Origin of the sequence: Sulfurovum sp. AR (genome assembly GCF_000296775.1) — a bacterium.
Classification (GTDB): Bacteria; Campylobacterota; Campylobacteria; order Campylobacterales; family Sulfurovaceae; genus Sulfurovum; species Sulfurovum xiamenensis.
In genome coordinates this window covers 1-57,671 of the sequence record NZ_AJLE01000006.1, presented here as the reverse complement: position 1 = coordinate 57,671, position 57,671 = coordinate 1, and the positions used below count along the sequence as shown (strand labels likewise).

Genomic DNA, 57,671 nt, shown 5'->3' with positions numbered 1-57,671 from the left:
TATCATTGTCAAAAAGAAAAAGATCGTCGATACAACAAACAAGATCAAGTTCATAGACTCTAATTTAGAAAAATTATCAGATATGTTATTCAATCAAAAAAGTTGGTCTAGATTCTTAAATTCTATTACCAATACAGCAGAAATACAAAATGTTGACCTGGAGTATATTACAAATAAGTATGTCAATGAAAATACAGGTAGTTTTGGTCATGTATTAGAGATAGGTATAGGTAGTAAGGGACCATATAAGAATATTGTTAAGTTTATGAATGAACTTGAGCAAAATGTTTTGGTTACAGATATTTTTGAATCTCATTTGGTTTCTGACAGTAATTCATCAGATACTATAGCAGATATTAATATTTCAGTATGGGGGATAAATCACTAATGAAAAAGATATTTTTATTACTATTACCACTGACAATGCTTTTAAATGCAGATTTATCTGTGAAACAGATACAAGATATGATTCTTAAAATACATGAAAAACGTGAAGGTGTAAACTTAGCGACGTTAGAGAGTACCAAAGACCCATTTGTGCGATTAGAAGAAGAGAATAATGTTACGACAGTGGCACTGCATGATAAAAACGAAGCAAAGCTAGTATTACATGCGATTGTAAATGGAAAAGCTTATATTAATGATTCATGGAAAAGTCTTGATGACAGTGTGATGGGGTATACATTAAAATATATAGGTGAAAGAGGTGTGGTACTTCGAAATGAAAATCACATTAAAAAATTATTTCTTAATAAAAAAAGAGATAATTTCATAAAGTTGGAAGAAAGGTAATAGTATGAAAAAAGTACAAACATCAGGGATTAAGTTTCTTATAGTATTTGCTATGCTAATAGGATTTACACATAACCTATCAGCAGGAAGTTGTTCCACAAAATTATTTAGTGTCACAATTGACAATAAATTATCCATTGGAGACGTAATCGATAATCTTGCAGAAACATGTGGATTAAGCGTTATTATCAAGGATGATGCTGCAAAATTACGTATGGATAAAAAACTCTATTATGTAAAATTGAAAAATAGTACATTGAAAGGTTTCTTAAATACGATCCTTAAAGACAATGACTTGAATTATACATTAAATGGAAATAAACTGACGATTTCGTATTTAATCACACGTACATTCCGTATCCATTATATTTCAGGACAAAGAAAAGGGACTAGTACTGCGAATGTCACTATAGCAAGTTCAAGTGAGACTAATGGTAATATGAGTGGTGCTGGAGGTACTAGCGGTGGTAATACTGGTATGAATGGTGGTACTGGTGGTGATATGTCTAAAACAGGTATCAGTATAGAAACCAATGATGAGTTCCAATTTTGGAAGACAGTGGAAAAAGAGGTACAGCGTATACTTATAGGTGCGGCAGATGGAAGTACACACTATACAAGATCATCTAATAATACTTGGACTGGTCCAGATGGTAAAGTATGGGAATACAATCCTTTGGCTCCTGTGATTAATCCAGAGGCAGGTATGGTGACAGTCACAGGTACAGATAGACAGGTCAATAGAGTATCTCAATATATACATACATTAACAAAGCAGATCAAGTCGCAGGTTTTGATCGATATACGTATTATTAGTGTATCCTTTGATGATAGTACGACAACGGGTGTTGACTGGTCACAACTCTACAGTTTGCAAAATCTTACGGTAAATACATTTATATCAGCACAAAAAAATGTTTCAGGATATGAATTTGAGAATGGTACCGGAATCACTGAAGTGACATTGCCTGGACTAGATGCTCTTGCAGCTCCAAGTCCTGTGCAGATACTTAATCTGAATGGAAATGTTGAAGTAAAGGACGTTGTTAGATTCTTATCAACGCAAGGGGATGTGAAAAGTGTTTCAAGTCCACGTGTAATGACATTGAACAATCAGCCAGCACTTATCAGTGTGGGTAAGGAACTCTTCTATAAATTAGAAACTCTAGGTGCTTTAGGTGGTAGTACAACAACGAACACTAATACTGCTCAAGGTCAACAAGTTGATTCTGTATTTGCAGGTATTCTCCTGGATATCACACCGGAGATTGATGACAATGGGATGATCACACTGAAAATTAATCCATCAGTCTCTGATACAGTTGCTCCTGTTACAAGTCAAGATGGTGCAGAAAGAACGATCCCACCTGATCTTATAAGAAGACAAATTGCTTCTGTGATAAAAGTGAAAGATGGAGAACATGCTATTCTTGGAGGTTTGATATCAACTCAAACAGGTTTCAAAGACAATCATGTGCCACTATTGGGTGATATTCCAGGTCTAGGTACTTTATTTAAACGCCAAGAGAAAATTAATAAAGTAGAGGAATTGGTATTTATTATTACACCACATATCGTTAAAAACTCTAAGTCTGTTTCATTAAAAGATTTGGGCTATTCAAAGTTAAATGAAAAGTAGATATGAAGCTGCTAAAAATGTATTCGTTGATTCGGTAGATATTGACGATTACATTGATCTAGATTCTTCAGTCACGGCTTTTCAACAATTGCAGCATAGTATGAATAAGCCGTTGAAGATGATCTTGCTTTTTGGAAAACCTGGTACGGGGAAAAGTATTTTACTTACTCGTGTCCAGGAAAAACTGAAACACCAAAAAGAAATTCATTATTTCGATACACCTGCAATTAATGAAAAAGAGTTTTTTTATAAACTCTTCAAAGTTTTAACGAAAAAAGATCTACCAAGTAATACCGAAGTCAATTTTGCTTCTTTGGTTGATTTTTGTAAAAAACTTAGAGGTAAAAGAGAAATTATTATACTGCTTGATGAAGCGCAAATGTATGGTCCAGAGATGATGGAAAAGATACGTCTTCTTTCGGACAGTCGTGCTGTCAAATTTGTGGTTTCATTACATAAAACCGATGATGAAGACCTTATTGCAAAAGAACATTTCCAATCACGCATATGGGAAGTGATCGAACTTAAAAATGCTACAAAAGAAGATCAAACTGCCTATATACATAAAAAACTTTTAAAAAAGAATCTTTTTGAAATAGCTAATAGTATTAAAGCAAAAAATATAAAACGTATTCATAAATATACAAAAGGTAATTATAGAGAGTGTAATAAACTTTTATTCACAATTTTTGAAATTTGTGAGTATTATGATAAAAATGAACCCTCTAAAGTGAACTATACAAAGATATCAGACCGAATTATTGAAATGGCAGCACTGAAATTAGGATACATCCATGTATGATATCAAACAATTGGAAGAGGAATGGAAACGATATAAGAAGAAAAAATTAAAACCTTGGTATATAGGTTCTGGAATTCTTGTTCTTTTAGTGTTTTTCATTATTTTTCTTCAAACAAATATTAACATAAATGTTGGTGCATTGAAAAGCTATTTTGAAACGTCAAAAGAGCTTCAGAGTTTTGAAAATTATGAAAAGCGTGGAACTGCAGTAGCGCCTAACAAGATGAATGCAAAACAGACTGTATTGCTTGATGAGGCTTTGGAGACGTTGGAAGTAAAAGACAATATAATAGAGATGGCCGAGAATACTGTGAAGGCACCTGACAATCTATTGGTTGATATACCTATACTTGATGATAAAGATGAAGACACAACTGAAGAGATTGAAGAAAGAAAGAAAATACATCTAGAGATCATTGATTCAACAAGTGTTTCAGGATATAAAGATGTAGAAAAGCGTTTTTTTGAATCCCATGATATCGATGATGCTCTGTTTCTCGCGAGAAGTTATTATAAAAATGGAAATTATGAAAAAGCAGAATATTGGGCATTAGAGACAAATAAACTAGATGAGAGTAAGGAAGAAAGTTTACTTATTTTTGTCAAATCAAAAGTAAAATTAGGTCACAAAAATGAAGCACTTTCTATTTTAACATCCTATGTGAAACAATCAGATTCCAAAGAGGCAAAAAAGTTATTATATCGGATTGAGAATGATAAATTGTAAAATTAAATTGAGTATTATAGTATACTTTAATGAGTAGAGGAGGGAGTAATAAATGGTAAAACTTATTGAAATCATGCTTAAAGAAAATCTTATTACAAAAGAAGCAATTTCTACATTGGTAAAAAGCAGACCTCCTAAAAAGATTTCTTTTGCAAACCTTTTAGCTGAAGGGATGACAGATCTACATACAGTAGAGATCTTTCTGGCTAAGAAGATAAGACAAGGTGTGATTACGCTATCACATCTTGAGAAGATAGAGGGAATAAACATTGTTCCTATTATAGAAGAGGTGGCAAAAACACTACATGTAGAATATGTGGATCTGGATGATGTCGAAATTGATATGAAACTCTTCTCAAAAATTTCATACAGTCAACTACTCAAATATAATATTATTCCTATAGAAGAGAGTGATCTAAATGTACTGATTGTATTTGACGACCCTCTTGATATGGCAGCCCAAGATGCCATACAAAGACTTTTTCCGAAGAAACCTATACGTATTGCTATTGCTAAACCATCACAGATCCATCAGCATTTACAGCGTTTGGAAATTAATGAGAGTATTAAAGGGTTGGTCGCCGATATTCGTAAAGACCTGGCACAAGAGGGAAAAGCGGATGAAAAAGCGGATGAATCACCTGCTGTCTTAAAACTGATTGACGTGATCTTGAAATCAGCTATCTTTGCAGGTACAAGTGATATTCATATTGAAGCGATGGAAAAGAACTGTATTGTCAGGTTTCGTGTAGACGGTATATTACGTCAAAGCTTCACATTTGATAAAGATATTTTCAACCCTTTGGCTTCAAGAATGAAACTGCTTTCAAACTTGGATATTGCAGAAAAAAGAAAACCTCAGGATGGTAGGTTTTCCGCGACTGTATCAAAAAAAGATTTTGACTTTAGGGTTTCGACACTACCTACAATATTTGGAGAGTCTATTGTTCTTCGTATTTTGGATAAATCTAAAGCGATGATCAAGCTTGAAGAAGCAGGTATGAGTAAATTTTGTTATGACAGGTTTTCTGAATCGATCAAGGTACCCTATGGTATCGTACTTGTTACCGGGCCTACTGGATCTGGTAAAACGACAACGCTTTATGGTGCACTCAATGCTATCAAAGATGTAAAAGATAAGATCATCACAGTGGAAGACCCGGTGGAATATCAGATGGCTGGTTTGCAGCAAGTGCACGTGAACCCGAATGTCGGATTGAGTTTTGCAGATGCACTAAGATCTATTCTTAGACAGGATCCAGACAAAATTATGATCGGAGAGATCAGGGATAAGGAGACATTGCGTATTGCTATTCAAGCAGCATTGACGGGTCACTTGGTACTTTCTACCCTGCATACGAATGATGCGATCTCTGCTGTGACCAGAATTTTGGATATGGGTATTGAAGAGTATCTGGTTAGTGGTGCATTGGTTGCGATACAGGCACAAAGACTTGTACGAAAAATATGTGTGCATTGTAAAAAAGAGACGGTGCTTGATGTGACACTTCGAAAATCAGTAGAAGAGTATCTTCCTGAAAACCCTACATTCTATGTGGGGGAAGGATGTAAAGAGTGCGGACATAGTGGTTATGCGGGAAGGGAGATGATCTCTGAAGTGTTAACGGTCAGTGAAACGATGTCACGTATGATCGCAAACAATGCATCCAAAGAAGAATTGACCCAGCAAGCTGAGGAAGAAGGATTCATTACGATGTTTGAAGATGGTGTCCATAAAGCATTGGAAGGTAAAACGACAATTGCAGAAATTTATAGAGTAGCGAGGTTATAAGATGAAATATTTTAATGTAACAGTAATGGAAAAGGGTAAAAAACGACAAGAATTAGTGAAAGCTGTCAATAAAATGGCGGCCATAAACCTTGCCAAACAAAAATTTCCTATGACAATGGTGATGAAGGCGATGGAGACTTCGGCTCCTCTTGAAGATAGCTTATCTGAACTCTTTTCAGGACTTCGAAAATCCTTTAAATCCAAAATACCGATCAATGATAAAATATCAACGATACGGCAAATAGCCGTTATGACCGATGCGGGTATTCCGATCAATGATACATTGTTGGAAGTTGCAGAAAATACCGAGAATAAACAGCTCAAAGAGATCTATACAACGATCAATAAGGATATCAATTCCGGTAATAGTATTTCAGATTCGATAGAACCTTATACAGAAGAGTTTGGACATGTTGCTATTGCCATGACAAACCTTGGAGAGAGAACGGGTAATATTTCTGAGTCTTATCATAAGCTTGCAGATATACTTGAAACCATTCGAGATAATACAGCAAAATTTAAAAAAGCGATTAGAACACCATTGATCACATTGGCTGCAATGGGTATAGCTTTTACTATTTTGATTATGGTGGTTGTACCAAAATTTAAAGATATATTTGCCAAATTTAAAACTGAACTTCCAATTCCTACACAAATACTTCTTAAATTGGAATGGGCATTTAACAATTATGGGTTATTGATTCTTTTTATCTTGTTTGCTGCTATTTTTGCTGTGAAATTTTTCTATAAAAATAATGTAGATTTCAAATATCAGATGGATAAGTTGATGATACATCCAAAGTTTTATTTGATCAATAAAGCGATCTTTCTCTCTACGATGCATAAATACAATTTGGTCTTTGGCCAGTTGGTTAAAGCGGGTATTCCGGTCTCTGAAGCATTAGAAACGGCTGTTGGTATGGTGGATAATGCTGTGATCAAAGAAAAGTTATTAACAGTGAATGCAAATATTGGTCGTGGTATGAGTTTGGCTGAAGCTTTCCAGTTGACGGGCCTGTATGAGAATATGCTGCTCCAGATGATAAAAGCAGGTGAATCAGGTGGTCAATTGGATGCCATGATGGATAAGGTGACGGATTATTATGATATGCAATTCCAGGATCTGATCGATAACCTTTCAGCGTATATAGAGCCTATTATGATGTTCTTTATTGCAGGATTGGTACTTCTTATGGCTTTAGGTATCTTTATGCCAATGTGGGATCTTGGAAAAGCGGTGAAAAACTAAAAGATACATATATAGAGAAATTTTCTCTATATATTTGTAGAAATATTATAGGCGATGATGTTTAATGGCTTTTTCTAAATCCTCCATAGTGTCTATACCAAAACTCTCTGTAGTTACCTCTATCATAGCAACTTCATAGCCATGGTAGAGGGCTCTAAGTTGTTCAAGTTTTTCTATATCTTCCAATGGTGCAGGTTCAAGCATACAAAATTGATGTAATGATTTGACAGTAAACCCATAGATACCTAAATGTCCTTTGTATGCATCAAAATGATGGTCTCTTGGGTAGGGTACTTTTGCTCTTGAAAAATAGAGGGCCAGGTCATTGGTATCTGTCACAACTTTTACAATGTTCGGATCATCAGCTTCTGGATTCGAAATGGTTTTGTAACAGGAGTTCATCATGATACGTGCATCTTCTTTATTCTTTTTTGTTAGATCGTAGATGGCCTGCACAACATCCGTTTCAATAAACGGTTCATCTCCCTGTACATTGATAATGATCTCATTTTCATCCAAGTCCAACTTTTGTGCTGCCTCGTAGATACGGTCGGTACCACTCTGATGTCTATCGGATGTGAGTATAGCTTGAACTCCATGTGTAAGTGCGATATCTATGACTTCCTGTGAGTCTGTGGCAATGACGACCTTATCGATATCTTCAACGGCCTTCGCTGTTCTGACAACCATCGGTATGCCTCCGATATCTGCTAAGACTTTGTTGGGGAAGCGGCTTGATCCTATGCGTGCAGGGATAATAATCATAATTTAACCTTTATATGTTATAACTTTAATGAATTTTACACTTTATATGCTAAGATACAAGACTTTAAAGGATGTCAATGAACAAAGCACTTTTTCTGCTCAATATGGGTGGCCCCAATGATTTGGATGAAGTAGAACTTTTTTTACATAATATGTTCTCAGATAAAAACATTTTGCCGACAAACTCTATGACACGTGCACTCATTCGTAAAATTATTATAACCAAACGACTGGATGATGCTAAAGAGAGCTATACACATTTGGGTGGAAAATCTCCTTTATCCGATTTGACACATAAACTGATTGATAAACTGAAATCTAAGTTGGATATGCCTATTTATGCTGCCATGCGTTATGTTCCTCCTTTTGCCGGAGATGCATTAAAGCAGTGTAAAGCAGATGGTATAGAGGAGCTTATCTTATTTCCTATGTATCCACAATACTCGACAACTACCACACTCTCTTCTTATGAAGATATTGTTGGAAGATGTAAAGCCTTGGATTATCATCCAAAGATTACCATGTCGACATGTCAATATTTTGATGACATGGATTACATTCATGCGTGCGTAGCTCAGATAGAAAAAGCGATAGGGGATAAGGAGACGAGTGAATATGATCTGCTCTTGTCTGCACACGGGTTACCAATGAGTATTATTAAAGCGGGCGATCCTTACCAACGCCAAGTTGAATCCAATGTCAGTGCCATTAAAACTCTCTTGGCACTAAAAGGAATTGTATTCAAAGATGTGAAGTTGGTCTATCAATCCAAAGTGGGGTCTGCAGCTTGGTTAGAACCTAACCTGGTGGATGTACTACGTAATCCTGTAAATCGTAAAGTATTGATCTATCCTTTAGCATTTACCATCGATAACTCTGAAACACTGTTTGAATTGGATATAGAACATCGTGAAATTGCTGAGAAAATTAAATATGATGATTATATCGTAGCCGAATGTATGAATGACAGTGATACATTTGTAGACCTTATTGTAAAGTATGTGTCGAAAGAACCAACACCTATGTACCCTTGTGCTGACTGTAGTATATGTCTTTGCTGTGGGGCAGGACAGCATTTATAATCGATTGATGGTTACAGTCGCTTCTCATATCGTTCATACTACTGAAGTAAATCGTTCGAAATTCATTACGTATCTTGTACCTATTTCAGAGTATGAAGGTTTACAATCAGCACTGAAAGCTGAACATCCCAAAGCAAATCATGTGGTCTATGCCTTACGTTACTTCAATGAGTTTGGGCAAATTGTTGAAAATGCTTCTGATGATGGAGAACCTAAAGGATGTGCAGGTGTACCGGCACTGAATGTTTTGCGTGGTGAAGCACTTATCAATTGTGCAGTACTCATAGTACGCTACTTTGGAGGCATAAAGCTTGGTACAGGTGGTATGGCTAGAGCGTATGCTTTAGCAGTGAAAGAAGTATTGAAAGAAGCTAAACTGGTTCCTTACGAAAAAGAAATTGTCTATATATTTTCGACGAACTATAACGAGGTGGATAAGACACTCTATAGACTCAAACATTTAGGTCTAGTGAATTATGAACGTGATTTTGGTGTGGATAAAGTGGTCTGGAGGCTAGTTGGGAGTGAAAAGAAGATTGAACAGTTTAAAGAGGAAGGACTATAAAGCCTCTTCGTCAGCATTATGGGGTACACCTAGTACCTATAATGCTTCCTCATCTTCCTCTCCTGTTCTAATACGGATTGTTTTAGAGATATCAGATACAAAGATCTTGCCATCACCGATTTTACCTGTCTTAGCATGTTCTTTAATGGCTTCAATTGCTTTATTTAGATAGTCATCATTGCTGACAACGATCTCTATTTTTACTTTAGGAATGAACTCTACTACATACTCTGCACCTCTATAGAGTTCCGGATGACCTTGCTGCCTTCCATATCCCTTTACTTCAGAGACTGTCATACCCTCTATCCCTTGTTCTACAAGAGCATCCTTTACATCTTCAAGTTTGAATGGTTTGATGATCGCTTCAATTTTTTTCATTGCTTATCTCCTTATATACTACGTTTAAATTCTGGGTATGATTCTATACCACACTCTGTCGCATCGATTCCCTCAAGTTGTTCTTCATCATTTGCACGAAGTACAAAGATTTTGTTAATAATGTATATTGTAATCCATGAAAGTGGAAAAACAATCATACCTACAACAAGTATACCTTTTAATTGTGTCCAAATGCTTACATCTGCTACAAAAATACCTACTGCAAGTGTACCCCAGATACCATTGATTAAGTGAACGGATAATGCACCCACAGGATCATCCATTCTGAATTTATCAAAAATAGGTACAAATAGGACAACCAAAGCTCCCCCGATCGCACCTATGAGTATAGGGGTATGGATATCATATTGGTCTGGTCCGGCTGTAACTGCGACAAGTCCGCCTAGTGCACCATTGAGTATGACCGTGATATCAAATTTCTTATATCTAAAGTAAGTCAGTAGCCATCCTGCGATAGCTCCGGCAAGACCAGCAGTATTGGTATTCATAATAGTGAGTGCGACAGTATCCGCATTCTCTTTTGATGAGATCGCTCCCACAGAACCACCGTTAAATCCAAACCAACCGATCCAAAGCAATAGCGCTCCCAATGTGACCAAAGGAATATTAGATGCGGGGATAACACGAACGATATTGTCTTTGTATCTTCCTCGTCTAGGTCCCATAATGAGTATAGCTGCGAGCAGTGCCCAACCTCCGGTAGAATGGATCACAGTGGATCCTGCAAGATCGGAAAGTGCTGAGATATCCAAGGCTGTGCCGGCTAAAAAATTTGCTCCCCATGTAAGGTTAACGATGATCGGATAGATCAATGCACCAACAGCAATGGTGAATATAGCTAAAGGCAGGATACGAGAACGTTCACTCACTCCACCACTCATTATATTGACGACTTTCCCTACAAAGGCCATTTGAAACATAAAAAATGCCCATTTGCTCATACCGTCTTGATGATCCCAGCTTCCAAATGCAAGCTCATACCCTATCAGTAAAAATGCAAGAGAAGCGACGGCATAGATCATTACATTTACAGTCAGTACAGAAGTGACATTTTTTGTTCGTACCAATCCTGCTTCAAGCATCGCAAAACCAGGTACCATAAAGATGATAAGTGTCATGGCAAAGAGTGCGAAGAGGGTATCTATAACGTAATTTATTTCCATAATTAGTTCCTTATATTCTAGTTATGGGTATTGTATCGGTTATTTGAATATATTGGAAGTGTCTATAGTGTTCGAAAATAAGGCAGTTTTATAAGAAAAATAAGGAATTTAGGGAAAAATTGATTAATTATTAATCAGAAGGAGAGGGAGAAGGTTTTTTCTTCTCCCTGAAAAGCTTAGAGTTCATAAGGCATTGTTTTCCTCCCCCCCTAACAGATTAGAGTGCGTCAGCGTCAGTTTCATCGGTTCTGATACGAACAACATGGTCGATCGTACTTACAAAGATCTTACCATCACCAATTTTACCTGTTTTAGCAGATTCATTAATGATCTTGATCGCAGTCTCTGCATAGGCATCCGTGCTTACGACAATCTCAATTTTAATTTTTGGGATAAATTCAACCACATACTCAGCCCCTCTGTAAAGCTCCGAGTGACCTTGCTGTCTTCCGTATCCTTTTACTTCAGATACGGTCATACCTTCAATACCAGCTTCTACAAGAGCATCTTTGACATCTTCTAGTTTAAATGGTTTGATTATTGCTTCAATTTTTTTCATTATTCAATCCTTTATAAATTATAGTGTAGTGCATGCCTTAGGCATTCACTACATTTTCACCGTGAACTATTTCATCAAGACCAGCTGACTCAGTTTCCTCATCTACTCTTGCACCACCTGTAACCGCTGAAGCGATGTAGTAAACGATGACAGTTCCGATAAGTGTAAAGAGACCAACAACGACTACTGACTCAAGTTGTACCATGAATTGTCCCATTCTATCACCACTCTCTTTAAGTGGACCATCCCAAAGTAGATCTTTATCATCAAGAGCAAGAAGACCAGTTGCAAGTGCACCCCAGAGTCCTGCTAGGAAGTGGATACCAAATGCATCAAGAGAATCATCGTAACCAAGTTTTTTCTTAAGTGTTACGACACCGAAGAATGCAATGATAGAACCAACGATACCTACTACAAATGCTCCACCAACGCTTACAAAACCAGCAGCAGGAGTGATCGCAACCAGACCGGCAATGATACCTGAGGCAATTCCAAGAAGTGTTGGCTTTTTAAAGACAAACCACTCAAGAAGCATCCAAGTTACAGCAGCTGCAGCAGTTGCAACAGTTGTTGTCATTACAGCAAGACCAGCGATAGCGTTCGCACCAAATGCAGAACCACCGTTGAATCCATACCAACCGAACCATAAGAGTGCTGCACCTACAGCAGTAAGAAGGATACTATATGGTTTCATAGCCACTTTAGGGTAACCAGCTCTTTTACCAACCAACAGTGCAAGAACAAGACCAGCTAAACCACCATTCATGTGTACAACAGTACCACCGGCAAAATCAAGCGCACCAGCATCAAAAAGAAGTGCACCGTCACCACCCCATACCATATGTGTTATTGGAGCATAAACAAGAAGGCCCCAAAGGATCACAACTACCATCCAAGTTGAAAACTTCATACGTTCGATCACAGAACCTGCAGCGATCGCTACGGTAATAGCGGCAAACGTACCTTGGAATGCAATAAATACATAAGTAGGGTATGAACCAGATAGATCCGTCCACTTAATACCATCTAGCATTACATTACCAAATCCACCAAATACATTTTGAAGCATAGCGCTTTCATTGGTTCCAAATGCGATAGAATACCCTGCAATTATCCATACAACAAATGCTACGACAAATGCACCCATTACCATTGCATAAGTATTGAGTACATTTTTAGCTCTTGTCATACCTCCATAGAAAAGTGCCAGTCCTGCTGGTGTCATAAGAAGTACAAATGCTGTTGATACCATCATCCATGCAGTATCACCTGTGTCCAGTTTATCTTCTGCAAAAGCGAAGATAGGCAAAAACATTGCCATTAGAGCCGAAAGTTTTAGTTTCATGCTATTTCCTTTTAAATTAATTTTTACAAGACAATAGTAACATGAATGATAATTTTTTATCATAGGTGGATGATTAAATTTTAATCAATACGGTTTTTTATTGAATAAGTGGTATTTCAAGTTTAATAGAGTGTTCTTTGAGAATACATTTGATCTGACTCATTTCTGCATGCATACATATCTCATCATCTGTATCTGTGTAGCGTCCATTTGCCAGTATAGAAAGTTGAGCAATAGAGACTTTTTGATCCTCTATCATGACATGCTGACCAAAAAGTAGTGTAAGAGATATATCAATTGAATCCGAAGCTCTAAAGGCATTGAGTGTTTTTCTTAGAAGTTTAGAAAAATTATTTTGATCTATTTTAAATGCGGGTAGATCCTGATCGGTTAAAAGCTTAAGAGGATTACTGTTTTTTGTTCTAAATAGGGCTATGTTAGCCTCAAGCAGGATGTTGATATCCGTGGCAATAAGTTTGTCTTTTTCTATTTTACGTGCGGGTTTAATACGTGGCATGTTGTATAGACGTAAGGAAATTTGCTCTTCATTCTCATATCCTACTGTAATAGCGTGAAAGGTATAGGTATCATAATTAAGTGAGAGTGAAGTAGTCTTATAACCAAATGTTTGAGGCGCATAAGATAAAGCAATATCATAGAGTTCTTTTTTAGTCACATACCCAAATAAAATTTCTGCAGCGTTATTGAGGTAGAGTATTTTCCCCTGATCATTAAAAAGGATAAATGGATTGTTATCCCATTCTATAAAAGATTTAAAATCAATCGATGTTGTGCTCATGTATCTTCTTTCTAAGTGTGTTTCTGTTGATTCCTAACACCTGCGAAAGTTGCAGTTGTGAACCAAATTTATGAAGTCCTGCTTCTATAAGAGGCTTTTCATATAAGCCAAGATGTTCCCTGTATGCATCATTACCATCAAGGTGTTTGAGTAAATAGTGGTAAAGTATCTCTTCTATATCTTGTGCATGCATACTTTGTTTCATCACGTGTATATAGACAGACCTTTTTAGACTTTTAGTATTTTTAGTAAGATTAAGAGGAATGTGTTCAGAGTCACATGTATTCTCATCTATCATTAAAGTAGAACATGCCTCTTTGATGAAGAGATCTTTTAAGTATGTGATGTCTTCAGGACGTTCTTGCAGTGATGGCATGGTATAGATAAAAGCAAAAAGGTCATCGATAAGCTCTGGATTACCCATATAATCTGCTGTGGCAATGATACGTTTATTGGTAAAATCAAGAGAATTTTGATTACTGAGCTTTTCAAAATTGGTGATGATTAGCTCATCATTCTGTTCAAGTGCCTCTTCAACTTCTTTTTGATTGTTACCTGAAACTAAAGGTGTATCTGGAAAAAGGTATCGTGCAAGTGACTTTTTACCGGTATGTGCTTCACCGATGATGATAGATGAAACAAAAAGTGTCTTTGTGAGGGTAAAACTCTTGATTATATGTTGTATTTTATCTGATTTGCTAAAAAATGTTTCCATAATACTCTTTGGTTTGTTTAATTATTAGGCATCAATCATACAAAAATTAAAATAAAAGTATGTTAAAATAATTTAATTTATGGATAAAGGGATTACATCAAAGCATCATTTCAAAGGTTTTACCGGCATTTTTCTTACTTGGAACTGGAACAGGCTGTTGAGTATTTCTCTATTTTGGGCGGTATTGGCAAAAATATAGAATTAGACTATTTTGATGATGTCTTTTCTATGGTCGAGTCAAATTTTGTGCAAAATTTCTCAAAATTTCAAGCACTTGTCTCTCCCTCGTATCTTTTAGAAAGTCCCTATCGTGAAATACTCATGGCAGTAGCTAGAGGGGATGGAAAACTTTATTCTGTACTTAGAAAAGCAAAAGTAAGTGAGGCTCTTGGAGAGAAGATCGTCCAAGAATTGGTCGACTTAAATGTACTGAAAGTCGAAGCCTCAAGAGAATCTCCGCTGCGCAGTCATCCCAAACATAAACTTAAGAAAGAGCAACGCTCTTACCGTGTACAGGATAAACTCCGTTTTGTACAGCCATTTATGCGTTTTTGGTTTGGTTTTGTGACCTATTATAAAAAAGATCTGGCTCTAGGGAAGGGTGATGCTTTTTTAAAGAACTTTGAGAAACACTATGAGCGTTTACGTTCGCTGGTCTATGAACAACTTTGTGATGCACTTTTAATACAGCATTATGCAGAGCATAATACTATCGTAGATAGTGGAAGTTTTTGGAATATTCACAGTGAATTTGATATATTAGCGGTGAGTCAAGATAAAAAGGTCATCTTGGGTGAGTGCAAGTACAAAGACCGAAAAGTGTGTAAAAATGAACTGACAAAGCTCAAAGCCAAAGCAGAGGAGTCAGGTATAAACGTAGATGTCTATGCACTCTTTTCCAAAAGCGGATTTTCAAATGAACTGTTACAAACACAGGATAATGACCTGCTTTTGTTCGACTTGAATGATCTGGAGCATTTATTGTAGTGTATGTCTGGATTTATTAGAGTATCATGCTCTCTATTTTTTCTATTCTTACTGCACTATGGTTATAATCAGGTTCTTTTGAAAGTGGGTCAAGTGTATCATCGGTAAGATAATTGATATCTCTATGTGAGATTGGAATAAAAATAGTTTTGGCATTGAGTTCTGCGAAAACCACTTTTGCTCTGAGTTCTCCTCTGCTAGAGACAATTTTTACTATTTCACCCTCATTGAGCTGAAGGGCTGCAGCATCCTTTTGGTTGATTTCTACAAACTCCAAGGCTTTATATTTTAAAAGATTTTCTGAATAGATTGTCTTGCTGCCTGTATGCCATTGATCTCTTGTTCGACCTGTGAGGAGAATAAAGGGATACGCTTGCGATGGCTGCTCTGATAGATTTTGGTTTTCTATGAAAAAAAGATTCGCTTTTCTGTCTGGCGTCAAAAAGTGATTTTGATCATAGAGTGTTTCTCCCCATATAAACGGTGTATGTTCAAGATCATCATACTGTGCTTTATAGATGTCAAGGTGCTTTCTATAACTTAATTTTGTCATCTCCTGGTACTCTTCAAAGACTTCTTTGGATGATCTGAAATCAAATGATTTTTCATGACCTAAATGCTTCCCTATTTGGGCAAACACTTCCCAATCTTGAAGTAAACCATCTTTGGCTTCAAAAGCTACTACACGTGTCAATGTTCTGTCAAGGTTTGTTTGTGTCCCTTCTTTTTCTCCAAAGGGTACAGCTGGTATGAGGATATGAGCGAACTTTGATGTTTCACTTCCTTGATACGCATTGATCTCAATCACCAGAGGGATCTTCTTGAATGCTTCTTCAACAAATCTTCTATGAGGCAGATGATAGACAGGATCCGTATGACAGATGATAAGTATATCCAGTTCCTTCTGATTAGCTTTTTCTATCATCTCAAACGCTGTGAGACCATTTTTTTTGGGTATTTTATTACTCTTCCAGAAATCAGCTACTTTTTGGCAGTTCTCTTCATTGTAGTCCAAATGGACGGCCAACGTTGTACTCAAACCTCCTACTTCTCTTCCACCCATTGCATTGGGTTGTCCTGTTAGAGATAAGGGACCTGAGCCTTTTTTATTGATCTGTCCTGTCAGTATATGTAGATTGTTAATCGCAAGATTTTTATCTACACCCTGAACGGATTGGTTGATCCCCATGGTCCATGCAGTGATGATATTTTCACTTTGTTTGAAAAGTCTATAAAAGGCTTCAAAAATCTCTTCAGAAAGTTGTGTGCTCTTCAAGAGTACCTTTTCATCAAGTGCCAAGAGCTTCTCTTTATAGCTATTGAAATGGTTACTATGCTCCTTGATAAAATCATGATCTAGTTGGTCTTCTTTTATCAGTTTGATTGCAAGTAGATTTAAAAGATCGATATCAGTACCGACTTTAAGAGGTAAGTAGAGGTCAGCACTTTGTGCAGTCAGTGTAAATCTTGGGTCAATGACGACAACCTTTAATCCTTTTTTTTGTGCTTTTTTGATTTTGTTGTGCAAGACAACATGGGCTTCTGCAGTATTGGCACCAATGAGTATCATTAAATGACAGTGTTCAATCTCTTCCATTCTTACAGGGACATAATCCATACCGAAAGATTTTTTGTATCCTACAACGGCACTTGCCATGCATGTTCGTGAATTGGTATCACAATTGGCTGTTCCAACAAAACCTTTTGCAAGTTTATTGGCTACGTAATAGTCTTCATTGAGCATTTGCCCGGAAAGATAAAATCCGATTCTATCAGGGTGGGTAGACTGTTTGATTTTTTCAGCGATCAATTGAAAGCTATCCTCATAGGTGGATGGTCTGAAACTCTCTTCTATGGAGTCTCTATAGTGTACCTCTAACAATCTATTAGTATGGATGGTTTGGGATTGTGAGATACCCTTGGCACATGACATTCCTTGGTTTGAAGGATAATCTTTTACACCTTTAAGCTTATGATTGATGAGTTCAAATTTGCATCCCACACCACAATATGCACAAACTGTTTGACTCATCTAATCCACTTCTTTGAGTGCTACGATCAGTTCGGAGAATACCTGTGCCCGTTCTCTTTTCTCTGGATGGGTCATAGTATAGATGACTTCTGAGAGCTTAGCTGGGACTTTTGGATTGAGTTTCGTGACTTCATCTCTTGTGATGCTTCTGGGTTTAGTCAGTACGGGTTCAAAATTTTCCACCGATTCATAACGCTTTTCACCGGTAAGCAGTTTAAAGAGCTTCAATCCGAAAGTAAACAGTTCAAACTCTTCTTTTTTAAATGTTTTGGGGTTACTTTCAAGTTCAAACCAAAGATCCAATCCAAGTTTTTCATTGAGGATATAATTTATCTTTGTGTAAAATGCAAGGGCTTGAAAAGAGTAGTTCGTCGATACATATCTGTCATCAAAGGCTTCATAGGTTTCGCCCTTTTGTTTAAAAGCACTATAGGTTTTAAGCAGATATTTTACATGATGTTTCGCTTCAGTGATAGGTAATGCTTTGTGTAGAGTATGTGCTTCTTTTGCTATTCTTGTGATCTTACCGCCGACAAATATGTGTACCCCATCTACTTTATTGCCCCCATCATCTTTGGCCTTACATCCTTCAAAGCCTATGTCAGCGATACCATGCACGCCACACCCTTTAGGACAGGCAGACCAGTTCATTCGCACATTTGCATTCTCTATAGGTATTTCAGAATTGAGATAGTGCGCCATCTCTATAGCATCAGTTTTGTTAGGTATGACACCAAAGCTACAAGTAGCTGTCCCTGCACAGGCTATCATGTCATTAAAGTAGAGGTTATTGAACTTCTCATAGCTTGTGATAAGTTCTGTTGCTTGAAACTCTTCCACTACATCTTTTGCAATGTTTATGATATAAAGATTTTGATCATAGGTAAGTCTGATATCCCCAGTACCAAACTTCTTTGCTGCTTGGGCAGCAGCCATCATATCACTACCGCTAAATATTCCAGATGGTACGATGACCTTGTAATTAAATCTACCATTACGTCCCAATACTTTATTGGAGCCCAGTGCAATATTTTGAGACTGTACCATCGTCGTACCTGCAGAACTAAACTCGGCATTGGCCTCTTCTTTAATGGCGTTGACAAAGTTCTCAATACCGACATCATTGATAAGGAACACCAAACGGTTCTTGTTACGGTTGTCCCGGTATCCGTAGGTTTTAAACACAGTTAAAAGTGATTGATAAAAAAGACCCACTTCATCCATATGTACAAAAAGGTCAGCATCTTGGGCCTGCACACCTACACGGGCACCCAAATAGATATTAAATCCAAATATTCCATCTTTTTGTGCCAATACAAAACAACAGTCATGTCCAAAGATGTTACAGGAGTTGGAAAGAGATCCTAAGATACCTGTATTGAATTTACGAGGTAATGCAGAGATCCAATCCGGATTTTCTCCAAAGATATCTTGGAGCTCATTGATGATGGATTTGGTCTCGATGATGTTATCATAAGCGATGCCATCCAATGGATCGGTCACGATGTTACGTGGGTTGTCCACACCGGTCTGAAAGGTAGAGATACCTACTTCTTTGAGTTCTTGTAAGACTTTGGCAATGTCTGCTATTTGTAAGTAACGCAGTTCAACCTGCATACGTGTCGTCAGATCGATGTAGTCATTCCCATACTTCTGGGCCACTTCACCGATACGTAACGCCTGTTCGTAGTTCAATTGACCTGCCGGCACACGGACACGAAGCATAAAGTCTTCACCCTTGTCAAAGAGTCCAAAACATTTTAAAAAATAGGCACTGTCCTCTTTGGCTAGATTTTCATATCCGGCTGCAGCGATCTCTTCGAGTTTGGCATAGACATCCATCGGCATTTTCAGTGCTTTGGTTGTTTCTACTTTATTGACTTTGTTATTTCTTGCCTTAAAGGCTTTTTCTAAAATGCTCATTTTTGACTCTCTTTCAATCTGTTGGTATAGTGTATGACATCTCCAAAGACCAAAATAGAAGGTCTTGAAGCCCCAAGAGAAACCTCTTCAAGATTCTCAAGTGTAGTGGTGAGTACAGTTTGGTTCTTTCGGCTTGCATTGGAAACAATGGCACAAGGTGTGTCCATCTCAATGTTTAATGATTTTGCCTGCTGCACGATCTCTTTGATCCGTGTAAGCCCCATCAGTACGATCACCGTATGATCTCTGTTTTTTAGCATCGGTATCCAGTCAAGATTGATGGAGTTGCCTTTTAAGTGGGCTGTGACCACAGTAAAGGCATTGCTGTAATCCCTAGCCGTGATAGGAATATTTGCCATCAACGGTCCTGAGACTGCAGAAGAGATACCTGGGATCACTTCAGTGTTTATGCCTTTTTTTGAAAGGTAGAACAACTCTTCAGCACCACGACCAAAGATGAACGGGTCACCGCTTTTTAATCGTGCAACGGAATAACCTTTTTTAATATATTTGCGTATGAGCCTATTGATCTCTTCTTGAGGTTTGGTATGAAATCCTTTTTCTTTTCCCACAAAGACCTTTTTTGTATGCTTGGGTACGATTGCCATGATCTCGTCAGAGATGAGGTGGTCATAGAGAACGACATCAACCTCTTTGATAATGTTATAGGCTTTGAGTGTAAGCAGTTCAGGGTCTCCAAGACCGCAGCCTACCAGATACGCTTTGGCTGTCATTTTTTCGATTTCTTCAAGCGTTTTTTCTATCTCTATAATACCTTTGTTTCTTTGTGCCTGTAATGCTTCTAAAAATGTTTCCATATTATCGGGCATGAGTGCCTGACACTTATCTCTGAAGTATTTAGCCACAGTAGGACTTGCCCCGGAACTTGATACTGCTATTTGCAGAGGTGCATTTTTTGTCAATGCCATAAAGTAGAAATCACATACTTTAGGTTGATCTACCACATTGAGTATAAGAGGGTGTTTGCGTTTATACTTTAAAAGTTTTTGTGTGACTTTCTCATTCCCTGTTGCATCTATCACGATGAGAGTGTTTTGAATATCTTTCGTTTTGAAATTTTTTATTTGTATATCAGAACACAATATTTTGATCTTGGGATGAATCTCTTTAGAGATCACAGAAAAAGAGATATTGTTCTCTGACAATACTTCAGCTTTTTGTAATGCAACATTCCCACCACCGATCAAAAGAATATGCTGTTCTTTCAGTAGTATGGGTAAAGTTTCTCTCTTTTTCATCTCTATGTTCATCCTATTTTTGATTGAAGTCATTATATCTCCTAAAGGATGGGCACCTATGCATAAAATTGTATATTTTTTAATCAATATGTCTTTAATATATAATTTAAATATCTGTTTTAGTCCATATTTATGTAGAAATTAAATGATTAAAAATTAACCATTAATAAGAAAATATGCCTCTCTTATCATTGTATACTTCACGCAACATTCATCTTAGAGGAGAAAAAATGGCAGGATTTAAAGCGTTGAAAGGGCAGGGACATACACCTACGTTGTTCATGGCTTTTTTATATTTTGATATGAGTTTTATGGTTTGGACCATGTTAGGTCCACTTTCTACAGAAATAAGTGAGGCATTAGCGGCTACAGGTTATATGATCACAGCAGGTGAAAAAGCTACGTTGCTTTCACTTCCCATTTTATCTGGAGCATTGCTAAGAATTTTACTTGGTTTTGGGGTTGATAAACTTGGTGCGAAACTCACAGCGCTCATGGCACAGTCTGTAGTGATCGCAGCATTGCTTACGGCATATTTTATGGGTGAGAGCATTACTTACAATGCTTTACTTATTGTCGCCCTGGGACTTGGTTTTGCCGGAGCTTCATTTGCTGTGGCACTTCCTCAGGCAGGTCAATGGTATCCGCCTAAGTCTCAAGGTATTGTACTTGGCCTTGCTGGAGCGGGTAACATCGGTGTGGTTATTGACTTCTTGTTTGCGCCTAAGATCGCAGAAAAATGGGGTTGGGAATCCGTCTTTCTGGTGGGTGCCATTATGGCTATTGTGGTGTGGATAGCGTATGCATTTTTGGCGAAAAATGCACCGGAATCTGTCTATAAAGCCAGACCTAAAAAACTCTCTGATTACGGGAAACTTCTTAAAGATAAAGATACGTGGTGGTTTAACCTTTTCTATGCCGTGAGTTTTGGTGGGTTTGTAGGTTTTGCAGGGTATATGAAAGTTTATTTGATGAACACATATCAAGTAGAGATGAGTGCGTTTGGACTGGATATATTGAATGAAGATAATGTGAAAGTCGTTGCAGGTTATTTTGGTGCACTGTGTATCTTTGCCGGTGCAGTACTTCGACCTGTAGGTGGTGCCGTTGCAGATAAAATGGGTGGTGTAAAATCTCTTTATATTTTCTTCGGTACTGTTGCAACACTGGCTGTAGTGAATGCTACGGTTTCCTTGCCGTTTGGGTTAGCGATCGTGGTGCTTTTTCTTATCATGGCAAACTTGGGTATGGCAAATGGAGCTGTCTTCCAGCTGGTCCCGCAAAGATTTGGTAAAGATATAGGTATTATGACAGGTATCATTGGTGCAGCTGGTGGTCTTGGCGGTACGGCGCTGATCAAGACATTGGGTTGGTCGAAAGGTGCATTTGATGGGTACATGGCCGGGTTTATGATATTTGCAGCAGTTGTTTTTGTAGCGATCGCAGGTATCTCACTTGTGAAGACCAGATGGAGAACAACGTGGGGATTGAAAGCAGGTGGTATGATCTAAATCTCGCTTGATAACATAGAAGCATGAACATTACGTTCATGCTTCTATCACATCAAGTGAGATAATCTTTTCGTTATTATTTTAAATTATGTGATAATTTGTATCCTATAATTTAGACTAATCATAAAGGCAACCTATGTCAAAACAAAGCATAGAAACATCAGGACTCACACTTGCTAAGGGTACACAGCTCAGAGGGGATGATTTTTTTGAAGTGAAAGTGATGGAGGACATTACTGTCGCTGTTGTCTGTGATGGTGTGGGGTCTGCGCTGCAAGGGGCTCAGGCAGCTAAACATACGACCAATTTTTTGATCAATTCGCTTAAGAACAGACCGAAAAGTTGGACGATGGAAAAGTCCATTAAACACTTTATAGAAAATATCAACAGAGTGCTCTATCTTGATTCGATGGCAGAATATGATCGTGAAGAACTTGTCACTACGCTTGCATTGGTTGTGATAGAGGGTGACAGATTGTACGGTGCAAATGTAGGGGACAGCCGTATCTATTTACATAGAAATATTGAAGGTAATGCGCAACTTACCCAACTCTCTGAAGATCATATCATGGATGAAGAGGGTATGGAAAATGTACTGACGGCAGCGATGGGACTGGAGGAGAGTGTTTCGCCTTACTATTTTGAGAACAACCTATCAGCCGGAGATCTGATACTTCTTTGTAGTGATGGACTCTATCACGAGCTTTCGGAAGATGAACTGAGATCAGATATAAAAATGGGCGCCTCTTTTTTAGTAAAAAAAGCAAGTAAACTCCATCATGATGATCTTCCTGATGATACCACGGCCATCGTCCTGGAGATCAAAGAGGTGGATCCCCGGTTCAGGTTGAAGCAAAGTGATCTTATTGTACGTGAGCATTATAAAGCAGGTGAAGTGATCGATGGCTACAGGCTGATCAAACCATTGATCCAAAATGAACGTACCTGGCTTTGTGAAAAACGGGGATTCAAGTATGTGATGAAGTTCATACCGTATGAAGCGATGGATGATGAGATGATACTTGACCTGTTTGTCAAAGAAGCATGGATGGCAAAGAGACTCAAAGCAGGCTTTTTCCCAAAAGCAGTGATCCCCAAAAATCGTACACACCGTTACTATATTATGAGTTTTATAGAAGGTCAGACACTCAAAGCGTACAGTGCAAAAAAACCGCTCTCAGTAGATTTGAGTGTTGCATTGGCCTGTTTTTTGCTCAAGATGTCAAATTTCCTTATGAAATACGATCTGGTCCATGGTGATATCAAGCCTGAAAATATTATCGTGACGGAGCGTAAAGGGAAGTTGGTATTTAAAATGGTAGATTTTGGAAGTATCACTGAAGCCTATTCCAATGTGACACGGGCAGGTACACCTTCGTATTTGGCACCGGAACGTTTTAAACAAGCGCCGATCAATGAACAGACAGAGATCTATGCCATAGGTGTGACACTCTATGAAGTACTCACACAAAAGTTTCCGTTCGGAGAGATAGAGCCTTTTCAAAATCCCTCTTTTGAAAAAAGTATCAAAGCACCCTCTAAATTAAACCCTAAAATACCTGCATGGTTTGAAAGTGTAATTTTAAGAGCACTGGATACTGATACGGATCAACGTTACAAAAACTATTCAGAAATGTTCTATGAGATCAGTAATCCCTTGAAGGTAAAACCCTACTTTGATAAAAGTACATCTATTATGGAAAGAGATCCACTTCTGGTATGTCGTATAGGTTTTATAGGAATGGTCGTGTTGAATATCGTTCAGTTTTTGTGGTTCTAGATTAACGTGCTTTTTGAATATTTTTACGATGCGTTTTATAGCTGTCGGTAAAGTCATGTACCCCTTGGGCATTTTTCATAAAGTAAAGGTAATTTGTCTTGGCCGGTTTGATCGCTGCTATGATCGCATTAAAAGAGACAGCACCTATAGGCATATGAGGCAGCCCTTTATATTTGTAGGTGTTAAATCTGCTTGTATCATTTTTAATGCGCTCCGGGGTGACTTTAACATGCGAATATTTACCGTAATTCAGTGTCCCGTCCATTTGAAGACGCATACCTTTCTTAAGACGGTTATAGATAACTGATGAAACGATAGGCATCTCTTCGGTATTGGCCGCTTCTTTTTGGATTATAGAAGCAATAATGAGTATATTTAACCACTGTTTTTCATTATAGGTTCCATAAATCTTTTCAGAGATCTCTTGATATTTTTTCTCAGAGGCAGAAAGAAGAAAATGAATAAAATGTTTTTCACTGATACCATAGGGCACATAATAGGTATCTGCATAGATACCCGCTTCAGGATAGTGCGAAAACTCTTGATAATAGGCATCCAATTTTGTTTTATCAAGTTTTAGATCAGCAGCTACAGAAGTGAAGAAGAGTTCTGTGGTTTCACCAGGGATCAGTGTGATCTCTTCCATCTTCGCTTTTGCTGTGGTCAGTCTGTATAAAAAATCGATACGGTTCAAATCGGTCGCACCTATATCCACCCATCCACTTTGAGGTTTCCCCAGAAAGACCAAAATATATTTATCAATAGGGCTTAAGGCATACCCTTTTTGTGTCAGCTGTGATATAATGTGCGTAATAGATCCCTGCGGTACTAAAAGTGTCCGCGTTGTTTGAATGGGCAGTGTTGTATAAAAGGCGAAAGAGATGATCAAAACCAGTATAATGTTTTCTGCGCATGCTATCCATGTGCTTTTACGTAATACACTCATCTTCCTGGTTGTCCTTTTTATCGCTTTTTTTATGTGGCTAATGGTAGGTATCAAATTGGATACCGTTAAAGTCGCTGACTACAATGTAGAGGGATTATACATTAAACTCAATAAAAAGCTTATAGTAAAAGCAGATCATGTCATTCTCCCCCAAAGTAAAGCCAAACCCTCTTTTACCAGTGTACATGATACCTTTGAGCGTATCAAATATCTGTTGACCTTTTTTGAATCTATCGTAGTGAAAAATATTACATTCAATAATAATACCATGAGTATCAGGTTTAAAGACGATTTCTTAGGGCTCTCAAGTAAAGACTATGAGATCATAGGAACAGCAAGACGTGAAGGGAAAATGTTAAAGGCAACGATTCCTCTGCTTTTTTTGAAAAAACATAATGTAACGATGAGTGGAAAACTGACCTACGACCTGCATGAAAAGATCTTGTCAACAGAAGGTTTTTTTAGACTCCATGATGCATTGGGAAGATTTCACGCGAGCAAAGATGGCAACAGTATCGATTTTGGACTGGAGAGTGACAGTTTCAGTGACCTGGAAAGTATCATTGATATGTTTGATCTTGAGGAAAATGTGCGAAGTTGGGTCGTAGATAAAGTCAAAGCTGACCAGTATAAACTGCGCTCTTTAACGGGCAAAGGAACTTTGAAAAATGGTACCTTTAAAATGGATTTTGATGCACTGAACGGGGAAGTTCTCTTTACCGATACGCAGATACATTTTAAAGAAGAACTACCACCGGTCTTGGCACCGAGTTTTATATTGACCTATCGCAATGGCGGACTCTATTTTGATCTGAAGGATCCGACCTATGAAGGTATAAGTTTAGATGGCAGCAAGGTCAGCATACTTAATCTACTCAATGCCGATACGCATTTAAAACTGAAAATAAAATCTGATCACCGTTTTGAGGATACCATGCAGAACTTACTCAAGGCGTATGATATTGTCTTGCCCCTAGACCAGCAAAGCGGGAAGGTCAAAGTGTTGTTTATGGCAGATCTAGCTTTGAAGAACAGTTATCAGGATTTTTTTGTGAATGTGGATTTTAGCAAAAGTGACGTGTTGTTGGGTAAAACCAAATTTCCTATTACCAAAGGGAATGTACAGTATAACAAAGGCTTGATCACTTTAAAAAATATTTATTTAAAAGATACCTTCTATGAAGGTAAGCTCGATGGTAAGTTGGATGTGAAAAAGAAAAAAGCAGATTTCCTCTTTGATGCCAAGCGTATCACACTTGGAGATGAAAAAGAGACCTTCTTTATATTGAACAATGAAACAGTTCCTTTTACACTCAACTATGAGAACAACATCCAAATCAAGATACCTAAACTCTCTATGAAATTTACAAATGATACCAATGAAACCTCCATTCAACTCAATGACTTGAATAAGGTCAAACCTTATCTACCAGATCCGGGTCCGATTGATAATGGTGGAAAAGTGACCATTAAAACAAACGATTTCAACACCTATACATTTAAAGGCATCTTGAAAAGAGAATCATGTTTTCTCTATGAAAAAAATGATCAATGTAAAACAAGAGTGCCTTTTGAAGGGGTCTTGAAAGAGAAAGAGTTGGATTTCTACGCGTTTGATAAACGTTTTTATTACAATAAAGCCAATGCACGCATTAAACTCAGCAATCTCAATTTTGATCTTAAAAAATTCTTGACGGTAGAAGCAAAAAAAGAAAAAAGCGAAAAGACGAAGAAGAAGGAAAAAACTACAGAAGAGAAAAGTTTAATCATTTTGGGTGAAAACAGCCAATTAAGATATGGTGATCATAGCTTGGTGACGGACAGTTATGATGTGGAAGTAAAACCCAATGGAGACATAAAAGCCATAGGAAGTTCATCAGGAGACATTATAAAGTTTTCTAAAAAGAACAATATCTTCTCTATACAGGCACTGCGTATACAGGATAAAGCCCTCCACCCTCTCATAGATTTTAAGGGTTTGCAGCATGGACGCTATACATTAAAATTCTCAGGTGATCCTGAAGAGACCATGAAAGGTGAGATCATTGTTGAGGGTGGTGTGATGAAAGATTTTAAGGCCTACAATAACACTCTGGCCTTTATCAATACCATACCGGCTTTAGCTTCTTTGCAGAACCCCGGTTATTCCGACAAAGGTTTTACAATAGAGAAGGGTGTAGCCGAATATAGAATGATCAAACAAGAGAAGATCATATTTGATTCTATCTATATCAAAGGCACATCGGCAACTATCGCAGGTACAGGAGAAATTGATCTTGAGAAAAAAACCATCGATCTCAATCTTGCTATCCAATCGGCAAGAGAGTTGGGTAAACTGGTAGGAAGTTTACCTCTGGTAGGGTATATCTTGATGGGAGAAGACAAGAGTATGACCTTTGGACTCCAAATTACAGGCACATTGGATGATCCTCAGGTCAAGACATCCGCAGGAGGAGATATCCTCTCACTGCCTCTCAAAATACTCAAAAGAGCATTGGAGTCACCGGAGCATATTATCAACAAATAAGCAGGGTGTATTATGAAAAGATGATTATCTATTCATTTCTAAGTACGGTCAAAGGATCCGTCTGAGATGCTTTTTTTGCAGGATAGAGGGCTGAAAGCAGTATAATGATACTTGTACCCAAAATGATCAATCCAAAATCATTGAAGGTGAGATCCACGGGCAGTTTTGAAGTACCGTACACATCCGCAGGCATAGAGATGATGTCAAAAGTGGTGAGTATCCAGATTCCAAGTCCGCCAAGTAGGGTACCCGCTACGATACCTGTACTTCCTATAATAAGCCCTAACCGAAAGAAGATCGCTTTGATCTCTACCTTGGTGGCACCCAGTGTACGCATCAGGGCGATCTCTCTTCTTCGGCTCATCACTGTCATAAGCAAAGAGGAGATGATATTGAGTGAGGCTACAAGGATGATGAGCAGTAACACCAGGAAAAGAGCCTTCTTCTCCATTTCCATGGCTGCAAAGAAATTTCCGTTCTGCTGCCACCACCCTTCTATGACGACCATTTCAGGTAATTCACTTCGTATAGCATCTATTTCATCGAGAGGATTTTCTGTATAGATATGCAGACCGTCATAGCTTCCATGCTTTCGATCAAGCAGTTTTTCAAATGCCTCCAAAGAGGTATACATAATGGCTTTGTCATAGGCTTTAAGACCGGATTTGAAAACACCATCGACGATGAAACGTTTTTGAAGCGGCATGGTTCCAAAGCCTATTGCCTGCTGTTCTGAAAAGTAGAGTGTGACCTTTTCACCTTTAGGGGCATTCATCTCAAAAGAGAGTCCTTCACCTATCACCACTCTGAATTTGCTTGTTTCATGGCCTGTTGCTTCTTTAAAGATAGCATTGATCTTGCTCTCTTTATCGAAATCCACACCATAGACCAAAGAGCCTTGCACAGCACCGTCATTTTTCGTGATGACCTGTGTGGTGTAATAGGGACTGAATTGAAGGTGGGGGAATTGTTCTTTCAGTGATGCTATGAGGGTATCATTGACGGCATTTTCTTCCAGGGGAAGTACGGTCAGAGGGTAGTTCATCACAAAAAGTTTTTTGGTAAACTCTTTTTGTGTCCCATTCATGATCCCCATAGCGATCATCAGTACCATCACACCTGCAGCAATACCTAAGAAGGCCAACATCGCAGAGATAAAGATAAAAGGGTTCTCTTTATCGTATTTGAGATAGTGTTTGATGATATGCCTAATGAACTTTGTATTAGGCGAGGAGATTCTGGCAGGCGTGGACATTATGCCAAGAGACCTTTTTTAGGCCCGCTCTGTCCACAACAGTTTTTATATTTTTTACCTGACCCACATGGACATGGATCATTTCTTTTAGGTTTTTTTGATCCTGTAATAGGCTTGAGTTTTGAGGAATCTTCAGCAATGACACCCTCTTCATAAGACTGGTTAAGTGTTGTATTTGCGATATCGCTCTCCAACTCTTCTCTGATGTGTTCCACTGCAGCTTCCTCTTCCTCAGGAGACTCAAAGTCAAACTGTACAAGCTGAAGTACCTTCACAGCTTCTATTTTGATACGTGACACAAGATCTGTAAAGAGTTTATAACTGTCTTGTTTGTACTCGGTCAATGGGTCTTTTTGGTTATATCCTCTCAGCCCGATACCTGTTTTAAGTACATCCATTTCATACAGGTGGTCTCTCCACTGAGGGTCAAGTACCTGAAGGTATAAGATACGTTCTATCTCTTGTCTTTGTTCCGGAACGATCTGCGACATTTTGCGTTCATAGAGGTTCTCCATCATCTCTGTGATCATTACAGTAAGCGCTTCTACTTCTTTGTCTTTGAACTGTTCACTTTGCACTTTAATACGCAGCTCTTCCTTGATCAATGCAGCGAGTCTCTCGACATCAAAATCTTCTGTAGGCATCCCTGCAAAGATCTCAGCTTCTCCTAAAAGGTAGTCTACATATTCTGCACGGTTCTCTTTGATCTTGGCAGCAATATCAAACTCTGGGTCGAGAAGTTGGTTTCTAAAGGCATAGATCGCTTTTCTTTGGTGGTTGGCCACATCATCATATTCCAAGATATGTTTTCTTGACTCATAGTGTTGGTTCTCTACTTTTTTCTGTGCTTTTTCTACAGAACGTGTCACGATCTTGGAGTCGATGTATTCTCCCTCTTCAACCCCAAGTCTGTTCATGATATTTCTGATCTTTTCTCCACCGAAGATACGAAGTAGATTGTCATCAAGACTGAGGAAGAACTGACTCTCTCCCGGATCCCCCTGACGTCCGGAACGACCTCTGAGCTGATTGTCTATACGTCTACTCTCATGACGCTCTGTACCAAGTATCACTAGTCCGCCAAGGCTTCTTACTTCATCATCGATCTTGATATCTACCCCACGTCCTGCCATATTCGTTGCAACGGTTACCGCACCTTTTTGTCCTGCATTGACGATGATCTCTGCTTCTTGTGCATGGTTTTTTGCATTGAGAATATTATGTGCGATCTTCTCTTTTTTGAGTCTCTCATGGATCATTTCAGATTTTTCAATAGAAGCTGTACCTATGAGTACCGGCTGTCCATTTTCATTGAGCTCTTTGATCCTTCTTACTACAGCGTCCAGCTTTTCACGTTCTGTATTGTAGATCAGGTCATTTTTATCTATTCTGGCAACAGGCACATTGGTCGGTATAGAGATAACATCCAAGTTATAGATCTGTGAGAATTCCGTAGCTTCAGTCTGTGCTGTACCTGTCATACCGGCAAGCTTGTCATAGAGTCTGAAGTAGTTTTGATAGGTGATCTCAGCCAGTGTTTGAGACTCTTCCTGCACTTCCACATTTTCTTTGGCTTCAAGTGCCTGGTGCAATCCTTCAGAATATCTACGCCCCTCAGAGAGTCTTCCTGTAAATTCATCCACGATAATGATCTCATTGTTCTGTACGACATAGTCGACATCTTTTTCAAAGATATAGTGTGCTTTGAGTGCCTGGTCAAGGTGATGAGAGAGGACAGCATTTTCAAGACTGTAAAGGTTTTCCACTTCAAAGAGATCTTGTGCTTTTTGGAGCCCGTCTTCTGTCATAATGATCGTTCTGTTTTTTTCATCAACGATGAAATCACCCGTAGTCTGCTCTGGTTCACCCGGTTTTGTCTCTATCTTTTCTCCACGCTTCATCTGCTTAGCGATGGCATCTGCCTGGGCATAATGGTTGTGGTCACGTTGTGTAGGTCCCGAGATGATCAGCGGTGTTCTTGCCTCATCTATCAGGATGGAGTCAACTTCATCGACTATGGCAAAATGGTGTTCACGCTGTACTTTCTCTTCCACTCTTACTTTCATGTTGTCACGGAGGTAGTCAAAACCATATTCATTGTTCGTTCCATAGGTGATATCCGCATCGTACTGCGCTTTCCTACCCATGTCATCATGGATGTCTGTGGTGATACATCCTACACTGTAACCTAGGAATTCATAGAGTTGTCCCATCTCTTCAGAGTCTCTTTTTGCAAGGTAGTCATTGACCGTTACGACATGTACACCTTTGCCTGTCATCGCATTGAGGACAACTGCCAGTGTCGCTACGAGTGTTTTACCTTCACCTGTCTTCATCTCTGCGATGTTTCCATCGTTGAGTACCAATCCCCCGACCATCTGTACATCATAATGTCTCATACCTAAAGCCCGTTTCGCAGCTTCTCTGGTGATAGCAAAAGAATCATAGAGTACATCATTCAGTGTTTTAGTGCCACTTTGTACTTCATCTTTAAGTGTTTCAAATGCAGCTTTGAGTGCTTCATCATCCAAAGATTCATATTGTGGTTCAAGTTGATTGATGATTTTTACTTTTTTGAGATAGTTCTTTACGATCTTGTCATTTTGTGTGCCAAAGAGTTTGAGTACGCTTTTTATCATTGTAGATTGTGCCTTTGCATAAATTGTGATTATTTTATCCAAATAGCGATTAATATTCCGTTAAGAAAAGGTGGATGCCCCACACGCATGTTTCACAATTTTATGACAATATGACAGATATTAACACGGTACAAGTGCTATTTTGGTATATTTCAACATGAACATAAGGTGAATCAGAGTGTTCATTTAAAAGGAAAAGAATGAGACTATTATCGTTACTGTTATTCGCATCTTCTCTGCTCTCTGCAAGCATAGAACTGCCAGAAAATTTCCAGGCAGATTTCATACAGACAATCACCAATACAAAAAACAAAGTGATCACCTACAGTGGTAAAGTACGTTTTTCAAATGAAACACTGTTCAAATGGAGCTACAGAGAACCTACAAAAAAAGAGGTGTGTAGTGATGGCTTGGAGCTGCTTGTGGTAGATCATGATCTCGAGCAGGTTTCTGCCTATCGTATATCAAACGGTATCAATATCGCTAAAATAGTTAAACAAGCAAAACTGCACAGTAATAATATCTATGTAGCAGAGTATGAAAATAAACAATACACCATACAGGTCGACGCGCAACAAAAACTACACAGCATCGCGTATTTTGATGACCTGGATAACAAGGTGCAGATACTCTTCAAACAGATGAAATATGGAAAAGGAAATTTACCTGCGCAAAGTATGAAATGTAATTACCCTATAGATTATGACATGATACAAGGATAAGTATGCAAGCGTTATTGATGAAAATAGAGAATGATTCTGCCTTAATGCTGATGGCAGGTTTAGCACTGGTAGTTCTTTTGGTCATTGTGCTTGTCGTTGTGGTTTCTGCTATGAAGGTTAAGATCTATAAAGATAGATTTTGGAACACCAAGGTGGATAACCAGGAGAAAGCGGAATACATTCTGGCATTGGAACATGAGCTTCAAGCCTATAAGATCAAAAATGCCAGTAATGAGCAGGAGTTACAACAGTTTGCAGAGACGAAAGAGACACTGACTTCCACCAATGAAAGACTGCACACACTGCAGGGAAAATACAATGAACTGGAAAAAGAGCTCAGTCAGGTCAAGGCCAAGCTTGAGAGTGCAGAAGAGAGACATGCAGCACTCTTGGAGGAGTATAACACCCTCAAAGATCGTCAAGACACTATTCTTGAAGAGAACAGTAAGTACCGTACAAACAATGCACGTTTACTGATGAAACTTGAGAGTGAAGAGAGACATGCCTCTTCTCAAAAAGAGATGATGCTCAACCATAAAAAAGAGATCAAAGATGAGTTGGAAGCACTGGCTAAAAAAGTCTTTGACGGAAATTCCCAAAAGTTTGCAGAATTCTCAAAAGAGAACTTAGATAACATGATCAAACCGCTTCAAACACAGATCTCAGAGTTTAAAAAACAGGTGGCGGATACCTACAATAGTGAGAGCCAGGAGAGGGCAGTGTTGAAAAATGAGATCAATTCGCTCAAAGAGCTCAATAAAAAGATCAGCAAAGATGCGATCAATCTTACGAATGCCCTTAAGGGAGACAGTAAGCAGCAAGGGGTCTGGGGTGAAATGGTACTTGAAAATGTACTGGAAGCTTCCGGACTCCGTAAAGGATTTGAGTTTGAACGTGAAGTGAGTCTGCGTACGGATGACAATGAGATCTTACGCCCCGATGTGGTGGTCCATCTGCCTGACAACAGAGATGTGATCATAGATGCAAAAACATCACTTGTGGCGTATGAACGTTTTGTGAATGCAGCAGATGATGATACAAGGGCACTGCATCTTACGACACACTTAAATTCCATCAGAGCGCATGTCGAAGGACTTGCCAATAAGAACTATGAACGACTTAAAGAAGTCAATACCTTAGATTTTATTTTTATGTTTATGCCTATAGAAGGTGCACTGGCTGTGGCACTCGAGCATGACAGCAGTATTTATGACAATGCCTTCAAAAACAAGATATTGCTTGTCGGACCGTCAACGCTGCTGGTAGCAATGAGAGCGGTTGAAAATGTGTGGAAATATGAACGTCAAAATCAAAATGCGCAAGAGATTGCCAGAAGAGCAGGTGCTATGTATGACAAGTTTGTCGGTTTCTCTGAAGACTTGATGAAGATATCCAAGCAGATCGACGGTATACAGAGCAGTTTCTCTGCAGCACGAAATAAATTGAGTGACGGTAAAGGAAACCTTGTAAGACAAGTAGAACAACTCAAAGAAATGGGTGCACAGACAAACAAGCATATCCCTAAAGGGTTGAAAGGAGATAAAGATGACTAGACAAAAGATCCATTATACAAAAGATCTTCCTGAGTATCATGAGAAGCCTTCCAAAGTCTTTAAAAAATCTGGAAAGATAGAACGGGAATTTTATGAAAAAGAGTCTCTTAGGCTTCAGTATGAACTGGTCAAACTTCAAAAATGGGTGATCGACCATGGAAAAAGAGTTCTAGTGATCTTTGAAGGTATGGATACGGCAGGGAAAAGCTCCACCATTAAAGAGTTCAACAACTATCTCAATCCAAGAGAAGCACGTTCGGTCGCCCTTCCCAAACCAAATTCCAAAGAGTTGGGACAGTGGTATTTCCAGCGTCATTTAAAACAGATACCTAATGCAGGTGAGATCGTATTTTTTGATAGAAGCTGGTACAACAGGGCCGGGATAGAACAGGTCTTCGGTTTCTGTACACAAGAACAACATGATCACTTTTACAGACAGGTGAACGGTGTGGAGGAGATGCTGATAGATGACGGTGTGCTCATATTCAAATTTTATCTGAACATTTCGCATGAGACAGAAAAAAACCGTCTGAAAGACAGAGAAAATGATCCCCTCAAAGGCTGGAAACTCTCTAAATTGGATTACCTCTCACTGGATGCCTATGACACGTATGCCATGCTACGTGATAAAATGTTCAAGCTCTCCGGTACAGAGCATGCTCCATGGTGCGAGCTGGATGCCAACGATAAAAAAAGAGCACGTCTCAATGCAATTCGATACTTGCTTTCGAACATACCTTATAAAGGCAAAGATAAACGTCTCATAAACGGGGTAGATAAAAAAATTGCTAAATTACATAATAAAGGAGAATACTATGGCAAATGTAACCATATGGCATAACCCAAGATGCTCAAAATCAAGAAATGCTGCGGCACTTTTAGAAGAGAAAGGTGTTGAAGCAGAGGTAGTGAAATACCTGGATACACCTCCGAGCAAAGAGGAACTAAAAGCAGTGCTTAAAATGCTGGGTATCTCTGCGAGAGAACTGATGAGGACCAAAGAAGCGATCTATAAAGAGTTGAATTTAAAAGAAGAGACAGATGAGGAGAAACTCATAGAAGCGATGGTGGAAAATCCTAAGCTTATAGAGAGACCTATTGTCATTAAAGATGGTAAAGCAGCTATCGGTCGTCCTATAGAGAATATTATCGATCTGCTTGATTGATCTCCTTCATGTAAAGGGTTTTCTTCTCTAAAGACCCTTTACCCCATACTTTCTGACACTTTCAGACCATTATGTTAAAATGCCGATAATTATTTACAAGGATGATAAATGCTTAGTACAGTTAATTTAACTCAGCGCTATGGAAAAAGAGTGCTTTTTGATAAGATCAATATCACTTTAGATGCCGGTAAACGTTACGGCCTGATCGGGGCAAATGGAGCAGGGAAGTCAACATTCCTCAAAATTCTTTCAGGTGAGATAGAGCCAAGTGATGGTGAAGTGCAGCTTCAGCCTGGACTCAAATTGGGCGTTTTGGGCCAAAACCAGTATGCATTTGAAAACTATACGCTCAAAGATGCCGTACTCTATGGAAACAAAAAACTTTTTGATGCACAAAAAGAGAAAGAAAAACTCTACATGGAAGGTGACTTTGAGAGTGATGAGGTCAATAACCGTTTAGCTGAACTTGAAATGATCTGTGCGGATGAAGACCCTACCTATGAATCTGATGTCAAGATAGAAAAACTGCTTGAAGCTTTAGGTTTTCCTGCATCACAGCATGATGAGCTTATGTCTACACTGACGGGTGGAGACAAGTTTAAGATCTTATTGGCACAGGTGCTTTTTTTGAAGCCAGATGTCCTCCTGCTTGATGAACCTACGAACAACCTTGATATGGATACGATTACTTGGTTGGAGAATGAACTGAAACGTCATGAAGGTACACTGCTTGTGATCTCTCACGACAGACACTTTCTTAACGGTGTCGTGACGCACATTCTTGACCTTGACTTCCAAAACATCCGTGAGTTCACAGGGAACTATGATGAGTGGTATATTGCTGCGAACCTTATAGCTAAGCAGGCTGAGGCAGATAGAGGTAAGGCGCTGAAAGAGAAAGAAGAGCTTGAAAAGTTCATCGCCAGATTCTCTGCGAATGCCTCGAAAGCAAAACAAGCAACAAGTCGTCAAAAGCAATTGGATAAACTGGATGTCAGTGAGATCAAACTCTCTTCAAGACGTGACCCTTCTATTATGTTCAAGGCACATAGAGAGATCGGTAATGAGGTCCTTGAAGTAGAAGGACTCTCTAAAAGCTATGATGGAGAGACAGTCTTTGAAAATCTTACTTTCAAGGTAAACAAAGGTGACAAGATTGCTCTTATAGGTACCAATGGTGCAGGTAAAACAACACTCCTTAAAATTCTCATGGGAGAGACTGAACCTGATGCAGGTACGTTTAAATGGGGACAGACCATTACCACCAGTTATTTCCCGCAAAATACGACAGACCTTGTCGTAGGCGATGAAGAATTGCCACAGTGGATACAGGGATTTGACCCTAAATGGCATATCGATGATATCAGAAAAACGCTGGGTCGTATGCTTTTTAGCGGTGAAGAACAGAAAAAGAAAATAGATGCATGCTCGGGTGGAGAAAAACACCGTGTTATGATGTCTAAAATGATGATGGATGCCTCGAACTTTCTTGTGATGGATGAGCCAAACAACCACTTGGACCTTGAAGCGATCGTTGCTTTAGGTGAAGCATTACATAATTACCAAGGTGGCGTGATCTGTGTCTCTCACGATAGAGAGCTCATCGATGCATTTGCAAACCGTATCATTAAACTCAATGAAGATGGAACTGTGATCGATTTTGAGGGTGGTTATGAGGAGTTTGTGGAACAACACGAACAGTAAAACTTTTTCTCTCTCAGTGATCACAGTATCTAGGCTGTGATCATTACACTTTAATATCCGATATATCTTCACACTCTCTTCATACTTTTATTTTATACTTCCTCATCTTTACAAAAGAAAGGATTCAAATGAAAAGATTAACAGCAATTTTACTTTTAGCAGCAGCGTTGGTATCAAATGTATCAGCACATCACATGGCGCAGTCAGACACGGCAGGTTGGAATATTGATGAGGATTCTCCGCATCTATTGATGACATTTTAATAAAAAGAAGAAAGGATTACTATGAAAAAACTAATAACACTATTACTATTGGCAATCGGTTTAGCTTCAAGTGCATCAGCGCATCATATGGCGCAGTCAGACACTGCGGGGTTGAATATTGATGAAGATTCACCGCATCTATTGATGACATTTTATTAAGAAAGACTATTTTCTCTCCTAAGCATATCCACTATTACGGATATGCTTGCTCCTCCTATGTTAGGCTTTAAGCGATGTTCGTAAAGACAGATTGAACGTCTTCATCCTCTTCCAGTTTATCGATAAGTACATCGACTTCTTCCATCTGTTCATCACTGAGCTCTATTGGTGTATTGGCAATATACTCTAATGTCGCTTTTTTGACCTCTATATTCATATCTTCCAATGCTTTACTTAATTCACCAAATGCAGTAAAATCACCATAGACTCTCACGATCTTGATATCATCACCAACCTCTTGAGGCTCTATATCTTCTTCTATCTCTTCCAAACCAAAGTCAATGAGTTCTAATTCCAACTCTTCAAGGTCCATATCTTCTGTTTTGTTGAAGACGAAGACACATTTACGTGTAAACATGAAGTTGAGTGATCCTGAAGTAAGCATCTCTCCACCGTTTCTGGCCAGTATGGCTTTTACATTGGCAACCGTTCTTGTATTATTGTCTGTAGCACACTCTACGATCATCTGTACACCATGTACAGCCTTGACATCGTATGTCAACTCTTTGATATCTGCAGCATCTTTAGCAGAAGCTCTTTTGATCGCTGCATCGATATTGTCTTTAGGCATGTTTTGCGCTTTGGCATTAAGAATAGCGGTACGAAGTTTAGGGTTCATATCAGGATCTTGACCGCCTTCTTTGGCTGCCATGGTGATAATCTTTCCTAATTTAGGGAAAAGTCTAGACATGGTTCCCCATCTTTTCATTTTCGCTGCTTTACGGTATTCAAACGCTCTACCCATTAGTGATTCCTTACAAATTTAATTGTGTGATTATACTCCTATTTGGCTTAAGTAGCATCAAAGCCATGCTATGTAGAATTTAACTATGAAACTAAATGAAATAAAACTGACCAATCCCTATTTGGCATTACCGGACGAGTGCTATACAAGAGTCAAACCCACACCACTGGAGAATGTATTTTTGATCCATGCCAATGAAGATGTGGCAGAGCTATTGGATATAGATATTGAAGAGCTCTACAGTGATGCTTTTGTGGAATTTGTCAATGGTGCCTGGCAGCTTGAAGGCTCAGATCCTTTTGCGATGTGTTATGCCGGTCATCAGTTCGGGCATTTTGTGCCACGTCTGGGAGACGGACGGGCTATCAATATAGGTACGATCAAACAGTGGCATCTGCAGCTTAAAGGTGCAGGCCAGACACGTTACTCACGTTCAGGTGATGGGCGTGCTGTACTTCGCTCTTCTATTCGTGAGTATCTTATGAGTGAAGCGATGCATGGACTTGGCATAGAGAGTACAAGAGCTTTGGCACTGATAGGTTCAGAACATAAAGTCTATAGAGAAGAGTGGGAGACAGGGGCCATAGTACTTCGTGTCTCTCCTTCATGGGTACGTTTTGGTACTTTTGAGTACTTTACACACAAAAAAAGATATGAAGAATTGGAAGCATTGGCTGATTATGCTATTGCAGAGAGTTACCCGCACTTGGTAGAGGTACCCGACAAATATCTACAGTTTTTTACAGAAGTGGTCAGTAGAACAGCCAGACTCATGGCAGAGTGGCAGGCAGTAGGGTTTAACCATGGCGTGATGAACACAGACAACATGTCCATCGCAGGGCTTACCATAGACTACGGCCCCTATGCCTTCTTGGATGACTATGACTCTCAATACATCTGTAACCATACAGACCAAGGCGGACGTTACAGTTTTGGCAACCAGCCCAATATAGGAGCATGGAATCTGCAGGCGCTTATGCATGCATTGGCACCAATGGTGAATAGTGATAAGATGGAAAAAGCCCTCGACGACTATGCAAGAGTCTATACTGAACGCTACTTGGAACTTATGGGTAAAAAGATAGGGTTGGATAAACTTCAGGATAGTGATCTGGAGCTTTTCAAACAGCTGCTTAGTATGATGCAGGGCATGAGTATAGACTATACACTTTTTTTTAGAACCCTTAGTCGTTATGATGGAGAGAGAACAGCACTTTTGAAACTGGGGCTCTATCATAAGCCGATGAATGAGTGGTTAGACAGTTATGATGAGAGACTGAAAGCAAATACTTCCAGCACTAAAGAGAGACACAGTGCAATGTTACAGACCAACCCAAAGTTCGTGCTCAAGAACTACATGCTGCAAGAAGCCATCACTGCAGCTGTAAATGGCGACTTCAGTGTTGTAGATAATCTATTTGAGATCGCAAAAGATCCCTATGCCGAACATGAAACGCATGAAAGATGGGCTGGTGCGACACCGGAAGAATTTAAAAATCAGAAGCTCAGTTGTAGCTCCTAATCGTTATAATTTTAAAAATCATTCAAGGATAAGGTATGACACTAGAAGAACTGCAAGAGACTATAAGAAGTGAAGTAGGCGTTCTGCTTTACTTCTCTGGAGAGCACTGTAGTGTATGTCATGCGCTCAGACCCAAGTTTAAAGAGGTGTTTGATGAGAATTTTCCTCTGCTCAAGCAGATATACCTTGATGCACATGAAAATCTAGAGATCTCTGCACATTTCCAAGTCTTTTCCGTGCCTACAATGATAGTCTTTATGGATGGACGAGAGTTTGCCAGAGAGGGACGTTCTGTCAGTATGCATCAATTGACTGAGAAACTGAAGCGTCCATATGGGATGATGACGGAATAGTGCAAGTCTGTCATCCTTGTACTTGATGGGTAATTTTTTTGCTAAGAGTAATGAAGGTTTTTGAAGTTTGATGGAACTTCCCTTTATCCTCATTGAGGCGTTGTTTCTCTCTTCATTTTTTTAGAAAAAACGAAGCAAAAAAGCGTCATGGTTCTCGAATCGCTTCGCTTTCAAGGGCGTTCACCATGACAGAGGCGCACATTCGTGCGATCAATAATTAAAAAAGCCCCCTTCATTAATCGTACGAAGTACGTTCATCTGACACTACGAACACCCTTGAAAGCGAAGCGATTTGAGAGTAGTGTCGACTTTTGTTTTACTTTTCTAGAAAAGTAAAGAGGGTAACATCACCGCAGTTTATATGATTGGAAGTTCAAATAAAATGTCAGAAGTAATATGGGTTTAAATAAGAGAGATCCCCGGTATAAACCAGGAGGGTATCAATGCTGAAGTAATTACTGTTTCGTAATGATCGAAATATTCTCAAAACCTTTGGTTTTAAGAATATCTATAATATCCACAAAGTACCGAAATTCACTGCTTTTATCCATACGCAGTGAGATAAGATCCTTTTTGGGATCAAGTTTCATCAGTCTTTCTTTGATGAGGTCAAGACTCAAGACCTCTTTTTCATAAGAGTAGACCCCTTCTTTATTGACAGCAATTTGGATATTTTTCTTCTCTTCGCTTTTTTTAGAACTGGCACTCGGAAGGTCCACTTTGAGGGCTCGATTTTCTACAAACGTAGCTGTTGCAAGTACGATGACCAGTAGAACAAGTACAATATCTATGAATGGTACGACATTCATTTTGTCAAAGCGTTCTCTCCTCATACTGCGTTTGGATCCTGTGCAATTTCCCATTTGGCCAAGATGGTATCCACTCTTGTAAGCAGTGCATTATAGATAACCGTTGCAGGGATCGCTACGACCAGTCCGGCTGCGGTCGCTTTCAATGCGAGTGCCAAGTGTTTCATGATCTCACCGGGGTTGATCGTATCTTGTTGGTCACCTATGATATAGAATGTAAGGATGATAGCAAGTACTGTACCAAGCAGTCCTATATATGGGGCATTTGAACCGATAGAAGCAATGGTTGCCAAACGTTTTGAAATGTCAAGTTCCAACGCGGTTTTATTTTTATAGTCTGTTACTTTGAGCCCACGGTAGAAAAGTACTCTTTCAATAGCAAAGGCAAAGGTAATAAAACTTAAGAAAAAGAGAAATCCTATGATCCCATAATCTACGATATCTTTCAGTTGTTCAATTGGCACTATTTTTCCTCAATATATGAATTTAGCCTGCATTATATAGAATATAGTGTTAAAACTATGTTAAATCCATTTTAAGACACCTAGCGTCCATTTTAAGCGCTTTTTAGCCTTTTTATTTAAGCCGATGTTAGATACAATCAATACAATTTTTTACACAACAAGGAAATGCATGAGCGATCTGTTTGAAGAGCAACAAAATACCGGACAAGTGTTAATTGAAGATAGTATGAAGTCAAGTTACCTTGACTACTCTATGAGCGTCATCATTGGTAGAGCATTACCTGATGCGAGAGACGGGTTGAAACCTGTACACAGAAGGATCCTCTATGCGATGAACGATCTCAGTCTTTCGCATAGAAGTCCGTATAAAAAATCTGCACGTATTGTCGGGGATGTGATCGGTAAGTATCACCCACACGGTGACTCTTCAGTCTATGACGCACTTGTACGTATGGCACAAGACTTTTCTATGCAGGCACCGCTTGTGGATGGCCAAGGGAACTTCGGTTCGATCGATGGTGACAATGCTGCAGCGATGAGATATACTGAAGCACGTATGACAAAGATCGCTGAAGAGCTTCTCTCTGACCTTGAAAAAGATACGGTAGACTTTGTACCGAACTATGATGATTCCATGCAGGAACCTGATGTACTCCCTTCGCGTGTCCCGAACCTGCTTCTGAACGGTTCAAGCGGTATCGCGGTCGGTATGGCCACGAACATTCCTCCACACAGACTGGATGAATTGGTAGATGCACTGGTTATGCGTATCGATAACCCGAACACAACGGTAGAAGATATGATGAAGGTCGTTCAGGGGCCTGACTTCCCGACAGGTGGTATTATCTTCGGTCGTAAGGGTATCACAGATGCTTATACAACGGGACGCGGGCGTATCAAAGTGCGTGCGAAGACACACATAGAACAAAAAGGTTCCAAAGAGATCATCATCATCGATGAACTGCCTTTCCAGGTCAATAAATCCAGACTTATAGAGAACATTGCACAGCTTGTACGTGACAAACAGATAGAGGGGATCTCGGAACTTCGTGATGAGTCGGATAGAGAAGGTATCCGTGTGGTGATCGAGCTGAAACGTGATGCGATGAGTGAGATCGTACTGAACAACCTTTTCAAAAGCACTCAGATGCAAGTGACGTTTGGTATCATCATGCTTGCGATCGCAGATAAAGAGCCAAAAGTCTTTAATCTCATGGAGCTCTTCGACCTTTTCTTGAAACATAGAAAAACAGTCGTGATCCGAAGAACGATCTTCGACCTTGAAAAAGCAAGAGCAAGAGCACACATCTTGGAAGGTCTCAAGATCGCTGTAGATAACATCGATGAAGTGATCAAGATCATCCGTGCTTCTGCTGATGATGTGGAAGCCAGAGAGAGTCTTATGTCACGTTTCAAGCTTTCAGAGATACAGGCAAAAGCGATCCTGGAGATGAGACTTAGACGTCTTACAGGTCTTGAGATTGAGAAGATCGAGAATGAGTTGAATGAATTGCTCAAACTCATTGCAGAACTTGAAGCCATCCTGAAAAGTGAAGAGAAGATCAATGCGATCATCCGTGAGGAGCTTGTAGAGATCCGTGAAAAATACACCACACCACGCCGTACAGAGATCGTAGATGACTATGATGATATCGATATTGAAGATCTTATTCCAAATGAGCCGATGGTTGTGACGATCACACACCGTGGATATATCAAACGTGTACCTGTGAAACAGTACGAGAAGCAGCACCGTGGCGGTAAAGGTAAGATCGCTGTGACGACCTATGATGATGACTTCATCGAGAAGTTCTTTACCTCCAATACGCATGATACACTCATGTTCGTTACAGACAGAGGACAGCTCTACTGGCTCAAAGTCTATCGTATCCCAGAGGGATCTCGTACCGCCAAAGGTAAAGCGGTGGTGAATCTTATCAACCTTCAGCAGGATGAGAAGATCATGGCGATCATCCCTACGGAGGATTTTGAAGCGGACAAAGGATTGGTCTTCTTTACCCAAAACGGTATCGTGAAGAGAACCAACCTCTCAGAGTACTCAAACATCAGAAGCAATGGTGTAAGAGCGATCAATCTTGACGAAAATGATGCGTTAGTTGATGCGAAGATCGTGAAGCCAGATACGAAATGGCTCTTCGTTGCAACGAAAAAGGGTCTTTGTATCAGATTTAAAGTGGAAGATGCAAGAGAGATCGGTAGAGTATCACGTGGTGTAACTGCGATCAAGTTCAAGATAGAGGGTGATCATGTATGTGGTGCTACAACCATCGAGAATGAAGAAGATGAATTGCTGATGATCAGTGAAAAAGGTCTGGGTAAACGTACCACTGCAAGTGAGTACCGTGAACAGAACCGTGCGGGTAAAGGGGTCATCTCTATGAAGCTCACACCTAAAACAGGTGATGTGGTCGGCGTAGTGTTCGTAGAAGAAGACAAAGACCTCATGTGTCTGACGAGTATCGGTAAAATGATACGTGTAGATATGGAAACCATACGTAAAGCGGGGCGTAACACATCAGGTGTGAAGATCGTCAACGTAGATGCAAAAGATAGAGTGGTGAGCATTGCTAAATGCCAAAAAGAAGAGATACCGGATGAGAATGACGGTGAAGAAACAGATAATACATTAGGATTAGAATAGCGTGAAGAAATATAACGTAGCAGTAGTCGGTGCAAGCGGTGCCGTAGGTGAAGAGCTTTTTAGAGTGTTGGAAGAGGTAAACTTTCCCGTAGGAGATCTTTTACCTTTGGCAAGTGCAAAATCTGCAGGTGAAACGATAGAGTTTCAAGGGAATGAGTACAAGATAGAAGAACTCACTGAAGAGGTATTTGAAGGACGCAACATAGATATCGCGTTCTTTTCAGCCGGTGGAAGTATCTCTGCACATTATGCGAAGTATGCAGTAGAGTCTGGGGCAGTGGTCATTGACAATACCTCTCACTTCAGAATGGATCCGAATATACCACTGGTAGTGCCTGAAGTGAACCCTGGAGACATCGCACTTTGGAAAGAGTCAGGTATCATCGCGAACCCTAACTGTTCTACCATTCAAATGGTACAGCTTCTCAAGCCGCTTCATGACCTCTATGGGATCAAAAGAGTGGATGTAAGTACCTACCAGGCCGTAAGTGGTGCAGGTAAAAAAGGGATGGAAGAGCTAGTACGGCAAATGCAGGCTTTTTTCAACTTTACACTGGATGATGCAAAAGTCGAAGCATTTGCACACCGTATCGCACTCAATGTCATTCCTCATATTGATGTGCCTCAGGAAAACGGTTACACCAAAGAAGAGATGAAAATGGTCAACGAAACCAACAAGATCATGCATAGCGACTTTGCCGTATCTGCAACTTGTGTGCGTGTACCGGTTTTAAGAAGCCACTCTGAATCTATCACGATCACATTTGATGAGAATGTAGATGTGAATGTAGACGAAGCAAGAGAAGCATTAGGTAACTTTGAAAATGTCAAGGTGGTAGATGATATGTCTAAAAATGAGTATCCTATGCCTTTGACTGCAACAGATACAGATGATACCTATGTTGGGCGTATCAGAAAAGATATCTATGCGAAGAATATCCTGCATCTTTGGGGTGTTGCTGACCAGGTAAGAGTCGGTGCTGCGACCAATGCAGTAAGAATCGCACAAAAATGGATCAAACTAGAGGAAAATGCTTAATGTTAGAAAAACTATTTGAAGGCGCTATCTGGAGAAGTAGATTTATCGTACTTTTGGCTGTTATTTTTGGTTTACTAGGTGCCGTGATCCTTTTTGTGGTTGCTTCAATGGATATCTGGAGTGTCGGTGTTTATACACTCAATACGATCCTCACCCATGCACACCCTGAAAACTTTCATGAAGATATCGTAGCAGGGATCATCGGTGCGGTGGATCTCTATTTGATCGCCGTGGTAATGTTCATTTTCTCTTTTGGACTGTATGAGCTTTTCATTTCAGATATTGATGAGGCAAGCGGGAAGAATGGCAGTAAATTACTGGCGATCCATTCACTTGACCAGCTTAAAGACAAGATCGCAAAAGTTATCGTCATGGTACTTGTGGTGAACTTCTTTCAAAGGGTATTGCATACGAACTTTGCTACACCTATTGAGATGATGTATTTTGCACTTTCTATTACCGCATTGGCAGTAGGATTATATTTTTTAGGGAAAGTAGGTAAATAGTAATGAGCAAAATTTTTGTAGACGCATGTCTAGGGAAAGAGACACCATATACACCGGTATGGATGATGAGACAGGCAGGGCGTTATCTGCCGGAGTACATGGCAGTACGTGCCGCAGCAGGTAACTTCCTTAACTTGTGTCATGATCCCAAAAAAGCAGCAGAAGTAACCATCCAGCCACTCGATATCGTGGGTGTGGATGCGGCTATCTTGTTCTCGGACATTTTGGTTATTCCGGATGAAATGGGTATGGACCTTAGTTTTGTGAAAGGGGAGGGACCAAAGTTCTCTGACCCTCTGACATCACAAGAAGACCTGGATAGACTCATCGGTGGTGAAGAGGCGGCAAGTAAACTGACCTATGTCTATGAGACGATCGCACTTCTCAGAGAGCAGCTGGATGCAAGAGGTGATGAGAAAGCGCTTATCGGTTTTACCGGTGCTCCTTGGACATTGGCAACGTATATGATAGAGGGGCAGGGGACTAAAACCTACAATATCTGTAAGAAGATGATGTACTCCAATCCTGAACTTCTCCATAACATCCTTAGAAAAGTCACCGATGTCGTGAAGCTTTATATGGAAAAACAGATCCAAGCAGGTGTGGATGTCGTACAGATCTTCGATTCCTGGGCAGCAGCGATCGAACCGGGTAAATATGACGAGTTCTCATGGAAATATATGGTGGAGATCGCTGAATATCTCAAAGAGAAGTATCCGCATATCCCTGTGATCATGTTCCCTAAAGGTGTTGCAGCCTTTATCGAGCGTGGTTTGGTGTATGGGAACTTTGATGTATTCGGTGTGGACTGGGGAACACCTATGGCCTTGGCCAAAGAGAAACTGGGTGATAAATACGTCCTTCAGGGAAATATGGAACCATGTAGACTCTACTCCCAAGAGGCAACAACAGCGTGTGTAGAAGCGATCCAGGAGATCATGGGCGGTAAAAGACACATCTTTAACCTAGGACACGGTATCCTCCCGGACGTTCCGGTAGAAAATGCAAAACATTTCGTAAAAGAGTGTCAGAGAGTGAGTGCGAAGAGCTAGAGCTCTTTAGCGCAGCGCTGAGAGATGAGCGTTGAGCGATGAAAAAGGAGCAAATATGCGATGTGAGAGATTGGATGTTTGGAAACGATCTTGTCGTTTATCTGTAGAAGTATATAAATTATTTTCTGATTCGAAAGATTTTGGTTTTAAAGATCAAATTACTCGTAGTTCCCTTTCCATTGCCAGTAATATTGCAGAAGGACTTGAAAAAGAATCTTCTAAAGAAAAAATACGTTATATTGAAATTGCTAAAGGTTCGGGTGCAGAACTTATCACACAAACCTATATTGGCATAGAAATTGGATATATCGATAAAAATACCGGTATGTCATGGGTGAAAGAAATAAAAGAGTTATTAAGAATGCTTGGTTCATTAAAGAAAAATTATGCAGAGTAATTCTCAACGCTCAATGCTCACTACTCAACTCTCGCCAAAGGCGCTCCAAACCGTCGAAGAATGTGAACTGGGGATCGTAGGACACAAAGTGTTCGTACGCCTGAAAGATATCCCTATGTACCTCTCTAAACGTACCAAAGACAGTATTCGAAATCGCTATAGCCACTCTATGGAAGTAGGCCTAAGCACAGAGTACATACTGAACCATCTGAGTAGACAACTTGGTAATGATGTCGACTTGAACTTTTTCAAGATAGGAAAGATCGTAGGGCTGTTGCATGACATCGGTCATACGGCATTCAGCCATGATGGAGAAACTATCCTGGATACGATGTTACAAAAGGCTTCAGCTACCTTGGATTCTCCTTTACGATTTAATGCAAACCTCAATAACTTCAGACGTATCCTCAAGTATGAATTCTATGAAAACCTACCAGAGGATGTTAGAGAGTATGCTTTGGCTTCTTTGGTCAAGCGTGTACATGAGCTTGAAGAGTATCCTGAGTATCTCTATTTAAAACAGTATGTTCTCAATGCCATTGCCTTGGAGGAGAAGTACCTTGGATCCAAAGGCATCATGATCCAAAACATTACAGGTAAAACTATTTTGTGTCAGGCGATGGATCTGGCAGATGAGAACAGGTACCGCGTGACCGATATCATCGATTCGCTCAACATCTACACCAAAGAAAAACTGCAGGAGATCCTGCTGCGTTCCATCAAAAGTGAAGTACGGGTAAAGGATATACGAAAACTGGTGTATTTGAAAACACTCACAGTACCTGGCTATGAGAGCGTGCATTATGACAAGATGAAGATCAAAGAGCTGCTTATCGCACTGCTTAACCGTTCAAGCAACGCCAAAACGGAGTTTCAAAATACTATGAACGCTATCTCCATGGCTTTTAACAGGAACTTCCGATTAAGAGAAGACGGAAAACTGGTGCCTGTGGATGATGAGATAGAAGCCTTAAGAAAAGAGTTCCAGAAAGTCGCGGCGAAGTATCTCTGGGGTTCAAAAAAAGTGCAGAATATCAAGAAACCTTTTAGTCACTATTTTACGACGGTAGCAGACTACTTTATTAACAAAGAGTTCGATCTGGAACTGATCGACAGCAATACCTATAAAGAGAAGCTGACAGAATTGCAAATGAGTAATATAGGTGAGGAAGTCTATCTGAGAGAGAAGTTGAGTCTCATGCGGAATTTTCTGGGAGGATTGACCAACCTGAAGATCATGGAAATCTATAAGAAGATATCCCTCTTGAAGTTTGAAGCAGAACTGGGGTATCAACTGGACAACCGTGATAAACTTGTAGATAAGCATACGGTAGAGGCTTTTGAAAAGAAGTTGGAAAAGAAGCGTCAAAGATTACTAAAAAAGAGAAGTCATGTCTGATAAAACTGAACGTTTAACGCTTACCGCTGAACACTCACCAAAGGTGATCTTCGGTCCCATACATTCCAGACGTTTTGGTAAATCTTTAGGGGTTGACCTGAGTCCCGGTAAAAAACAGTGTAATTTTGACTGTCTCTACTGTGAACTGGACCCGGCCAAAACGATGGATACCTATGAGGATGTCGTAAGTGTAGAAGCAGTCACCACTGCACTGAAAGGAGCGCTGAAAGAGCATGGCGATATAGACTTCATCACCCTCACGGCCAATGGTGAACCCACGCTCTACCCCTATCTCTCAGAACTCATAGATGAGATCAATACCTTTAAAGGGTCGACCAAGACACTCATCCTTTCCAATGCAGCCAACATCGATGATATGAAGATACAGGATGCACTGCTGAAACTGGATGAAGTGAAACTCTCTCTGGACTGTGCCACTCAAAAATGCCTGCAAAAACTTGACCGTTCCCATAAGGGTATCGATGTCGAGAAGATCAAAGCAGGGATGTTAGCCTTTAAAAACAGATATGACGGACCGCTCGTCATAGAGATACTCATTGTCAAAACACTCAATGACTCCGAAGAAGAGATAGCCAAGCTCAACGAATACCTGCTGAAACTGCAACCTACACGTATAGATATAGGCACCATAGACAGACCGCCTGCCTATGATGTAAAACCTGTCAGTTATGAAAAACTGCTGGAGATTAGCCATCTTTTTGACAGCGCTTTGCCTGTCTACATCGCCTCACGAAAGAAAGCCGAGATCTCCGTTTCCAGCTACTCTGAAGAAGAGATACTGGAAACCTTATCGAAACGTCCTTTGACAGCAGAAGACATCGAAGCACTTTTTGATGATGAGAGTCAAAACAGGGTACAAGATCTTCTCCATGAAAAGAAAATAAAGCAAGTTTCAACAAATGGCGTAGATTTTTACAAAAAAGCCTAAAATATCCTTGACTTTAAAAAACTTTTTTACTATAATCTCACCCACGAAACAAGCACTCGCTTATTTCAACCATTGTTCCGGCATAGCTCAGCGGTAGAGTAGATGACTGTTAATCATTTGGTCCCAGGTTCGAATCCTGGTGCCGGAGCCATTCTTCAATATAAAATAATCCCATATAATCTAACAAAGCCCTAAAATACGATATAATATCCACTTTATCCTCATTATTCTGTCTGATAAAGTCTAAGGTAAATTAATAGAATCTAGGACTTTTAGGGGCATTTCTGGGGCCTAAATAAGAAAAGTACCCCCATGCATAAAAGGAAATACCCCTATGGCAAGAAGAACATTACCCCTAACCGATACTGAGATAAAGAAAGCAAAGCCTAAAGAGAAGGGATACAAGCTATTTGATGGAGATGGTCTATTCCTTTGGATCAATACCGCTGGTGGTAAACTTTGGAGACTTAAATATACTTCACCAGTTTCTCAAAAAGAAAAAACATATTCTATAGGCAAGTATCCAGAGATAACACTTGCAGCAGCAAGAGCAGAACGTGAACGTTTACGTCAACTCATAAAATCTGGGATAGATCCATCACAAGAAAAACAAGAAAATAAAAAAGTACGAATTATAAATGAAAATGAAAGATCTGATACTTTTGGTAAAATTGCTCTAGATTTTCTTGCACATAAAACAAAAATCTCAGATGATTATAAAGATATGCAACTGCGTAGATTGGAACGGCATATATTCCCATCTTTAAAAAACGTCCCTATAAAAAGTATTGCTAGAGCTGATATTATTGAACTTATTAGATTAATAGAAGCAAATGGTACACTGGAAATGGCTAGTAGAGTATTTTCTCTTTGCAATGAAGTATTCAGATATTCTGCGGCAAATGATAAAATCCCTTATAATATTTTACAGGATATTGATAAGAAGAGTGTTTTTAAACAACCAGATGAAAAACATTACCCGGTCATACTTGATGAAAAAGAGATAAAGATTCTATTAGATGTAATAGAGGATTATCAAGGCGATATTTCGACAAAATACGCCTTAAGATTGCTTCCTCATCTCGCATCCAGACCAGGCAATATAAGAGTAGCAGAGTGGAAGGAGATAGACTTTGAAAATTCCGAGTGGATCATACCTGGAGAAAAGATGAAAATAAAAGTAAAATTTAAAGGTACTAATGAGGTACAACCTCACATTGTACCCCTTTCAAAACAGTCAATGAAAATTATTAAAGAACTAAAAAAGCTCACTGGGGATGGGCCGTATCTATTCCCAAGTGCATTACATAAAGATAGACCAATGTCAGATAATACACTTTCATCTGCAATGAAAAGACTTGGCTATAAAGATAAAATGAATCCTCACTCTTTCAGAGCCATGTTTTCCACAATTCTACATGGTAAAATTGACGAACATGGATACCATAGTGATATAATTGAACGCCAGTTGGCTCATAAGGAGAGAAATAGAGTAAAAGCTGCATATAATCATGCTGAGTATTTACCGCAGAGAAAAAAGATGATGCAATGGTGGAGTGATTATTTGGATGGGGTGAAAAAATGAAAAATAGAAAGCAAACCCCAGATACTAAAACATATCACTTATTTCTAAAATATAGAAACTACAAAGAACTAATTACCTCTGGTAGGGTTAGTAAATATTACATATTTGATTATCCTGAAAGTATTGATGTAGATAATGTTGAAGATATGATTAGATACATTCATAAAAAACAAAAAGACACATTGAAAAAGGATAAGGATGATATAAAATATATTGGTGAGCCTGCGGCACGAATCCAAAAAACCAAAGATTTATATGGTAAATATTATACGCCTGATATAGTAAATCAAGGCTCAATGTCTGACTACACATTCAATAATGTAATAAATTACGGAAAGGATAAAGTTCTCGACTTCTCTATTGATTATAACTTTACAGAAAGTAAATTTGAACTAACCAGTAACCCTGTTATATTTGATATTCAGGATGGGATGTATGACTACATGATAAAAGATAATAACATCGAAAAGTTATACGAATTAATAGAAGAGATTAATCTATATAATAAAGTGCGAAAATTTATATTATCAAATACTTCGTCAAGTTATAATATTACTCACAAAATAGATAAGTTATCAATCTTAAAAAGAAAATATCTTACAGAGGGAAAGGATGTAAGTTTTATAAACAATTGTTTAATGATTATAAAAGATGAAAATTATAACTCTCCCAATCTATATAAAGCACATTTGTTATTGCGAAAAAATATCATTAACATAAACACCATTGATATAGCAAAAGCTATTATTCGGAACTCTAAACTTAAATAAGTCTTAATTTTATTCTTCTACGGTACACATTTTTTATCAAACTCCCACTTCCATAACTTCAACATAATCTTTCAATTATACTTGTTTTAGTCTAATGACGATTAGGCCCATATAGGCAAATTCAAACACAAGCTTATATGCTCAAATCTAAGGCCTTAGTCCAACCTATTGGTGAATAGGGAAAGACTAAAAAATGAATGATGCTACAACAATGCATTTCATTACAGAGTTGCCAAAGAAACTAAGGGCTAAAAAAATAGCTGAAGAGTTTGGAATTGGTTTATCAACAGTATGGCTATATGCCAAGGAAGGAAAACTAACACCTATACATGTAAGTCCAAGAGTTACTGTATTTGATACACAAGAAGTATTATCACTTTTTAGTGAGGTGCATAATGGGAAATAATTATGTAGCCTTTATAGATGACACTATCAATGATTATGTTGAATACCTAATCATGATGGATCCTGATTTATATGCAACTGATGGTGTTAACAACAGAATTGTACAAAGATACTTTAAAGATGTATATAACACAGAAGTTCATGATGATATAGCATCCACGGTTCATCCTTTAACAAGAGCAAAGAGTAAGTTCTTGCAAGCAAATCCTGATATGGATAGAGGTATCAAAGAAGCAGATATGCATACTCCAAAGAGTAGTAAATGACTAAGGAAATCAACCCTGACCTTCAAAAGATTATCAGAGTCTTAAAAAACTCTGGTAATACCATAGAAGATATTTCCAATAGTCAGTTATCAGACATTGCAGGACTCAACAGAAAGTATATCCAACGGAATAAACTATCTATACAAGCTTATTATGATACGGCAGCAAAAGCTACTAAGAGTGATTATACGTTTTTCAGTAATAGAAATATTGATGTATATATGAATATAGCTTTCAATAAGAAAGATAAATTTATATATAGAGATACTCTTGGGGCAGTTGTTGGATACCTTTTGAAGTGGGAGTATAATCTATTGGCCCATATACAAAAGAATACAAAAGTCATCGAAATTGGTAAGGCGGTAACTGAACTCATATGTCTCATTGAAAGTAAAAAGGATACTTCTAAGGGTACACCCATACATAGCCAATCCAAATCTGTTAAGACTTTATTCAAATCTAATAAACTTAAATTTATAGATGAATTATTTATACGTACCAATGGTTATTATGCAGGTTACACATCTAAGAAATGGAAACTTACTAATTTATCAACAAAGGTGATTGAACAGGCTATAGATATATTATTAGACAGAATACACTTGGTGCATATTCAATGTCCCACCAACTGTGCTACATATAGTAGTATATGTAGTCCACTTCATGGGACACCTATAGACCTTAGTATAGTGAAGACCTTAAACTTATCATCTATACTTCATATCCTTAATATGTCCGTAGGTTATAACCCAAGTACCAATGAATTGCTTGTATCAATGGAACATACATCTACCACAGATGAAACATTAGGTAGGAACTATAATCTCTTTTGCCGGTTGCGTTCATACGAAAGATTAAAGTTTGGATACATAAATTATGATATTTCCGCAGCTTTACAAACAATCTGTTTACAGCTTATAGGAGCCTCTAAAAGTGATTACCCTATACTAACATCCTATTCAACAGATAAAGCCTTCAAAACCTCTCTACGGTCTTCTATTGCCTGTGATTCAAACATACCTATAGATGAGGTAAAAGCAAAACTTACAGCCTTTGCAAATGGCGGTATAAGTGGTAAAGACAAACACCCAATGTATATGACGTTCCAAGAAGAAAGTGATCGACTAAGAAGAGAGGTTATAGCATATACAGCAAAGCATAATCCTTTGTTATTGGAAAAAGCTAAGAAGCAGTCCAAAAGAACTTTATCTGAAGATATAGACTGGTTTGACTTGTCCCCAGAGTACTCACATTATGTGGCACGAAACAAAGCGTCAGTCTTTTTCTTTGTATGGACGTATTATGAAAGAGTCATAAGAAAGGCTATGCTGAAATGTTTTCCTGATGGCATAGAAGTGCACGATGCTGTTTATTCAAAAGAACGAATTGACACAAAAATAATAGAGCAGAAAGTATTTGAGAATACTGGGTTTAATGTGCAAATATCAACCGACTAAGACAATATGGAGGTGCTCTATAAGATATTTTCTATAGAGTTTACCACCATGTTCATATTGACGAAAAAATATATAATTAAAACGTCAAAAATATCTCTCCTGACACTTGATTCCATAGTACAAAACATAACTTTTCACTTAAATTCAAACTGGTTACTTTTTTGACTTAATTCACAATAAAAAAAGAGAGAAAAAACCTTGCCAGATGGTATCATTTTTGATAATGCTAAAGAAGTTGCTTTTAAAGGTAAATGTGAAGGTTATATCTCATCTCCTATTCATAGCACTTAATGAAGTTTGGATATAATCTTTTTAAGTTTATGTTTGGGAGAGTAAGTAGATGACAAATATCATATTATGTGGAGGTAGTGGAACAAGACTATGGCCGCTTAGTCGTACGCTTATGCCAAAACAGTTTGTAAAACTTTTTGAAGGTGAATCTCTTTTCCAAAAAACAGTTTCACGTAACCAAAAAGCATGTGATTCACAGTTCATCGTTTCTAATGCAGAACAGTATTTTCTTGCCATAGATCAGATAGAAGAGATGGCAATACCAAGCTATACAGCCAATTATCTACTTGAACCAGTTGGCCGTAACACTGCACCTGCCATAGCACTCGCCTGTCTTGCCCTAGATCCCCAAGAGATCGTTCTTGTCACTCCGTCTGATCATCTTATTAAAGATGAGTCAGCCTATATTGAAGCTATGGAGAGAGCAAAAACATTAGCACAATCAGACAATCTCGTAACGTTTGGCATCACACCACAATACCCGGAGACAGGTTTTGGTTACATTGAGGCAAATGGTGAGTCCGTTCTCTCATTTAAAGAGAAACCAGATGCCGCTACTGCTCAGGCATACTTGGATGCTGGAAACTATTACTGGAACTCTGGAATGTTCTGTTTTAAAGCAGGTGTCTTTCTTGAAGAGTTAAAACAATATTCTCCTGAGATCTATGAGGCTTCTTTGTCAGCCTATAATAATGCAAAAACAGATGAGATGATCCGTATCACTTATGAAGACATGTCTACTATTCCAGAAGACAGTATAGACTATGCAGTGATGGAAAAAAGTAATAAGGTAAAAGTGATACCTTCAGACATCGCTTGGAGTGATCTTGGTAGCTTTGAATCTTTGGATGTAGAGATAGATTCAAGTAATCAGATCATTAATATTGGCTCAAAAAATAACCTGGTCCTCTCACCTAAACAGGTAGCTACCATTGATGTAGATGACCTTATCATCATTGACACAGCAGATGCACTTCTCGTATCCAAAAAAGGTTCATCCCAAAAGGTGAAAGAGGTCGTTAAAAAACTCAAAGAAGAAAATTCTGAACTGCCAAATATTCATGTCACCGCACATCGTCCTTGGGGTACCTATACCATACTGGATGAGTCTAATGGCTATAAGGTTAAACGTATCGTCGTGAAACCAGGTAAACGTCTCTCTTTACAAAAGCACCATCACCGCTCTGAACACTGGGTTGTAGTAAGCGGTACAGCGTTAGTGACAAATGGTACAAAAGAGTATTCTGTAAAAGCCAATGAATCAACCTATATTCCTATGGGTGAAATTCACCGTCTTGAGAATGTGGGGAAGATCCCACTGGTGATGATCGAAGCACAGGTTGGAGAATATGTTGGTGAAGATGACATCGTACGTATAGAGGATGATTTTGCAAGAAACTAATCCAGGGTATCTCACAGGTGATGTCTTTAAAACCGTCATTAAGAATACACCTCTTGTATCCATCGATCTTATTGTGAAGCTCAAGGGTAAAGTATTACTGGGAAAAAGAGTCAATAAACCAGCTAAAGATTACTGGTTTACATTGGGTGGCAGAGTATTTAAAAATGAGACTATTAAGAGTGCCATACATCGTATCTGTAATATGGAAATAGGTATAATCCCACCTGAACATCCAAGGTTTATAGGTGTGTTTGAACATCTTTATGACGATGGCATTTTTGATGATGTTTCGACGCACTATGTGAACCTTGGGTATGAGATAGAAGTATCAGACCTTGAAGATCTGCCAAGAGATCAGCACAATGAGTATCGTTGGTTTGGTCTTGAAGAACTGATACAAAGCGATGAAGTGCATACGTATGTGAAAGATTATTTCACCACGCAAAATGGTACAGTCCCACAATAAAAGGAGAGTTAAATGGCAGATAAAAAGGTAGCACTGATCACAGGAATTACAGGACAAGATGGTTCTTACTTGGCAGAGTTTTTACTTAAAAAGGGTTATATCGTTCATGGTATTAAAAGAAGAGCATCGCTCTTTAACACAGACCGTATCGATCACCTTTACCAAGATCCACATGTAGAAAATAGAAACCTTATTCTTCATTATGGAGATATGACTGACTCTATGAATCTGACTCGTATCATCCAGGAAGTGCAGCCAGATGAGATCTATAACCTTGCTGCCATGTCTCATGTTGCCGTGTCGTTTGAAACACCTGAATATGTTGCTAATGCAGATGGTACAGGAACCTTGCGAATCTTGGAAGCAGTCAGACTCCTTGGACTTGAGAAAAAGACAAAGATATATCAGGCATCTACATCAGAACTGTATGGAAAAGTACAAGAAGTACCACAAACAGAGACTACTCCTTTTTATCCAAGAAGCCCATATGCTGTAGCAAAGATGTATGCGTATTGGATCACAGTGAACTACCGTGAAGCCTATGGTATGTTCGCATGTAACGGTATCTTGTTCAACCATGAATCACCGGTACGTGGAGAGACATTCGTAACTCGTAAGATCACCAGGGCTGCTTCTAAGATCGCTCTTGGCCTTCAGGATAAACTCTATCTTGGAAATCTAGATGCCAAGCGTGACTGGGGTCATGCGAAAGATTATGTGAAGATGATGTGGATGATCCTCCAGGCTGATGAACCAGAAGACTGGGTTATTGCTACAGGTGTTACGACTCCGGTAAGAGAGTTTGTACGTATGGCATTTGCATATGCTGGTATAGAGTTAGAGTTTAAAGGTGAAGGTATAGATGAAAAAGCCTATGTGGTCTCTTGCTCCAATCCTGAGTATCAAGTAGAGATAGGAAAAGAAGTGGTTGGTGTTGACCCTCGTTACTTCCGTCCGACAGAAGTAGATCTTCTTATCGGTGATCCGTCCAAAGCAGAAGAGAAATTGGGCTGGAAAAGAGAGTATAAGTTAGAAGAACTTGTGAATGATATGATGGCATCAGATCTTAAACTAATGACAAAAGACCAGTATCTTAAAGATGGTGGTTACACGATCATGAATTATTTCGAATAGGCACCATAGTGAATAAAGATGCTAAGATATATGTAGCTGGTCATAGAGGATTGGTAGGCTCGGCAATTGTCTCTAACCTTAAGTCCAAAGGTTATACCAATGTCATAGGTAAGACACATGCCGAACTGGATCTCTTAGATCAACAGGCAGTAGCTTCTTTTTTTGAGAGTGAAAAGCCGGAATATGTATTCCTTGCAGCAGCAAAAGTAGGGGGCATAGTGGCTAATAACACATATCGTGCTGATTTTATCTATGAGAACCTGCAGATACAGAACAACATCATCCATCAAAGTTATAAAAATGGTGTCAAGAAACTGATGTTCCTTGGTTCTACTTGTATCTACCCAAAAAATGCACCACAACCCATGAGAGAAGATTGTCTTCTTACCGATACACTTGAATATACGAATGAACCTTATGCCATAGCAAAGATTGCGGGTATAAAGATGTGTGAGAGTTATAATTTACAGTATGGCACCAACTACATCTCAGTCATGCCGACAAACCTCTATGGTCCAAATGATAATTTCGACCTTGAAAAATCTCATGTACTTCCTGCACTTATCAGAAAGATTCATTGTGCGAAACTTCTCAATGAAAGCAGATATGATGAAGTTGTGAAAGATCTTGGTGTACAAAGCATTGATGAAGCAAAAGCCTACCTTTCAAACTTTGGTGTGGATGAGAACAGAGTAGAGATATGGGGCTCAGGTAAACCTATGCGTGAGTTCCTATGGTCAGAGGATATGGCAGATGCCTGTGTATTCTTGATGGAAAACCGTGACTTTAAAGATACCTATTCTGTCGAAGATAGTTCAAATACTACTTGTACGCCAAATGAAGTGAAAAATAAAGAGATACGTAATACCCATATTAACATTGGTACGGGTGAAGATATCTCCATTAAAGAACTTGCAGAAATGATTAAAGCAATCATTGGATTTCAAGGAGAACTCTACTTTAATGCAGACAAGCCTGATGGTACGATGAAGAAACTAACTGATGTTTCTAAGTTGCATAATCTTGGGTGGAAGCATAAAGTGGAATTGCGTGAAGGGATTGAGAGAATTTATAATTGGTATCTTCATAAGGAGTGTGTTTAATGAAAGGCATTATTTT

At 38.9% G+C, this 57,671-nt stretch carries 54 protein-coding genes and 1 tRNA gene (1 of these 55 running past the window's edge); 39 read left to right on the top strand and 16 right to left on the bottom strand.

The window, feature by feature from the left end; genetic code table 11:
- The 7 genes in view from SULAR_RS05310 to SULAR_RS05280 are tightly spaced (at most 52 nt apart) and all read left to right on the top strand, a layout consistent with a single transcriptional unit that may run on beyond the window.
- Positions 1–388 carry the 3' portion of a hypothetical protein gene (locus SULAR_RS05310; RefSeq protein WP_008243781.1) on the top strand. The gene continues 269 nt to the left of window position 1, outside the view, so the window shows 388 of its 657 coding nt (coding positions 270–657); the start codon falls outside the window, past its left edge; the stop codon is at positions 386–388.
- Positions 388–792, top strand: a complete 405-nt coding sequence (locus tag SULAR_RS05305) for a hypothetical protein (RefSeq protein WP_008243779.1) — start codon at positions 388–390, stop codon at positions 790–792. The genes SULAR_RS05310 and SULAR_RS05305 overlap by 1 nt, the downstream gene beginning before the upstream one ends.
- A gap of 52 nt (positions 793–844) precedes the next feature.
- Complete coding sequence (gene mshL / locus SULAR_RS05300) at positions 845–2,431, top strand: pilus (MSHA type) biogenesis protein MshL (protein ID WP_238536364.1); 1,587 nt, start codon at positions 845–847, stop codon at positions 2,429–2,431.
- Positions 2,421–3,233 (top strand): ATP-binding protein, encoded by an 813-nt coding sequence (locus SULAR_RS05295; RefSeq protein ID WP_008243776.1) that lies wholly within the window; start codon positions 2,421–2,423, stop codon positions 3,231–3,233. Before mshL ends, SULAR_RS05295 begins: the two co-directional genes overlap by 11 nt.
- On the top strand, positions 3,226–3,960 hold the full coding sequence (locus SULAR_RS05290) for a CDC27 family protein (protein WP_008243774.1): 735 nt from the start codon (positions 3,226–3,228) through the stop codon (positions 3,958–3,960). Before SULAR_RS05295 ends, SULAR_RS05290 begins: the two co-directional genes overlap by 8 nt.
- 52 nt (positions 3,961–4,012) lie before the next feature.
- On the top strand, positions 4,013–5,752 hold the full coding sequence (locus tag SULAR_RS05285) for a GspE/PulE family protein (RefSeq protein ID WP_008243772.1): 1,740 nt from the start codon (positions 4,013–4,015) through the stop codon (positions 5,750–5,752).
- Position 5,753: 1 nt separating this feature from the next.
- On the top strand, positions 5,754–7,001 hold the full coding sequence (locus SULAR_RS05280; protein WP_008243771.1) for a type II secretion system F family protein: 1,248 nt from the start codon (positions 5,754–5,756) through the stop codon (positions 6,999–7,001).
- A 45-nt stretch (positions 7,002–7,046) separates the two neighbouring features.
- On the opposite strand, the gene kdsB is transcribed toward SULAR_RS05280, so the two are convergent.
- The gene (gene kdsB, locus SULAR_RS05275; protein ID WP_008243769.1) at positions 7,047–7,766 is read right to left on the bottom strand and encodes a 3-deoxy-manno-octulosonate cytidylyltransferase; all 720 of its coding nucleotides are present in this window, start codon (positions 7,764–7,766) and stop codon (positions 7,047–7,049) included.
- A 77-nt stretch (positions 7,767–7,843) separates the two neighbouring features.
- Here kdsB and hemH point away from each other — a divergent pair, with 77 nt between their 5' ends.
- The gene (hemH, locus tag SULAR_RS05270) at positions 7,844–8,848 is read left to right on the top strand and encodes a ferrochelatase (protein WP_008243767.1); all 1,005 of its coding nucleotides are present in this window, start codon (positions 7,844–7,846) and stop codon (positions 8,846–8,848) included.
- Complete coding sequence (locus SULAR_RS05265) at positions 8,799–9,413, top strand: YigZ family protein (RefSeq protein WP_238536363.1); 615 nt, start codon at positions 8,799–8,801, stop codon at positions 9,411–9,413. The genes hemH and SULAR_RS05265 overlap by 50 nt, the downstream gene beginning before the upstream one ends.
- 36 nt (positions 9,414–9,449) lie before the next feature.
- Here the strand turns inward: SULAR_RS05265 and SULAR_RS05260 are convergent, their stop codons facing one another.
- The 6 genes from SULAR_RS05260 to SULAR_RS05235 form a co-directional block, all read right to left on the bottom strand.
- Positions 9,450–9,791 (bottom strand): P-II family nitrogen regulator, encoded by a 342-nt coding sequence (locus SULAR_RS05260; protein WP_008243763.1) that lies wholly within the window; start codon positions 9,789–9,791, stop codon positions 9,450–9,452.
- A gap of 11 nt (positions 9,792–9,802) precedes the next feature.
- Entirely contained in the window at positions 9,803–10,975 is a 1,173-nt protein-coding gene (locus SULAR_RS05255) for an ammonium transporter (protein ID WP_008243760.1), read from the bottom strand.
- 217 nt (positions 10,976–11,192) lie between these two features.
- Positions 11,193–11,534 (bottom strand): P-II family nitrogen regulator, encoded by a 342-nt coding sequence (locus SULAR_RS05250; RefSeq protein ID WP_008243759.1) that lies wholly within the window; start codon positions 11,532–11,534, stop codon positions 11,193–11,195.
- Positions 11,535–11,571: 37 nt separating this feature from the next.
- Positions 11,572–12,879, bottom strand: coding sequence for an ammonium transporter (locus SULAR_RS05245; protein WP_008243757.1), 1,308 nt, complete (start codon positions 12,877–12,879; stop codon positions 11,572–11,574).
- 97 nt (positions 12,880–12,976) lie between these two features.
- Entirely contained in the window at positions 12,977–13,678 is a 702-nt protein-coding gene (locus SULAR_RS05240) for a hypothetical protein (protein ID WP_008243755.1), read from the bottom strand.
- Positions 13,659–14,393, bottom strand: a complete 735-nt coding sequence (locus tag SULAR_RS05235) for a helix-turn-helix domain-containing protein (RefSeq protein WP_008243753.1) — start codon at positions 14,391–14,393, stop codon at positions 13,659–13,661. Before SULAR_RS05235 ends, SULAR_RS05240 begins: the two co-directional genes overlap by 20 nt.
- A 138-nt stretch (positions 14,394–14,531) precedes the next feature.
- Here SULAR_RS05235 and SULAR_RS05230 point away from each other — a divergent pair, with 138 nt between their 5' ends.
- Positions 14,532–15,380 carry a DUF234 domain-containing protein gene (locus SULAR_RS05230; protein ID WP_008243751.1) on the top strand — a complete coding sequence of 283 codons (849 nt, stop codon included), beginning with the start codon at positions 14,532–14,534 and terminating at the stop codon, positions 15,378–15,380.
- A 16-nt stretch (positions 15,381–15,396) separates the two neighbouring features.
- Here the strand turns inward: SULAR_RS05230 and SULAR_RS05225 are convergent, their stop codons facing one another.
- Genes SULAR_RS05225 through cobA form a run of 3 tightly spaced genes read right to left on the bottom strand, consistent with a single transcriptional unit; the run spans position 15,397 to position 20,594 of the window.
- Complete coding sequence (locus tag SULAR_RS05225; protein ID WP_008243748.1) at positions 15,397–17,412, bottom strand: molybdopterin oxidoreductase family protein; 2,016 nt, start codon at positions 17,410–17,412, stop codon at positions 15,397–15,399.
- Complete coding sequence (locus tag SULAR_RS05220) at positions 17,413–19,335, bottom strand: ferredoxin--nitrite reductase (protein WP_008243745.1); 1,923 nt, start codon at positions 19,333–19,335, stop codon at positions 17,413–17,415.
- Positions 19,332–20,594, bottom strand: a complete 1,263-nt coding sequence (gene cobA, locus SULAR_RS05215; RefSeq protein ID WP_188084884.1) for a uroporphyrinogen-III C-methyltransferase — start codon at positions 20,592–20,594, stop codon at positions 19,332–19,334. Before cobA ends, SULAR_RS05220 begins: the two co-directional genes overlap by 4 nt.
- A gap of 230 nt (positions 20,595–20,824) precedes the next feature.
- Between cobA and SULAR_RS05210 the strand changes: the two genes are divergently transcribed.
- Together SULAR_RS05210 and SULAR_RS05205 are read left to right on the top strand one after the other, a co-directional pair.
- Positions 20,825–22,105: a nitrate/nitrite transporter gene (locus SULAR_RS05210; protein WP_008243735.1), complete on the top strand. Its 1,281-nt coding sequence runs from the start codon at positions 20,825–20,827 to the stop codon at positions 22,103–22,105.
- 136 nt (positions 22,106–22,241) lie between these two features.
- Entirely contained in the window at positions 22,242–23,885 is a 1,644-nt protein-coding gene (locus SULAR_RS05205) for a bifunctional protein-serine/threonine kinase/phosphatase (RefSeq protein ID WP_008243733.1), read from the top strand.
- Position 23,886: 1 nt separating this feature from the next.
- Here SULAR_RS05205 and mltG read toward each other — a convergent pair whose 3' ends face one another.
- Positions 23,887–24,831, bottom strand: a complete 945-nt coding sequence (mltG, locus tag SULAR_RS05200; protein WP_008243731.1) for an endolytic transglycosylase MltG — start codon at positions 24,829–24,831, stop codon at positions 23,887–23,889.
- Here mltG and SULAR_RS05195 point away from each other — a divergent pair.
- Positions 24,767–27,358, top strand: a complete 2,592-nt coding sequence (locus SULAR_RS05195; RefSeq protein WP_155993787.1) for an AsmA-like C-terminal domain-containing protein — start codon at positions 24,767–24,769, stop codon at positions 27,356–27,358. The genes mltG and SULAR_RS05195 overlap by 65 nt on opposite strands.
- A 28-nt stretch (positions 27,359–27,386) precedes the next feature.
- Here SULAR_RS05195 and SULAR_RS05190 read toward each other — a convergent pair whose 3' ends face one another.
- Both SULAR_RS05190 and secA read right to left on the bottom strand, forming a co-directional pair.
- Positions 27,387–28,613 (bottom strand): ABC transporter permease, encoded by a 1,227-nt coding sequence (locus tag SULAR_RS05190; protein ID WP_008243728.1) that lies wholly within the window; start codon positions 28,611–28,613, stop codon positions 27,387–27,389.
- Complete coding sequence (gene secA / locus SULAR_RS05185) at positions 28,613–31,252, bottom strand: preprotein translocase subunit SecA (protein ID WP_008243727.1); 2,640 nt, start codon at positions 31,250–31,252, stop codon at positions 28,613–28,615. The genes SULAR_RS05190 and secA overlap by 1 nt, the downstream gene beginning before the upstream one ends.
- A gap of 200 nt (positions 31,253–31,452) precedes the next feature.
- On the opposite strand from secA, the gene lolA reads away from it, so the two are divergent.
- The 7 genes from lolA (at position 31,453) to SULAR_RS11145 (ending at position 36,819) form a co-directional block, all read left to right on the top strand.
- A complete protein-coding gene (lolA, locus tag SULAR_RS05180; protein ID WP_008243725.1) occupies positions 31,453–31,974 on the top strand; it encodes a LolA-like outer membrane lipoprotein chaperone in 522 nt (173 codons plus the stop codon).
- A 2-nt stretch (positions 31,975–31,976) separates the two neighbouring features.
- Positions 31,977–33,527: a DNA recombination protein RmuC gene (gene rmuC, locus SULAR_RS05175; RefSeq protein WP_008243723.1), complete on the top strand. Its 1,551-nt coding sequence runs from the start codon at positions 31,977–31,979 to the stop codon at positions 33,525–33,527.
- Positions 33,520–34,368: a polyphosphate kinase 2 gene (gene ppk2, locus SULAR_RS05170; RefSeq protein ID WP_008243721.1), complete on the top strand. Its 849-nt coding sequence runs from the start codon at positions 33,520–33,522 to the stop codon at positions 34,366–34,368. The genes rmuC and ppk2 overlap by 8 nt, the downstream gene beginning before the upstream one ends.
- Positions 34,343–34,693: an arsenate reductase (glutaredoxin) gene (gene arsC, locus SULAR_RS05165; protein WP_008243719.1), complete on the top strand. Its 351-nt coding sequence runs from the start codon at positions 34,343–34,345 to the stop codon at positions 34,691–34,693. Before ppk2 ends, arsC begins: the two co-directional genes overlap by 26 nt.
- A 108-nt stretch (positions 34,694–34,801) precedes the next feature.
- Positions 34,802–36,397: an ABC-F family ATP-binding cassette domain-containing protein gene (locus SULAR_RS05160; protein ID WP_008243717.1), complete on the top strand. Its 1,596-nt coding sequence runs from the start codon at positions 34,802–34,804 to the stop codon at positions 36,395–36,397.
- 128 nt (positions 36,398–36,525) lie between these two features.
- Positions 36,526–36,660, top strand: coding sequence for a hypothetical protein (locus tag SULAR_RS11420; RefSeq protein WP_255344716.1), 135 nt, complete (start codon positions 36,526–36,528; stop codon positions 36,658–36,660).
- A gap of 21 nt (positions 36,661–36,681) precedes the next feature.
- On the top strand, positions 36,682–36,819 hold the full coding sequence (locus SULAR_RS11145; RefSeq protein WP_155993785.1) for a hypothetical protein: 138 nt from the start codon (positions 36,682–36,684) through the stop codon (positions 36,817–36,819).
- 67 nt (positions 36,820–36,886) lie between these two features.
- Here SULAR_RS11145 and SULAR_RS05155 read toward each other — a convergent pair whose 3' ends face one another.
- Positions 36,887–37,624, bottom strand: coding sequence for a YebC/PmpR family DNA-binding transcriptional regulator (locus SULAR_RS05155; protein ID WP_008243715.1), 738 nt, complete (start codon positions 37,622–37,624; stop codon positions 36,887–36,889).
- Between the two features lie 85 nt (positions 37,625–37,709).
- On the opposite strand from SULAR_RS05155, the gene SULAR_RS05150 reads away from it, so the two are divergent.
- Both SULAR_RS05150 and SULAR_RS05145 read left to right on the top strand, forming a co-directional pair.
- On the top strand, positions 37,710–39,146 hold the full coding sequence (locus tag SULAR_RS05150; protein ID WP_008243712.1) for a YdiU family protein: 1,437 nt from the start codon (positions 37,710–37,712) through the stop codon (positions 39,144–39,146).
- Positions 39,147–39,181: 35 nt separating this feature from the next.
- Entirely contained in the window at positions 39,182–39,499 is a 318-nt protein-coding gene (locus tag SULAR_RS05145) for a co-chaperone YbbN (RefSeq protein ID WP_008243710.1), read from the top strand.
- A gap of 455 nt (positions 39,500–39,954) precedes the next feature.
- Here the strand turns inward: SULAR_RS05145 and SULAR_RS05140 are convergent, their stop codons facing one another.
- Both SULAR_RS05140 and exbB read right to left on the bottom strand, forming a co-directional pair.
- Positions 39,955–40,332: a biopolymer transporter ExbD gene (locus tag SULAR_RS05140; RefSeq protein ID WP_008243708.1), complete on the bottom strand. Its 378-nt coding sequence runs from the start codon at positions 40,330–40,332 to the stop codon at positions 39,955–39,957.
- Positions 40,329–40,757, bottom strand: a complete 429-nt coding sequence (gene exbB / locus SULAR_RS05135; protein WP_038000252.1) for a TonB-system energizer ExbB — start codon at positions 40,755–40,757, stop codon at positions 40,329–40,331. Before exbB ends, SULAR_RS05140 begins: the two co-directional genes overlap by 4 nt.
- Positions 40,758–40,941: 184 nt before the next feature.
- On the opposite strand from exbB, the gene gyrA reads away from it, so the two are divergent.
- The 17 genes from gyrA (at position 40,942) to SULAR_RS05050 (ending at position 57,655) form a co-directional block, all read left to right on the top strand.
- Positions 40,942–43,434 carry a DNA gyrase subunit A gene (gene gyrA, locus SULAR_RS05130; protein WP_008243706.1) on the top strand — a complete coding sequence of 831 codons (2,493 nt, stop codon included), beginning with the start codon at positions 40,942–40,944 and terminating at the stop codon, positions 43,432–43,434.
- Position 43,435: 1 nt separating this feature from the next.
- Positions 43,436–44,473: an aspartate-semialdehyde dehydrogenase gene (locus SULAR_RS05125; RefSeq protein WP_008243705.1), complete on the top strand. Its 1,038-nt coding sequence runs from the start codon at positions 43,436–43,438 to the stop codon at positions 44,471–44,473.
- Positions 44,473–44,979 carry a YqhA family protein gene (locus tag SULAR_RS05120; protein WP_008243704.1) on the top strand — a complete coding sequence of 169 codons (507 nt, stop codon included), beginning with the start codon at positions 44,473–44,475 and terminating at the stop codon, positions 44,977–44,979. Before SULAR_RS05125 ends, SULAR_RS05120 begins: the two co-directional genes overlap by 1 nt.
- A 2-nt stretch (positions 44,980–44,981) precedes the next feature.
- Positions 44,982–46,031: a uroporphyrinogen decarboxylase gene (hemE, locus tag SULAR_RS05115; RefSeq protein ID WP_008243703.1), complete on the top strand. Its 1,050-nt coding sequence runs from the start codon at positions 44,982–44,984 to the stop codon at positions 46,029–46,031.
- A gap of 31 nt (positions 46,032–46,062) precedes the next feature.
- Positions 46,063–46,428 (top strand): four helix bundle protein, encoded by a 366-nt coding sequence (locus SULAR_RS05110; protein WP_238536362.1) that lies wholly within the window; start codon positions 46,063–46,065, stop codon positions 46,426–46,428.
- A complete protein-coding gene (locus SULAR_RS05105; RefSeq protein WP_008243701.1) occupies positions 46,418–47,827 on the top strand; it encodes an HD domain-containing protein in 1,410 nt (469 codons plus the stop codon). Before SULAR_RS05110 ends, SULAR_RS05105 begins: the two co-directional genes overlap by 11 nt.
- Complete coding sequence (locus tag SULAR_RS05100) at positions 47,820–48,776, top strand: radical SAM protein (RefSeq protein WP_008243700.1); 957 nt, start codon at positions 47,820–47,822, stop codon at positions 48,774–48,776. The genes SULAR_RS05105 and SULAR_RS05100 overlap by 8 nt, the downstream gene beginning before the upstream one ends.
- 76 nt (positions 48,777–48,852) lie before the next feature.
- A tRNA-Asn gene (locus SULAR_RS05095) sits at positions 48,853–48,927 on the top strand.
- Positions 48,928–49,110: 183 nt separating this feature from the next.
- Positions 49,111–50,361: an integrase arm-type DNA-binding domain-containing protein gene (locus tag SULAR_RS05090; protein ID WP_008243699.1), complete on the top strand. Its 1,251-nt coding sequence runs from the start codon at positions 49,111–49,113 to the stop codon at positions 50,359–50,361.
- Complete coding sequence (locus SULAR_RS05085) at positions 50,358–51,131, top strand: hypothetical protein (RefSeq protein WP_008243698.1); 774 nt, start codon at positions 50,358–50,360, stop codon at positions 51,129–51,131. The genes SULAR_RS05090 and SULAR_RS05085 overlap by 4 nt, the downstream gene beginning before the upstream one ends.
- A 193-nt stretch (positions 51,132–51,324) precedes the next feature.
- Positions 51,325–51,537 (top strand): AlpA family transcriptional regulator, encoded by a 213-nt coding sequence (locus tag SULAR_RS05080; RefSeq protein WP_008243697.1) that lies wholly within the window; start codon positions 51,325–51,327, stop codon positions 51,535–51,537.
- Positions 51,527–51,802, top strand: a complete 276-nt coding sequence (locus SULAR_RS05075) for a hypothetical protein (protein ID WP_008243695.1) — start codon at positions 51,527–51,529, stop codon at positions 51,800–51,802. The genes SULAR_RS05080 and SULAR_RS05075 overlap by 11 nt, the downstream gene beginning before the upstream one ends.
- Positions 51,799–53,259 (top strand): hypothetical protein, encoded by a 1,461-nt coding sequence (locus SULAR_RS05070; protein ID WP_008243694.1) that lies wholly within the window; start codon positions 51,799–51,801, stop codon positions 53,257–53,259. The genes SULAR_RS05075 and SULAR_RS05070 overlap by 4 nt, the downstream gene beginning before the upstream one ends.
- A gap of 340 nt (positions 53,260–53,599) precedes the next feature.
- Positions 53,600–54,952 carry a mannose-1-phosphate guanylyltransferase/mannose-6-phosphate isomerase gene (locus SULAR_RS05065; RefSeq protein ID WP_008243691.1) on the top strand — a complete coding sequence of 451 codons (1,353 nt, stop codon included), beginning with the start codon at positions 53,600–53,602 and terminating at the stop codon, positions 54,950–54,952.
- Positions 54,939–55,418, top strand: coding sequence for a GDP-mannose mannosyl hydrolase (locus tag SULAR_RS05060; protein ID WP_008243690.1), 480 nt, complete (start codon positions 54,939–54,941; stop codon positions 55,416–55,418). Before SULAR_RS05065 ends, SULAR_RS05060 begins: the two co-directional genes overlap by 14 nt.
- Positions 55,419–55,430: 12 nt before the next feature.
- Entirely contained in the window at positions 55,431–56,552 is a 1,122-nt protein-coding gene (gene gmd / locus SULAR_RS05055; protein WP_008243684.1) for a GDP-mannose 4,6-dehydratase, read from the top strand.
- An 8-nt stretch (positions 56,553–56,560) separates the two neighbouring features.
- A complete protein-coding gene (locus tag SULAR_RS05050; protein WP_008243683.1) occupies positions 56,561–57,655 on the top strand; it encodes a GDP-L-fucose synthase in 1,095 nt (364 codons plus the stop codon).
- Positions 57,656–57,671 lie beyond the last annotated feature (16 nt).

Bases quoted from the DNA above. Each gene is read 5' to 3' on its own strand.
- SULAR_RS05305 (WP_008243779.1), top strand. From the start codon at position 388: ATGAAAAAGATATTTTTATTACTATTACCACTGACAATGCTTTTAAAT.
- mshL (WP_238536364.1), top strand. From the start codon at position 845: ATGCTAATAGGATTTACACATAACCTATCAGCAGGAAGTTGTTCCACA.
- SULAR_RS05295 (WP_008243776.1), top strand. From the start codon at position 2,421: ATGAAAAGTAGATATGAAGCTGCTAAAAATGTATTCGTTGATTCGGTA.
- SULAR_RS05290 (WP_008243774.1), top strand. From the start codon at position 3,226: ATGTATGATATCAAACAATTGGAAGAGGAATGGAAACGATATAAGAAG.
- SULAR_RS05285 (WP_008243772.1), top strand. From the start codon at position 4,013: ATGGTAAAACTTATTGAAATCATGCTTAAAGAAAATCTTATTACAAAA.
- SULAR_RS05280 (WP_008243771.1), top strand. From the start codon at position 5,754: ATGAAATATTTTAATGTAACAGTAATGGAAAAGGGTAAAAAACGACAA.
- kdsB (WP_008243769.1), bottom strand. From the start codon at position 7,766: ATGATTATTATCCCTGCACGCATAGGATCAAGCCGCTTCCCCAACAAA.
- hemH (WP_008243767.1), top strand. From the start codon at position 7,844: ATGAACAAAGCACTTTTTCTGCTCAATATGGGTGGCCCCAATGATTTG.
- SULAR_RS05260 (WP_008243763.1), bottom strand. From the start codon at position 9,791: ATGAAAAAAATTGAAGCGATCATCAAACCATTCAAACTTGAAGATGTA.
- SULAR_RS05255 (WP_008243760.1), bottom strand. From the start codon at position 10,975: ATGGAAATAAATTACGTTATAGATACCCTCTTCGCACTCTTTGCCATG.
- SULAR_RS05250 (WP_008243759.1), bottom strand. From the start codon at position 11,534: ATGAAAAAAATTGAAGCAATAATCAAACCATTTAAACTAGAAGATGTC.
- SULAR_RS05245 (WP_008243757.1), bottom strand. From the start codon at position 12,879: ATGAAACTAAAACTTTCGGCTCTAATGGCAATGTTTTTGCCTATCTTC.
- SULAR_RS05240 (WP_008243755.1), bottom strand. From the start codon at position 13,678: ATGAGCACAACATCGATTGATTTTAAATCTTTTATAGAATGGGATAAC.
- SULAR_RS05235 (WP_008243753.1), bottom strand. From the start codon at position 14,393: ATGGAAACATTTTTTAGCAAATCAGATAAAATACAACATATAATCAAG.
- SULAR_RS05225 (WP_008243748.1), bottom strand. From the start codon at position 17,412: ATGAGTCAAACAGTTTGTGCATATTGTGGTGTGGGATGCAAATTTGAA.
- SULAR_RS05220 (WP_008243745.1), bottom strand. From the start codon at position 19,335: ATGAGCATTTTAGAAAAAGCCTTTAAGGCAAGAAATAACAAAGTCAAT.
- cobA (WP_188084884.1), bottom strand. From the start codon at position 20,594: ATGAAAAAGAGAGAAACTTTACCCATACTACTGAAAGAACAGCATATT.
- SULAR_RS05210 (WP_008243735.1), top strand. From the start codon at position 20,825: ATGGCAGGATTTAAAGCGTTGAAAGGGCAGGGACATACACCTACGTTG.
- SULAR_RS05205 (WP_008243733.1), top strand. From the start codon at position 22,242: ATGTCAAAACAAAGCATAGAAACATCAGGACTCACACTTGCTAAGGGT.
- SULAR_RS05195 (WP_155993787.1), top strand. From the start codon at position 24,767: ATGATCAAAACCAGTATAATGTTTTCTGCGCATGCTATCCATGTGCTT.
- mltG (WP_008243731.1), bottom strand. From the start codon at position 24,831: ATGAGTGTATTACGTAAAAGCACATGGATAGCATGCGCAGAAAACATT.
- SULAR_RS05190 (WP_008243728.1), bottom strand. From the start codon at position 28,613: ATGTCCACGCCTGCCAGAATCTCCTCGCCTAATACAAAGTTCATTAGG.
- secA (WP_008243727.1), bottom strand. From the start codon at position 31,252: ATGATAAAAAGCGTACTCAAACTCTTTGGCACACAAAATGACAAGATC.
- lolA (WP_008243725.1), top strand. From the start codon at position 31,453: ATGAGACTATTATCGTTACTGTTATTCGCATCTTCTCTGCTCTCTGCA.
- rmuC (WP_008243723.1), top strand. From the start codon at position 31,977: ATGCAAGCGTTATTGATGAAAATAGAGAATGATTCTGCCTTAATGCTG.
- ppk2 (WP_008243721.1), top strand. From the start codon at position 33,520: ATGACTAGACAAAAGATCCATTATACAAAAGATCTTCCTGAGTATCAT.
- arsC (WP_008243719.1), top strand. From the start codon at position 34,343: ATGGCAAATGTAACCATATGGCATAACCCAAGATGCTCAAAATCAAGA.
- SULAR_RS05160 (WP_008243717.1), top strand. From the start codon at position 34,802: ATGCTTAGTACAGTTAATTTAACTCAGCGCTATGGAAAAAGAGTGCTT.
- SULAR_RS11420 (WP_255344716.1), top strand. From the start codon at position 36,526: ATGAAAAGATTAACAGCAATTTTACTTTTAGCAGCAGCGTTGGTATCA.
- SULAR_RS11145 (WP_155993785.1), top strand. From the start codon at position 36,682: ATGAAAAAACTAATAACACTATTACTATTGGCAATCGGTTTAGCTTCA.
- SULAR_RS05155 (WP_008243715.1), bottom strand. From the start codon at position 37,624: ATGGGTAGAGCGTTTGAATACCGTAAAGCAGCGAAAATGAAAAGATGG.
- SULAR_RS05150 (WP_008243712.1), top strand. From the start codon at position 37,710: ATGAAACTAAATGAAATAAAACTGACCAATCCCTATTTGGCATTACCG.
- SULAR_RS05145 (WP_008243710.1), top strand. From the start codon at position 39,182: ATGACACTAGAAGAACTGCAAGAGACTATAAGAAGTGAAGTAGGCGTT.
- SULAR_RS05140 (WP_008243708.1), bottom strand. From the start codon at position 40,332: ATGAGGAGAGAACGCTTTGACAAAATGAATGTCGTACCATTCATAGAT.
- gyrA (WP_008243706.1), top strand. From the start codon at position 40,942: ATGAGCGATCTGTTTGAAGAGCAACAAAATACCGGACAAGTGTTAATT.
- SULAR_RS05120 (WP_008243704.1), top strand. From the start codon at position 44,473: ATGTTAGAAAAACTATTTGAAGGCGCTATCTGGAGAAGTAGATTTATC.
- hemE (WP_008243703.1), top strand. From the start codon at position 44,982: ATGAGCAAAATTTTTGTAGACGCATGTCTAGGGAAAGAGACACCATAT.
- SULAR_RS05105 (WP_008243701.1), top strand. From the start codon at position 46,418: ATGCAGAGTAATTCTCAACGCTCAATGCTCACTACTCAACTCTCGCCA.
- SULAR_RS05100 (WP_008243700.1), top strand. From the start codon at position 47,820: ATGTCTGATAAAACTGAACGTTTAACGCTTACCGCTGAACACTCACCA.
- SULAR_RS05090 (WP_008243699.1), top strand. From the start codon at position 49,111: ATGGCAAGAAGAACATTACCCCTAACCGATACTGAGATAAAGAAAGCA.
- SULAR_RS05085 (WP_008243698.1), top strand. From the start codon at position 50,358: ATGAAAAATAGAAAGCAAACCCCAGATACTAAAACATATCACTTATTT.
- SULAR_RS05080 (WP_008243697.1), top strand. From the start codon at position 51,325: ATGAATGATGCTACAACAATGCATTTCATTACAGAGTTGCCAAAGAAA.
- SULAR_RS05075 (WP_008243695.1), top strand. From the start codon at position 51,527: ATGGGAAATAATTATGTAGCCTTTATAGATGACACTATCAATGATTAT.
- SULAR_RS05070 (WP_008243694.1), top strand. From the start codon at position 51,799: ATGACTAAGGAAATCAACCCTGACCTTCAAAAGATTATCAGAGTCTTA.
- SULAR_RS05065 (WP_008243691.1), top strand. From the start codon at position 53,600: ATGACAAATATCATATTATGTGGAGGTAGTGGAACAAGACTATGGCCG.
- gmd (WP_008243684.1), top strand. From the start codon at position 55,431: ATGGCAGATAAAAAGGTAGCACTGATCACAGGAATTACAGGACAAGAT.